Below are 56,945 nucleotides of genomic sequence, written 5' to 3' on the forward strand. Positions count from 1 at the left end.
CACGCCCCGTCCAGCCACACCTGCCCCACCGCGTGGAAGTCCTGCGGGGTGACGTCAGGGCCATAGACGGCCACGCAGCGCGCCGGGATCTCCGCGGCACGGACCATGGTGCAGAACAGGTGCGCATAGTCGCGGCACACCCCCTGCCGCCCGGCGAAGGTTTCCAGCACGTTGGTGTCCGCGTCAGAACTGCCGGGCACGTAATCCAGTTCATCCTCGATCCAGTCGCGGATCGCCGCGACCTTCGCACCGCCGTCCAGATGGCCGAACCGCTTGCCGACGAACGCGGTGAATTTGTCCGACTGGCAATAGCGGGAGGGCCGCAGGTAGGGCGCGGGCTCTGCCGGGATCTCGGGCAGCGGGGCGGCCTTGAGGGTCTCGAGCGCGGGCGCGGGACGCGTGATCTCCAGCGTCGCCTTGTAGTCGAGCTTCAGGTCCTCGCCGGGAATACGGGCCCAGATCCGCTCGCCGATGTCTGCATCGCCCGCGATCCGGGTCAGCTCCGCGTCTCCGGTGGAGAGGCTCTCCGACAGGATGGTCTGCCCGTCTGTCCGTGCCGCCTCCAGCGCGAGAAAGGCGATGTTCGGATTGGCGAACCGGTAGTGCATCGTCACGTGTATCGACATGAGCATGAGAAAGGCCTTTTTGTCTGGAGATCCTGATGACAACACCGCCGGATCAGGATCGTTGCACATGCGTCCGATAACAACCCAACGGCTCGCGTAGGGGCCGGAACCCGGTGCGCAGAGCGACCGAACCGATCCAAGTCACCCTACCGAGGTGCAACCAAGGCGCCATGTTAAGCCATTGATTTTGTTTACTCGTGAAGTATCCAGAGTCCGGACGCACAATCCCGCGCCATTTTCATCGCTGGCGTGACGCGAGAGGTCGAAGTTCTTTGCCCGCGCCGCTATCACGGACCTATCCTCGGGTAAAACCATTCGCAGGGACCATTTGATGAAGCTCGGAATAGTCGGCGCAGGCATGGTCGGATCGGCAGCGGCCTTCGCCTGCGTCATGCGGGGCGCCGCCTCTGAAATCGTTCTCGTGGACCTCAACAAGGCACGCGCGCAGGCGGAGGCAGAGGACATCGCCCACGCGGTGCCCTTTTCGGGTTCGGCACGGGTTGCAGCGGGCGACTACGACGACCTGACCGGCGCCGACGTGGTGATCCTTGCCTGCGGCGTGTCGCAGAAGCCCGGGGAAAGCCGTCTGGAACTCCTGTCCCGCAACGCGGAGGTGTTCCGCTCCGTGGTGGCGGAGGTGACCCGTGCCGCCCCCGACGCGATCCTTCTGATCGCCTCCAACCCCGTCGACATCATGACCCATGTCACGCAGGCGCTGAGCGGCCTGCCGGCGGGCCGGGTGATCGGGTCGGGCACGATCCTCGACACGGCCCGGTTCCGCTGGCTGCTGGGCCGGCACCTGAACATCGCCCCCCGCTCCGTCCATGCCTATGTGCTGGGCGAACACGGCGATACGGAGGTGCTTGCCTGGACCGCCGCCCGGGCCGGGTCCGTCTCGATCGAGAGTTTCGCGGCGCAGATCCGTGCGCCGCTGACCGCCGAGGTGCGGGAGCGCATCGACAAGGGCGTCCGCAACGCAGCCTACACGATCATCGAGGGCAAGGGCGCGACGTGGTACGGCATCGGCGCCGGGCTGGCCCGTCTGGTCTCTGCCATCGGATCGGACGAACAGGCGGTGCTGACCGTCTCCACCCTGTCGGATGTGGCGGGTGTGCGCCGCGTCGCCTGCTCCCTCCCTCGTGTGGTGGGGCGTGAAGGCGTGACTGCCGAACTGATGCCGGACATCTCGCGGCAGGAGAACGCCGCGCTCGAAGCCTCCGCCATGCTGCTCAAGGATACCTTCGATCAGTTGTCGCTCTGACCGGAGTGCCGGTGACGCAGGCGCAGGACGAGGGCAACGCCGAACCCCAGCGCCACAGCCAGCGCCGCCACCAGCCCGGCCCAGTCGCTGACCAGACGGGCGACGGTGTCGACCTGCGCGCCGAAGGCATAGCCCAGCAGGACATAACCGCTGACCCAGATGGTCTCTCCCGCCGTGTCCCAGATCGCAAAGCGCCAGCGGGGCAGCCCCATGGCGCCCGACACCACGTTGACCCACGGCCCGAGCGGCGCCACCAGCCAGGTGGAAAAGAACACCCCCAGCCCGCCACGGTCGCGGACCAGCGCCTCGCCGCGCGCGATCAGTGCCGCGCGCCCTGTCCGGCTGCCCAGCCAGCTCAGGAACGGCGCCCCGCCCCAGCGGCCCAGTTGGTAGCCGGTGTTGTCGCCCGCCAGCGCGGCAAGCCATCCAGCCAGCCAGACCTGCCACAAAGACAGGTCTTCGGAGGCCGCAAAGGCCCCCGCCGCCAGCATGACCAGCGCAGTCGGCACCGGGACGGCAAGGCAGGACACGAAAGCCGACATGGCCACCACCCACACCCCGTAGGTTGAGACGAGTTCGAAGACCGTCTCAGTCATTCGGCGCACCCGCGCGATAGGCGGCAATCGCGGCTTCTAGCTGGGCAATGAGGTCCTCGACCGGCACGCCACGCGCTTCGGACAGGTCGGACAGGCGCCGCGGCCCGGAACTGTCCGGCGAGAGGTCCAGCGTCTCCATCACCACCTCCTTCGGCACATCCCAAGACATGGCGACAAAGCGCGGCGTCATCCAGGGCGCGATGGGCTGATCCTGATGCCCGGGATCGGACCAGTAGGCCATCCCCATGGCGAGACGCGCGGCGAAGATGAGCGCGACCAGCAGCGCCAGGGCCAGCCCTGCCGTCAGGTACGGCGCTTCCCGCCAAAGTCGTCTCATGTGACCGCTCCTTATCGCTGCCGACGCGTCCAGTCTGGACAGCCGACCGGGGCATGGCAATGCGTGCAGGTGACACGGTTGCCGTCTCCGGCCCCGTCGCGGCGCCGGGACCTGTGGGCGAATAATGGCAAAATGCGCGGCAGAGACAGCGTCCTTGCAGATATGCAAGGCAGATGCCCGCCGCCTGCCATTTCCATTCTGCGACGCGGCGTCTAGGGTCTGGCGGTCAACCATTCGAGTCTGCCATGCCCTCTCCTCAGGCCACGCCGCTTCTGTCGGTCAAGCCCAACCCGAACCGCGGCCCCGAAAGCCAGAACATGCGTGGCATCCTCCTGATGGCGCTGGGGTTCTTCGCCTTCGCCGCCTGCGACGTGCAGGCAAAGTTCCTGACGGATTCCCTGCCGGCCGCGCAGATCGTGTTCTTCCGCCAGATCGGCCTGTTCATGGGCGTGATCGTGATGTTGGCCGTGAAGGGCACACATCTGCTGCGGTCGCAACTGCCCGCGATCCAGATCCTGCGCGGCATTTGCGCAGCGTCTTCGGCGTTGTGCTTCGTGCTGGCGGTGACCTACGTGCCGCTGGCCGACGCTGTCGCCGTGACCTTCATCGCGCCCTTCCTCGTGACGCTGATGGGGGCGCTGTTCCTGCGCGAACCCGTCGGCGCACGCCGCTGGGCCGCCGTGGCGGTGGGCTTTGTCGGGATGCTGATCGTGATCCGGCCCGGACTGGGCGTGTTCCACCCCGCCATCGGGTTCATCGTGCTCGCCGCCTGTTTCTTTGCCACACGGCAGGTCCTGTCGCGGACGCTGTCGGGCGCCGACAACGTGATGACGACCGTGGCCTTCACCTCGATCACGTCGACGGTCCTTGTGGCGCTCGCCCTGCCGTTCGTCTGGAAGACGCCCGACACGCTGCAGCTCTGGCTCGTGATCTTCGGCCTCGCGGCGACGGCGGGCGTGGGCGAGGTGCTGGTGATCCGCGCGCTCGACATCGCACAGGCGGTGGCGCTGGCCCCGATCCATTACTCGCTGATCATCTGGAGCACCTTCTACGGCTTTATTGTCTTTGCCGATCTGCCGGACCTCTGGACGCTGGTGGGCTGCGCGATCATCGTGGCGTCCGGCCTCTATACCCTGCACCGCGAGCGTATCGCCGCGCGGGAGGGCCGGGCCGCCGCCGCGCGGGCACGGGCGGACGAAGCCGCCGCCACGCCGCAGAACGGTTTGTAGGGCGAGGCTACACGCCGCCCGGCTCCCACGAATAGGCCCAGTGCACCAGCCCGTCGCGACCGGCCTCCGACAGGGCGTAGACCCCCGTCGCCACCTTCTCGAACCAGCCGTAGTGATTGTCGCGCATCAACCCGGTGGCCCGCGCCACGCCCGTTGCCGCCACCACATCCCGCCCTCGGCTCGGGCCGGCCTCCGCCAGGAAGGCCGCGCAGGCCAGCGCGTCCTGCCGGTAGGCGGTGACAATGCCGTGCCGCGTCGCGCCACCCTCGTTCGGATCGCCGCGCAGGGCCTCGAACTCCCGCAGCAGGCGGTCGGATTTCGTCCGGCTCTTGCGCGGCGCGTATGGCCCGGGATCGCAGAGCACCTCCACCCGCGCGTCCGGCAGCACCACGATGAAACCCAGACCCAGCCGCCGGCAGAGGTCGCGGTTGTCCTTCAGCGCCCGCCGCGCCGTCTTGCCCGAAGGTTTGGGGACGGCGACATAGACATGGTCGGTCAGCTTCAGGCGTGCGCAGGCCTGGTGGAACAGCGACAGGGTGATGCGCAGCTTCAGTTCCACGATCACCGGCGGATCGTCGCCGCGCACCGCCATCAGGTCGGCCGCGCCGACCTCCCCCTTTACCGTGTAGCCCTGCTTTTCCAGCAAGGCCTTCACCGGTGCATAAAGCTCGCTTTCCCGTTCCATGATCACAGTGTTTCCCGGGCATTGCCCCTTGTCCAGCGCCGCCCATGCGCAGAAAGTGCGGGACAACCGAAGGAGCCTGTATGTCCCTTGTAAAAACCGCATTGTCCCTCGCCATGGGACTGGCGTTCACCGCGCTTCCCGTGCTTGCGCATGCCCGTTGCACCGGTGATGACCTGCGTCCCGCCCTGCTGCCCGAGGAAAGGGCTGAGGTCGACGCCCGCGTGGCCGCGATGCCCTACCCGACCGGCAACCACTGGATCGCGCGGCGCGGCACCGAGACCATCCACCTCGTCGGCACGATCCACCTGTCCGACCCGCGCCTCGACGCGCCGGTCGAGCGGATCGCGCCGCTTCTGGACGACGCCGCCACACTGCTGCTCGAGATGTCGGGCACCGACCGGGAAGCCATGGAAGCGAGCATCGCCAGCGATCCTGCCATGTTCATGCTGTCTGACGGCAGCCTTCCCGACCTTCTGTCGGAGGACGAGTGGCAGCAACTGTCGGGCGCAATGGCCGCGCGCGGCATGCCCGCCTTCGTCGGTGCCCGGATGCAGCCTTGGTACGTGTCGATGCTGCTGTCGGTGCCCGCGTGCATGAAGGACCTTCTGGAACAGGACGACGGCCTCGACGTCCGGCTCGAAGCCCTCGCCGAGGAAAAGGGCGTGCCCACCCGGTCGCTGGAACCCTGGGACACGGGCCTCGCGCTGTTCGCCGCCGTCCCGATGGAGGCGCAGCTGTCCATGATCCGCTCCGCACTTGCGCCGGCGGACGTGAATGAGGATCTCTTCGAGACCATCATCAGCACGTACTTCGAAGAAGCCCACGCCGAAAGCCAGGTGGTGCTGGAAGTCCTGTCACCCCGCCTGACCCCGCTGGGAAAAGCCGAGGCCGACACGGTTTTCGACACCGTGAACGGTGCGATGATAAATGCCCGCAACCGAGCGTGGATTCCCGTGATCCTCGACACGCTGGACAGCACCGACGGGACGGTGATCGCCGCCTTCGGTGCCGCCCACCTGTCCGGCGAGGAAGGAGTGCTGAACCTTCTGGCAGAGGAAGGGTTCGAACTGGAGCGCGCGCCGTTCTGAGCCAAAGCCCCGGCGCGCGCCATCCGCTTCAGGCCGCCAGCCCGCGGCCTTTCAGCAGCGCATCGACGCCGGGCATCCGCCCCCGGAACCCGGTGTAGAGGTCTTCGGCCTCCACCGATCCGCCCTTGGACAGGATAAACTCTTCCAGACGGCCGGCCATCGCCGGATCGAAGGCATCGCCCGCCTCCTCGAAAGCGGCGAAGGCGTCGGCATCCATCACTTCGGACCACATGTAGCTGTAGTAGCCGGAGGAATAGCCGTCGCCCGCGAAGACATGGGCGAAATGCGGGGTCGCGTGGCGCATGAGGATCGCGCGAGGCATCCCGATTTCCTCCAGCACCTGCGCCTGTTTTTGCATCGGATCGGCGGGCGCGGGACCGGCATGGAATTCCAGGTCGACCAGCGCGGAGGCCACGTATTCGACAGTCTGGAACCCCATGTCGTAAGTCGCCGCCGCCAGCACCTTGTCCAACAGGTCCTTCGGCATCGGCTCCCCGGTGTCGGCGTGGGTGGCATATTCAGCCAGCACTTCGGGGACTTCCAGCCAGTGTTCGTAAAGCTGCGAGGGCAGTTCGACGAAATCGCGCGCCACGCTGGTCCCCGAGACCATCTCGTAGGTCACGTCGGACAGCATCTGGTGCAGCGCGTGGCCGAATTCGTGGAACAGGGTGCGCGCGTCGTCATAGGACAGGAGCGCGGGCGATCCCTTGGCAAAGTTGCACACGTTGACCACCACCGGGATCTGCACGTCGGGGAACTTGCGCTGCGCCCGGAAGGCGGAACACCACGCGCCCGACCGCTTCGAGCCGCGCGCGAAGTAGTCACCGATGAAGACGGCAATCGTCTCACCCTCGCGCTGCACCGTCCATGCCCGGCAGTCCGGGTGGTGCAGCGGCACGTCGAGCGGCTCGAACGTCAGGCCGAACAGCCGCTCCGAACAGGCAAAGGCCGCGTCGATCATCCGGTCCAACTGGAAGTACGGCTTGATCTCGCCCTCATCCAGATCGTGCTCTGCCTTGCGCCGCTTTTCGGCGTAGTAGCGCCAGTCCCATGGCTCGAGCGGGCCGTCGATGCCGTCCGCATGCAGCATGCCTTCCAGCACCTCCTGATCCTTCAGGGCGGCGGCGCGGGCCGGGGTCCAGACCTGCATCAGCAGCTCGCGCACGTTGTCGGCGGTGCCTGCCATCTCCGTTTCCAGCTTGAAGGAGGAGAAGTCCGAGTGCCCCAGCAGCGCCGCGCGTTCCTCGCGCAGCTTCAGGGTTTCGGCGGCGATGCCGCGGTTGTCGGTCTTGCCGCCGTTGGCGCCGCGCGCCGCCCAGGCACGGAAGGCTTTTTCACGCAGGTCGCGGCGCGGGCTGAACTGCAGGAACGGCGTGATGACGGACCGCGACAGCGTCACGCAGGGCCCTTTGCCGCGTTCCTCGCCCGCCCCGCGCAGCGCGTTGACGACGAAGGCCGGCAGCCCTTCGAGGTCCTTCTCGGCAAGCTCCATGTACCAGTCGCGTTCGTCCGCCAGCACGTTCTGGGTAAAGGCGGTGCCCAGCTCGGCCAGCCGCCCTTTCACCACCGTCATGCGCGCGGCCTCTTCCCCTTCCAGAGCGGCGCCTGCACGGACGAAGTTGCGATGGGTCAGCATCAGCACCCGCGCCTGTTCCGGTGTCAGATCAAGCGTGTCGCGCGCCTCCCACACCGCCTGGATGCGTTCGAACAGCGGTTTATTGGAGAAGATGGCCGAGGAATGCGCCGAGAGCCGCGGGGCATAGTCGCGCATCAGGGCTTCGCGCGCGTCGTTGCTGTCCGCACCGGCGAGGTTGTAGAAGACCCCCGCCACGCGATCCAGCGCGGAACCCGTGCGCATCAGCCCCTCGATGGTGTTCTCGAAGGTCGGCGGTTCCGGGTTGGTGGCCACCATCTCGACCTCGACAAGGTCCTCGGCCATGGCGGCGTCGAAAGCGGGGCCGAAGTCGGCATCGGAAATCTCTGCAAAAGGCGGCAGGCCGTAGGGCGTTTCCCAGGTCTTCAGAAGCGGATTGGTCATGTCGGTCTCCAGACGTTTGCAGGAAAGCTATGCGCCCGGGCGAACCGCTTCAATCCGTTCCGTCGGATCGGACGCCGCGAACCGGCCCTTTGCGGGGTCTTGCCGTACGTACGGACATCGGGCCGCGTGCGGATAAGGTCGCCGCCCCGGCAGGGCGGGGTTTCACGCCGCCTTGCCCCCGCAGTCAGGGCAACCGGGCGTGGGCTTCAGCCCGATCTTGCGGGTCTCGCCCCAAAGCGCATCATAGATCAGCATCTCGCCGATCAGGGGCTGCCCTGCGCCTGCGATCAACTTTACGCATTCTACGGCCATCATCGACCCCACGACGCCGGGCAGAGGGCCCAGCACGCCCGCCACCGCGCAGGACGGCGCCAGACCGGCTGCCGGCTCCTCGGGGAAGATGCAGCGGTAGCACGGGCCGCCACCCTTGGGATGGAACACGCTGACCTGCCCTTCCCACTGGCTGAGCGCGCCCGAGACCAGCGGTTTTCCCGCCGCCACGCAGGCCGCGTTCACCAGGTAGCGGGTGTCGAAGTTGTCGGTCCCGTCGAGGACAACGTCGTAGTCCTCCAGCAGCGCCGCTGCCGTCGCGGCGTCCAGCCTGCGCTTGTAGGGGCGCACGGTGACATAGGGGTTCAGTGCCTCCATCGCCGCCTGCGCCGAGAACACCTTGGGCGTGCCGATCCGGGCGTCGGTGTGGATCACCTGCCGCTGCAGGTTGCCGCTGTCCACCGTGTCGTCGTCGATCACGCCGATGGTCCCGACACCCGCTGCCGCGAGGTACAGAAGCGCGGGCGACCCGAGCCCTCCGGCGCCCACGACCAGAACGCGTGACTGTTTCAGCCGCTTCTGCCCCGGCCCGCCCAGTTCGCGCAGCACGATGTGGCGGGCGTAGCGTTCCAGTTCGCCGGGCCGGAAGGCGCCGGGATCCTTCGCCGGAGCCTCATCGGCCTCCCTGACTTCTGCGCGCTCCTTCAGCCTGCGAACACCCCATGCGTAAGCAAGGCCAAACAGGAGCATCCCGCCGAGGATCAGCCACGGCGCGGCGCTTTCGCCGGTGGCAATCCGCAGGGGATGGCCGAACGGCAGGACCACATGAACCACGAGGACACCGACATAAAGCAGCGCCACCATGTAGACGCGCGCCTCGCGGCTGGCCCCCACGAGACGGCCGAACCCCCAGACCAGAACGCCGATGCTGAGAACTAGAAGCATCAGCCGCGCCCCGTCGAACCGAAGCCGCCCGCGCCGCGCGCGGTGTCGGGCAGGTCCTCGGACACGGTGAAGCGGCCCCGCACGACCGGGGCCACGACCATCTGCGCGATCCTGTCGCCGTGGGCGATCACGAAAGGCACGTCGCCCGAATTCATCACGATGATGCCCAAGGGTCCGCGGTAATCGCTGTCAATGGTTCCGGGCGCATTGGGCAGGGTGATCCCGTGTTTCAGGGCAAGGCCGGAGCGCGGTCGCACCTGCACCTCGTAGCCATCGGGAATGGCAAGGCGCAGACCCGTCGGCACCAGCGTCCTCGCGCCGGGCTCCAGCGTCAGCGTGCCCCGGTCGGGCAGGTTGGCGCGCAGGTCGGCACCGGCGGCGCCTGCCGTCGCGTAGGAAGGCAGGCCCAGCGAACGATCCGCCTCCGGTTCCCACGCAAACGCGATGTCCACGTCCCGCGCGCTCATGCCTGCACCTGCTTCAGTGCCTCGGCGATCCGATCTGCCAGCTTGCGCGCAACGTCACTCTTGGCAGCACGCGGCCATTCCTCGGCCCCCTCGGCGGTGATCAGAACCACCGCGTTTTCCGTGCCGCCCATGATGCCCGTCGAGGGCGAGACGTCGTTCGCCACGATCCAGTCACAGCCCTTGCGGGCGCGTTTCGCCGTGGCGTTGGCGACCACGTCATCCGTCTCGGCCGCGAAGCCCACGACCAGCCGGGGGCGCCCATCCATCAGCGCAGACACGTCGCGCAGGATGTCGGGGTTTTCCTCGAACTCCAGCACGGGCAGTTGCCCCGCCGTCTTCTTGATCTTCGAGGCAGAGGCGGACTTTACCCGCCAGTCGGCCACCGCGGCCGCGAAGACCCCCGCATCGACGGGCAGGGCGGCCATGACGGCCTCCCGCATCTCCCTTGCGCTCTCGACCTCGACCACCTGCACACCCGTGGGCCGGGGCGAGTCCGCCGGGCCGGTGACAAAGACGACCTCTGCCCCCAGATCGCGCAGCGCCTCGGCCACAGCCGTCCCCTGCGCCCCGGACGAGCGGTTGGCGATATAGCGCACCGGGTCGATGGGTTCATGCGTCGGACCGGAGGTCACCAGCACCCGGCGCCCTTTCAGCGGTCCATCCGACAGCGCGCCCTCGATGGCCGCGACGATCTCCAGCGGTTCGGCCATGCGGCCCGGTCCGTATTCGCCACAGGCCATGTCGCCCTCGTTCGGACCGACAACCATGATGCCGTCACCGCGCAGCGTGGCGAGGTTGCGTTGCGTGGCCGCGTGGTCCCACATGCGCACGTTCATCGCAGGGGCGATCATGACCGGCGTGTCAGTGGCCATCAGCAGGGTCGACGCCAGGTCGTCCGCGTGGCCCCCTGCCATCTTCGCCATGAGGTCCGCGGTCGCCGGTGCCACCACCACGAGGTCCGCCACGCGGGACAGCTGGATATGGCCCATCTCCGCCTCGCGCGTGAGGTCGAAGAGGTCGGCGTGCACGTCTTCCCCGGCCAGGGCGGCCACGCTCAGCGGCGTCACGAATTCGGAGGCCGCGCGGGTCATGACAGGTGTCACGGCGGCGCCGCGCTCTCGCAGGCGCCGGATCAGGTCCAGCGACTTGTAGGCGGCAATACCGCCGCCGATGATCAACAGGATCCGTCTGCCCGCCAGCATCCCAGTCCCTTCCCGATGTCGTGAGCCGCCTGCGCGGCCTGATCCTTCATTAACGGGTGCACCCTACCCTCGCCCCCAAGGCAATGGAAAGGGCCACCATGGCAGGATCGGTGAGCATCGAAACTCACGGCACGGGCTGGGACGCCGTCGCGCCCATGAAGGCCGCCTATCGCCAGAAGAACGCGGCGGCGCGGGAAACCACTGCCGGTCTGACCTCCCCGGAAAAGAAGGCTGTGTCATCGCATGAGAGGTTGGGCTATTTCCTGAAGGCCGCGCAGGGGTCTTCCCGCTCTGTTGCGGGGGCGGTTTCCGTGCGGTCGAAGCCACCCTCCGGCGCGGCATGCCCTTCCTCCCCCTGTGCGAGGGCGAAGATCCTTGCCTCCGGCTTGGCGTAGGCCAGCACGGCGGGCGCGCCCCAGTCCTTGCGGGCATGGCCATTGCCGGTGATCACCACCACCGGGCCACCCGTTACGCCAAGCGCCTCCAGAGCGACCGCCGCCAGCCGGGCATCGCGCAGACGCTGGATGTTGACCATCCCGGCCAGCATGTCGTCCGGCAGCGCGTCGCAATGGGCCGCCTTCTGCAACGCTTCGCGGGCAGCCTGCTGATCGGCGGGCAGAGGACGATCCAGACCGTACTGCCAGGCGTCGGCACCGAAGACCATGAGCGGCGGCTCCCCCATGCCCCGGCGCGCCTCCTCCCGCGGGAGGGCCGCTCCGAAGTGCTGCGCACCTTCTGCGGCCTTGAAGATCGGATAGTACATGGAGAAGTCGAGCCAGCCGTTCTCCTCCCATGACAGCGCCGCTTCCAGCACCTGTTCGCTCTGCACGATCTCGGGCGTCAGGCCGACCGCAACCGGGCCGGAGATCATCTCCCACACCACGGCTTTCGGCTGAACTTGGGCGATGATTTCGGCCTGCCGGGCATGATGGGCGGGATTGTCGTGGATCTCGCCGAGGAAAAGCACATCAGCGTCGAAATCCCCGTCGGCGGATGCCGCGGGGATTGCTAAGCCGACCAAAAGGGCGGCGAGGACCAGCGCATGTTTCATGCGAGGAAGTGTTGCACTTCTCCGCTTTGCGCCTCAAGCGCCTTGCGCATCTTGCCGAAGGCCGCAGCCTCGAGCTGGCGGACCCGCTCTTTCGACAGGCCCAGCTCGTTGCCGAGGCTTTCGAGGGTGCGGGGCTCGTCGCGCAGCTTGCGCTCGCGCACGATGAACCGTTCCCGGTCGTTCAGCGACCCCATCGCCTTCACCAGCCAGCCGCGCAGGCATTCGGTGTCATGCGAATTCTCGACGATCTCCGCACCGTGTGCGCTGTCGTCTTCGAGGGTGTCGATCCACTCGCGGCCCTCGTCCTCGACGGACTGCGTGGCGTTGAGCGAGAAGTCAGAGCCGGACAGGCGCCCTTCCATCATTTCGACGTCGCGCAGGGGCACGCCGATCTCGGACGCGATCATGTGGCGAAGCTGGTGACTGTCGAGCTGCATGCCGGTGGCCTGCGCCTCGCGCTCCAGCCGCGCCTGCACGCGCCGCATGTTGAAGAACAGAGCTTTCTGGGAAGAGGTGGACCCGGTGCGCACCATCGACCAGTTGCGCATCACGTAGTCCTGGATCGACGCCTTGATCCACCACACGGCGTAGGTGGAGAACCGCACGCCACGGTCAGGGTCGAACTTGTCGGCGGCCTTCATCAGGCCCAGTCCCGCCTCCTGGATCAGGTCGTTCATCGGCGCGCCGTAGCGCTTGAACTTCGCCGCCATGGAAATCGCCAGCCGCATGTAGGCCTGGATCAGGCGGTGCAGCGCGGCCTCATCCTTTTCGTCGCGCCATGCGTAGGCAAGCTTCAGTTCGGTTTCCGCATCGAGAAGTTCCGCCTTCATGGCCCGACGCGAAAGGGTCTGATCGTTGAATCCGTCTAAAGGCATGAAAACTCCCCTGTCGATGCGTTACCCTTGAAGCGGGATTTGTGAGTACTACGCGTCAGACGGGTGATTGGTTCATTTGGATGATTGATTTTTCGGGCTATATGCCTGCAAGGATCATGTGCATCGCTTATGGCATGCGTCACGAACCGGAATTTCCTGCATCCATGGCAATAGGTTAGCTTCCGCTCACGGAATCGAGAGGAAACGGGATGCCCGATACGCTTTTTATTGGAGATTACGCCTATTCAAGCTGGTCCATGCGCGGATGGCTGCTTTTTGACCGCTTCGGACTGGCGGTCAATTGCCGGTTGGTCAACTTCATGAAAGCCGGTGTCGCAGAGCAGATGCAGGACATTGCCCCGGCCCGCACCGTACCGACCCTCGTGACGGAAGACGACGGCGCCGTGATCTGGGACAGCCTGGCCATCGCCGAGGAACTGGCGGATCGTCATCCCGGCGCGGGGATCTGGCCGTCCGATCCCGCGATGCGCGCGCTCGCCCGGTCACTGGCCGCCGAGATGCACTCCGGTTTCGTGGCGCTCCGGTCGGCCTGCCCGATGAACCTGCGCACCGCCTATGTCGGGTTCAGCCCGTCAGAGGAGGTGGTGGCCAACATTCAGCGGATCGAGACGATCTGGACACATGCACTCGAACGGTCGGGCGGCCCCTGGCTGGCCGGAAGCTATTCGGCGGCGGACGTGTTCTTTGCGCCCGTGGCGGCCCGTATTGCCGGCTTCTCGATCCCGGTCAGCGATGTGTGCCGCGGCTATGTGGCCGCGCATCTGGCCGACCCGTCCTTCCGGCGCTGGCGGGCGCTTGGCCTCGTTCAGGGGGAAACCCTGCCGTGGTACGCTCAGGACCTCCGGACCGCGCCATGGCCCGGCCCCTCGGTGCACGCGGCACAGGCGGTGGAGAGCGGCGAGCCCGAGAACGACGCCTGCCCCTATTCCGGCAAGGCGCGGACGCACCTGATGCAGATGGACGGGCGGACCTTCGGGTTCTGCAACGCCACCTGCCGCGACAAGACCGTCGCCGATCCGGAGGCATGGCCCGCCTTCATGGCGCTGGTCTGACGACCGCATCGTCGCCGGGACCGCCCCCGGCGACGCCCCGAACCTCAGTGCAGCGCGCCTTCCATGCCCCTGAGCATGGTCAGGCAGGCGTCAAGCTGGCTGCGCGCCACGAATTCGTCGGGCCGGTGCGCCTGCTGGATGGAGCCCGGACCGCAGACGATACACTGGGTGCCCAACGACTGGAAAAGCCCTGCCTCAGTGCCAAAGGACACGACCTCCGTCCCGTTGGCCCCCGTCAGGCTGCAGACCAGTTCGGCGATGCGGTTGTCCCGTTCCGGCATCAGGCCCGCCACCTCGCCGATCACTTCGCGCACGATGGAGGCATCCGGCGTGACCCTGCGCATGTCCGGCAACAGCAGGTCCGCGTAGGCGTCGATCTCCGACAGGACCCAGGCCGCATCCTCGAAAGAGACCGGGCGCATCTCCCACTCGATCTCGGCCAGGCCTGCGATGACGTTGCGCGCCGTGCCGGCTGACATGCGGCCGATGTTCAGAGTGGTCCAAGGCGGCTCGAACGGGCTGGCCTCTGGCGCACGCGACTTCAGGGCGGCTTCCAGCTCCAGCAAACGGCCCGCATAGCGCGTGGCGCAGGACGCCGCGTTCACCCCGCGGTCGGGCGCCGATCCGTGCCCCTCGCAGCCGCAGAAATGGGTGGTGTATTCGTAGCAGCCCTTGTGCCCGTCCACGACGTTCATCAGCGTCGGCTCGCCGAGGATCGCCATCCCGGGCCGCATTCCGCGCCCCAGAAGTTCCGTCACCAGCGCGCGGGCGCCGAAGCAGCCCACTTCCTCGTCATAAGTCAGCGCCACGTGCACCGGCGTTTTCAGGTGCCACCGGGCGATTTCCGGCGCCAGGGCCATGACACAGGCGATGAAGCCCTTCATGTCGCAGGTGCCGCGCCCGTAGAGCAGCTCGTTCTCCTCCCGCATGGAGAAGGGATCGCCGCTCCAGTCGCTTTCCTCGCCGATCGGCACCACATCCGTGTGACCCGCCAGAACGAGGCCGCCGTTGCCCTCCGGCCCAAACGTCGCCAGCAGGTTCGCCTTCAGCCCCGTCACGTCCGACATGATCTCGCATCGGGCGCCGAATCCTTCGAGATAGTTCGCCGCCCAGGCGATCAGTTCGAGGTTGCTGTCCGACGACACCGTCGGAAACGCAATGAGATCGCCCAGAAGGGCTTCGGTCCGTGCCAGCAGCTCCATGATGCTCCTTTCACCCGGGAAACCGGGCCTTTGCCCATGAAATGACCTGCCGGGGAAGCACGGTCAATGCTCCCGCCGACCCGTACTGGTCATCCCGCGACGGATCGGTTACCCAATAGGCACCCTCGGCAATAAAGGCATTGCGCGCTGCTGCAGAGGAGAGCGGAGCCTCGGGCCCGGCCAGACGCGCTGACCTCCCGGCTCCGGTTTGCAACGTTCCATGGCGGCGCGCTGCCGCATCAGAGGAGAGCCATATGCTGACCAACGACCAGCTGTCCCAGTGGGACCGCGAGAACTTCTTCCATCCCTCCACCCACCTTGCCCAGCACGCGCGCGGAGAGACCGCGACCCGTGTCATCACCACCGGGCAGGGCTGCCACATCGAGGACCGCGACGGCACGAAACTGCTGGACGCCTTCGCCGGGCTCTACTGCGTGAACGTGGGGTATGGGCGGACCGAGATCTCCGATGCCATCGCCGCGCAGGCAAAGGAACTGGCCTATTACCACGCCTATGTCGGTCACGGCACGGAGGCGTCGATCACCCTGTCGAAGATGATCCTCGACCGTGCGCCCGCCCATATGTCGAAGGTCTACTTCGGCCTGTCCGGCTCGGACGCGAACGAGACCAACATCAAGCTGATCTGGTACTACAACAACATCCTCGGCCGCCCAGAGAAGAAGAAGATCATCTCGCGCTGGCGCGGCTACCACGGGTCGGGCCTGATGACAGGCTCGCTGACCGGGCTCGAACTCTTCCACAAGAAGTTCGACCTGCCTCTGGCGCAGGTGATCCACACCGAGGCGCCCTACTACTTCCGCCGCCCCGACATCGCGATGTCCGAAGAGGCGTTCAGCGCCTATTGCGCCGCCGAGCTGGAGCAGTTGATCGAGCGCGAGGGCGCGGACACCATCGCCGCCTTCATCGGTGAGCCCGTGCTGGGCACCGGCGGCATCGTGCCCCCGCCGAAAGGCTACTGGGAGGCGATCCAGCCGATCCTCGAAAAGCACGACATCCTGCTGATCGCGGATGAGGTCGTGACGGGTTTCGGCCGTCTCGGCACCATGTTCGGCTCCGACCATTACGGCCTGAAGCCCGACCTCATCACCATCGCCAAGGGCCTTACCTCGGCCTATGCGCCGCTCTCCGGCTCCATCGTCGGCGACAAGATGTGGAAGGTGCTGGAGCAGGGTACCGACGAGAACGGCCCGATCGGCCACGGCTGGACCTACTCGGCGCACCCCATCGGGGCCGCGGCCGGTGTCGCGAACCTGAAGCTGATCGACGACATGAACCTCGTGGCCAACGCGGGCGAGACCGGCGCGCATTTCCGCAAGGCGATGACCGATGCGCTTGGCGACCATGCCAAGGTCGGCGATATCCGGGGTGAAGGGATGCTCTGCGCCGTCGAACTGGTCGACGACAAGGACAACCGGACCTTCTTCGATCCGTCGCAGAAGGTCGGTGCGCAGATCGCGTCTGCCCTCATGTCCAAGGGCGTCATCGCACGCGCCATGCCGCAGGGAGACATCCTTGGCTTTGCGCCGCCGCTGTGCCTGACCCCGGCAGAAGCGGAAGAAGTCGCGACAAAGACCGGCGAAGCGGTCCGCGACGTCCTGGGGGGCTGATTTCCAGACTTGGCGTGGCCGGGGACATACGCCCCGGCCACGCCTGACCAGACGGAACTTCAGGTCGCGGTCAGCCCTTCAATTCCGAATAATCGACCATGACGTGCTCCCGATACGCGGGGCGTTCCGTCAGCGCGGCGTAGTAGTCCTCCAGCCCCGCCGGGGGCCGCCGCGGCAGGTCGAGCGTGAAGTACCGGAACAGCACGTGGCCCGCCATGATGTCGGCCCGGCTGAACCGACCATCGACCAGCCATGGTCCCGCACCACGCTGGGTCATCGCCATACCCGCCAAGTCCTCGAACCGTTCAAGCGCACCAAGCACCGCGGTCATGTCGCGCTCTGCCTCCGGTGTCCGGTAGAAGCCCCAGAAAACCGGCATGGTGAAAGCGGCGCACAGCGTGTGTTTCGCCCATTCCGCCCACATGTCCTGTTCCGGCCCTTCGGCAAAGGGCCCCGGCCCGTAGGCCGCCACGAGGTAGCGCAGGATCGCGGCACTTTCGAAGAGCGTGTGCTTGCCGTCCTCCATCACCGGGACAAGGCCCATCGGGTTTTTTGCCCGGAACGCCGCGGTGTCGGTTCCGCCGAAGCGCCCGCCCACGTCCCGCCGGTCGACCTCGAGCCCGAGTTCCGCAGCGCCCCACATGACCGCCTGCACGTTCGAGGACGTCTTGCGCCCGTGTATCACCAGTCCGGCCATCTCACCTCCGGGAAACGCAAAGTTTCCATTTGCAGATAAATCCAAAGGATGACGCTACGGCAATTCGTGTATCGTGAACGGGAAAGCCGATTCATCGCGGGGCCACCTTCGCGCTCATTAACTCTTGCCGTCAATCCGGAGGCATCATGCCGCCCGTTCCTTCAGCCGATACAGTTTTCGACATCGACGATATCTCCGGCGCCTTCGCGCTCGAAGTGACTGCCCGCTTCGACGAGATACAGGGTGCCTACTGGCAGCGGGTCCTCGATTTCGGGAGCGGCCCGCAGAACGGCAACATCATCCTCGCGCAGGTGGAGAACACCTCCGACATGATGTTCGCCCTCTACCAGGACGGCGTCGTCCACCGGGTCATCGCGCCGGACGCCATCGTGGCCGGGGAAGTGGCGACGTGGCGCATCGGCATAGACCCCGACGGCCGCATGTGGATCGAGAAGGACGGCGTGCTGGAGGACGAGATACAGGCCGTCGTGCCCGCCAATGTTCCCCGGATCAACGAATACATCGGGCAGTCGAACTGGGCGGACGACGACGATCTGATCGGCGCGGTCATGGGCATCGACGTGGTGCAGCCCGGCGACGACGGGCTGGCACCTGCGGACAACGACGAGGGCGCGCTTGCCGGGTCGTTCCGGATCGACCTTGCGGCGCGCGTCGATGACGTCTCCGGACGGGCGGACCAGGGGCTTGTGGCCTACGGCTCTGCGGACGGCAGCGCGTCGCTCGTGCTGGCGCAGGATGGCGCGTCCGACGGGCTGGTCCTGCAGCTGACGGTCGGAGAGGCCAGCTACACCGTCACTGCCCCCGGCGCGCTGGTTGCGGGAGAGCTTACCTCCCTTTCCGCAGGTCTGGATACGGATGGCACGCTGTGGCTGGCTCAGGACGGCGTGCGGCTGGGCGAGGTGGCGGCAGAGGTTCCCTCTGTCGTTCTGGAGCCGGTCTCCGTCGCCGACGATCTGGACGGGGTCATCCTCGGGCTGACCGTGACCACCGACGGCACCCTCCCGCCTGACGGGCCAACCGATCCTACTGACCCGTCAGATCCGGTCGATCCCACGGACCCGACTGACCCAACCGATCCGACTGACCCAACCGATCCCACGGATCCAACGGATCCCTACGACATCGGCCAGATCGACGGCGCCTTTGCCATCGCGGCCACGGTGCGGTTCGACGACATACAGGGCGGCAACTGGCAGCGGGTCTTCGATTTCGGCGACGGGCCGAACAGCAACAACATCCTGTTGTCGCAGGTCGAGAACACCTCGGACATGGTGCTGGAACTGCATCAGGGCGGCACGGTCTACCGCGTCATCGCCGAGGGCGCGATCGTGCAGGGCGAAACCGCCACATGGGGTGCCGGCATCGACGAAGACGGCACCATGTGGATCGAGAAGGACGGCGTGCTGCTGGCCGAGGCGGACGGAGCCGTGCCCGATCCCGGCCCCCGCGCCAACCTGCTGATCGGAGAATCGAACTGGCCCGACGATACGCCGCTGATCGGTGAGGTGATTGCCTTCGGCATGGACGGCACCGCCCCCGAAGACCCGAGCGATCCAACGGACCCGGTCGACCCAACTGACCCGACCGACCCAACTGATCCGACCGATCCCACTGACCCCACCGATCCCGTGGACCCCGTGGATCCCGGTCCCGTCGACCTGACCCGGCAGATGTTCATCGTCGCGCACCAGGACGACGACCTCCTGTTCATGAACCCGACGATCGCGGACCACCTCGCCGCCGGTCACGACGTCACCACGGTCTACCTCACCGCCGGCGACGCCGGGCAGGACGAGGCCTACTGGGGCGGACGGGAAGAGGGAATCAAGGACGCCTACAGCGTGATGACCGGCTCCGACGCGTGGCAGGAGGGGACGGCAACCGTCACACACGATGGCCAGGGTTTCGACCTTCACCACGCCACGCTCGCCGACCAGCCGAACCTCAACCTCTACTTCCTGCGCCTGCCGGACGGCTTCTCGGGCACAGGCTCCGACCTCTACGGCGGCGAGAGCCTCCCGAAACTGTGGGACGGGGAGATCGCCACCATCACCTCTGTCGACGACGCGGCGACCTATTCGCGCGACGACCTCGTGTCCGTCCTGTCCGGCCTGCTCGACACCCACCAGCCGGGGCAGGTGCACCTTCAGGACACCGAAAGCGACATCGAGCACCCCGACCACGTGCACAGCGCCTACTTCGCCGAAGCGGCCATCGCCGACCATCCCGGCGACATGCTCGTCACCAGCCACGTCGGCTACGAATCCTGGGGCTTCGAAGAGAACTTCACCCCCGAACAGCAGGCGCTGGTGACCGAGGTGTTCGAGGCCTACGCCGCCCACGACTCCGCCGTCACGACTCCCGAGGGCGCGATTGCAGAACCCTACACGGAGTGGGTGCTGCGGGAATACGTGCGCAGCGAGTACACCCACGAAGGCACCTACGAGGCGATGATGCTGGCCGAAGCGCCGGATGATCCGGCCCCGGAGGAGACCGAGGAGCCGCTGCTGGTCTGACCCAGACTCGCCCATAAGATGAAAACGCTATTGGAAAATCGCCCGCCCGTGTTACCGTAACGTCAATTCGTTTTCAGCACCGGGGCATTTTCATGTCGAACATTGCCGGCAAGGCCTATGCCATGAACGTGGTGACGCCCAGCCATCCCCGCATCACCTGGGTCAACCGCCTGTTGTTCATGGCGGCCCGCGGTTTGCCCGAGAACCTCGCCGGACTGCTGGGCCTGTCGCTGATCCACTTCGCCCGCTGGGTCATCATCCGTCGCAAGGACTGGCCGGACCTCGGTCAGGGCGAACAGCATCAGCTCGACAATGACTACGTGCTGTTCCTGTCGAACTTCAACGGCACCTGGGACCAGTACATCGACGCCTTCTCGGACGGGATTCCGAAGGGTCTGGACCTGTTCTGGTACTCCGCCACCAAGTATCCGCTTTCGATCCCGATCACGCCTTTCAAGAACTACATCACCCACAACCAGATCTTCACCGACCACTACTACAACGCCACGCCCGGCTCTGCGCAGCGCGACATCAAGTCGGCGCTGAAGGTCTATGATGCGGTCCTGACGCTGGACAAGGCACATGCCGACCAGTCGCCGGAGGCGTTCGCCGAAAGCTGGCGCGCGGCGATGACGAAGGTACAGGGCAACCTCGGCGAGCCCGGGTTCGGGCCGGTCGCCAGCCTCGACACCGAACGGGCTGACCAGAACCGCGAGGCCTATGTCCGCAAGGCGCAGGCGACGTTCGACCTCCGGCGTGCGAGGAACTGAGCCATGCCGGATCTCGACTCGGGCCATATCTTCCTGACGACGCTTGCACCGATCCGCGACGGCACCTGCGCAGACGGACACGGATCGTGGCGGCAGCGGGTGCGCAACGCGCTAATGGAACTGCCCACCGCCCAGCAAAGCCCCGCGACGATCAAGTCCGGCATGACCAGCCCCTTTGCGCGCAACATGCGCACACACCTTGCGCGGATGTTCGTGCTGGACGACGTGGTCTACAACGGACGCGAAGGGCACGACGCCATCGCATCGACCCTGCGCAGCCTGACCGGGGACAAGGACGCCGGCAATCCCGCGATCCCGCAGCACACCGACTTCCTCAATTGCTCATACCTCGTCTTCTGTGCCGACATCGACGCGGTGAAAATGGACGGAGCACCCCTTCCGACGACGCTGACCGCAGCCGAGCAAAGGGATGTACGCAAGTCGTATGCAATGGAGCTGTGGCGCACCATGGGGGAGGAGCTGAGCGCGATCTATTCCAACTGCGTGGGCTTCGACGATATCGACACGGCCGAGAAGTTCGCCGATTACCTCGACCGCTGCCACGTCGAAACGACGATGCCATTCCACGACTACTACATCGACGACCCGTCCGGCGCCTTTCACCGGCTGCCGCTCAAGGCGCTGGCAGCGGCTGTCGGCATTCCGGCCATCATCACGCTGCTGGCCTTGTTATGGGCGCTCTTCAGCAGCGCGCCCATGCCGGTGGTCGGCGGCAATCCGATCTGGACGGCTCTGATCGGCGGGGCGGTCACCTTCGGCGCCTTCGTGGCGTCGGTCAGATACGCCATCGCGAACGGAGAGAAACCCTTGCCGCCCGGGCCTTACGACGATCTGCGGTCCGTGCTGAAGGCGCTCTACGTGCAACAAAGCTTTGCCGATCTGGTCATCGACATGCAAGGCGCCTCGCCCGAGGAAATCCACGCCGCCTACGGCAGATGGTCCGCCGCGCACCGCCCCGCGGATGTGACAGGGCCAAGCCAGCCGCCCGGGATCCTCGAGACACCGCGCGCCGCCAGACCAACGGAGGGCGCGGCATGAGTTATCGTCTCGACCTCGATGACATACAGGGCAATGTGGTGCGTGCATACGGAAAGTATTCATATCCGTTCGCGCGCTACTTCTTCCTCAACATATCCGACCCGGCGAAGGGACGAGCGTTCGTCGGAGAGGTGTCGAAACGCGTGACAACCGCCGCCCGCTGGCCAACGCCGGACGCGAGGCCGCGCTGCACGCTGAACATCGGCTTCACCTTTTTCGGCCTGTTCCGGCTGGAGGTCCCGACCCGCACATTGCAGGCGCTGCCGGAGGAGTTCATCGCAGGCATGAAGGACCGGGCCTTCCTGCTGGGCGACCGTGACCAGACGATGACCGAGGATCAGGCCGACCGGCAGAACTGGGACGGCCACTGGGACCCGATCTGGCAGCGCAACCGGCGCGGCGACGGGTATGACGAAGACAACGTGCATATCTGGATCTCGCTGAACGCGCTGCGTGACGTGACGCCCGAACACGCGCTGGACGGCAAGCCCGATCCCAAGCTGACCCGCATGGACCCGGTGCCGGAGTTGGAGGAGACGACGCAATGGCTGCGCGACCTCTGCGCGGCCAATGGCGGGGTGCGCATCCTGCCGGGCAACGGGCAGGACGGCAGCGCCGATTTCCACGCGGCGCAGGCGGTCTTCGACAGGTTCGGTGACGTGTGGCTGCCGACGCCCAAGGAGCACTTCGGCTTCACCGATGGCATCGGCGACCCGATCTTTGCCGGGCAACTGCCGGAGAAGGACGAGAAGGAAGCCGTCATCGGGCGCGGCAAACGCATGGGCAAAGGGTGGGAGCCGCTGAACCCCGGAGAATTCATCCTCGGCCATCCCGACGAAAGCCAGGAATTGCCGCCCACCGCCAAACCGCCTGAGTTCATGCGCAACGGCAGCTTCATGGCATACCGCAAGCTGCACGAGAACATCGGCAGCTTCCGGGAGGTCATCGCCACGGAGGCCGAGCGCTACGCCCGCGTGCAGGGCATCCTGCCGGACGAGGCACAGGTGACCCTGCGCGCCCGGATGGTCGGACGCTGGCCAGACGGCATTCCGCTGGCGCATGCCCCCACGTTTTCCGACTGGCAGAAGGCCCGCACGGAAAACGGGCTGGACGACCCGAACCCGCTGAAGGCCTATGAGAATCAGATTGCATACATAAAGAGTACAAGGTCATCCGACTTCCGCTATGCCGACGACATGAAGGGGTACAGTACACCGCCGGGCGCGCACATGCGGCGGGTGAACACGCGCGATTACCTCGATCCGCTGAACGCGCCCGAAGGCGACAACCCGCAGGCCACGACCGCGCTGAACAAGCGGCGCCGGATCATGCGGCGCGGCCTTCCTTACGGCGCCCTGCCGCCCGAACAGCAAACCGACAAGACCGAACAGGGCGTCACGATGATGATCATCTGCGCCTCGCTCTTCCGGCAGTTCGAGTTCATCCAGCAGCAATGGATCCAGTACGGGCTGGATTTCCATCAGGGCAACGACACCTGCCCGATCCTCGGCAACCATGACAAACACCGCCGGATGGCCCTGCCCGCCGATCCACAGGGCGGTGGCTGCCCCTACACCATGAGCCAGCTCAAGACGGTGGTGCAGTGCCGGGGCGGCGACTACTTCTTCATTCCGTCGATCACGGCGCTGAGGATGCTGACCATGGGGGTCATCGACCCGACCTAGACGATCTCCGTATCGGACGCCCGTTCAAGGACGACCGTCAGCCCCATCAGTTCGTTGTCCTGGATAAAGTACGGCGCGATCACCAGCGACATTTCCTCATTGTCGACGGTGAACCGGACCTTGCCCGTCTCCCGCCGCTTCAGGACCTCGCTGCAATTGTCGATGAGGCGGGGAAACGATGCGTTCGGGAGTTGCACCTGGCTGATGTGGCCAAGGTGGGCGGCGCGTTCGGACAGGCCGAAGATCTCGATGGCCCGCTTCGACGCGCTCTTGATGTTGAGCATCTGGTCCAGCACCAGCAGGGGCAGCGGCAAGGCCTCGAGGATCGCGACCTGTTCGACGACCAGCTTGTTCAGCTCGTCGGTGTTGATCAGCAGTTCCTCGTTGACGGTGATCAGTTCCTCGTTCGTGGACTGCAGTTCCTCGTTCGAGGTCTCCAGTTCCTCGTTCGTGGACTGCAGCTCCTCGTTGGTGGATTGCAGTTCCTCGTTGGTCGACTGCAACTCCTCGTTGGAGGTCTGAAGCTCCTCCATCGTGATCTGCAGGGCCTCGCGCGCATCGGCCAGCTCGTTCTCGACATAGGCGAGATAGCCCGATGCCTCCTTGTTGTCGCCGTGGCTTTCGCGTTCCGAACTGATCTCCACCAGGTCGGTCTCGATGGAGACGAGGACGTAGCGCGTCTTGCCGTGCGGGGGCAGCGTCATGGGATAGCAGCGCAGGCGGGCACGGTTGAACCCTTGGCCGAGGATCTCTCGCCACAGGCCGTCGCGGGCCTTGTTGTACTTGAGACAGAGCGGGATGAGGCTGGCCGCCTCAGAGGCCAGCGCCTCCTTCAGGGTGTTCGTGGTCAGCCGTCCGCGCACCTCGTCGGTCACCTTGGTGAAGGCACTGATGTCGCCGAAGATCCGCACGAGGTCCTTCTGTTCATTGGCGAGGAACCCGACAGGCGCGACCGACGACGCCAGCACCTCGAACATTTCCTCGCTGCTGGAGTTCAACTCGCCGTTGCCATACTCCTTGCGCTTGTCGCGCTTCTGACGGCGGGGCGGGACGCCAAAGCGCACCAGCGCCTTGTGATCGAACGACGCACTTGTCCGCTTGCAGAACAGGCGCATCCGCTCGGCAACCTGTTCGAAATAGGGTGCCATCTCGCCCACGTTTTCGGACGTCCCGAGGAACAGCAGTCCGCCAGGCCGCAGCGCGTAGAGGATCCGCGACATGACCTTTTCCTGCAGCGAACTTTCGAAGTAGATCAGCGTGTTACGGAAGCTGACCAGATCGATCTCCGAGAACGGCGGGTCCTGAAACACGTTGTGGTGCGAGAAGAGCACCATCTTCCGTATCTCCGGCCTCACCCGAAGGAGGTTGTCGCTGAGGGTGAAGTAGCGGCACAGCATGGATTCCGGGATGCCCGCAGAGGCCGACGCCGGATAGACCCCGGCCCGCCCGCGCGCCAGCGCCGCGGCATCAAGGTCGGTGGCAAAGATCTGGACGCCGCGTTCGCCCTCCTTGCCGGTCAGCTTCAGCGCGTCGGCAATCAGGAACGCGATGGAGTACGCCTCTTCCCCCGAGGCACAGCCCGGCACCCAGACACGGATCGGCCGGTTGCCGACCTCGGCAAGATAGCGGCCCAGTTCACGCCGCAGCGCGTCGAACTGTTCGGAATCGCGGAAGAACCGCGTGACCGAGATCAGCAGGTCGCGGAACAGCGCGTCCAGCTCTTCAACATTGGTGCGGCAGAAGCTGACGTACCGCCCGTAATCATCGAACCCCTTGGCGATCATCCGGCGCTGGATGCGGCGGCTGACGGTCATTTCCTTGTAGTGGCGGAAATTGACCTTGGTCCGCGCCTGCAGCATGTGGAACAGGTCGTCGTACTCCGTCGGCTGCTCGACAAGCGCCTGCAGCTCGGAGAAGTCACGCGGGTGCGCGAGGATGGTCTTGAGCTGTTCGCCGATCTGGCGTGGCGACAGGATGAGGTCGATGGCCCCTGTCTCCACCGCCGAGGCAGGCATCGTGTCGTATTTCGCCGAACTGTTGTCCTGCGCAATGGTGACCCCGCCGGCCTCGCGGATGGCCTGCACCCCATAGCTGCCGTCGCTGCCGGTGCCCGACAGGACGATGCCGACGCTATGCTCTCCGTAGGATTCGGCGATGGACCTGAACAGCCGGTCGGCAGAGGGTTTCGGCTCTGCCGGCAGGCCGGACGGCGTGCGCAGGTGGACCATGCCGTCTTCCACGACCAGGTCGCTTTTCGGCACCGGGACGTAGATCGTGTTCGGCTCGATGGGCAGGGATTCCTGCACAGCCTTCACCGTCAGGCGCGTCTCTCTCGAGATCAGGGTGGGCAGGACGCTGGCATGATGCGGCGACATGTGCTGCGCGAGGATGTAGGCGCAGTTGAGATCCGTCGGCAGATGCTGGGCAAGCAGGGACATCGCTTCGAGCCCCCCGGCCGAAGCGGCGATGCCGACCACGGTCTGCTGATGTTCAGTCTCGCTCATTCAGTGTCCCCGGTACGGCGCGTCGAGCCCTCCGATCGCCGTTAAACTATTATTCACCTATCATCGTTTACACATGCTTAACGTGACGAATTCGGACGCGGGCGCGCGCCGAAAAAAGATAACGAATGGCATGGAATCGTTGCACCCATGAATGGATTCACCCCCAACGACTGCGGCACGATTGAACTCTGGCTTTTGCGCTCGGACCCGGACGAGATCTGGCACCTGGCAAATGCGCGTCTTCGCGGACGGATGCACTCCAACCGGATGGTTCCCGACGCGCCCGTGCCGCTGGAGGAGGTGTTCCAGCCGGTGATCGTGCAGATCCTTCTGGGACACCTTCAGTGCGTCGAAGACACGGCGGTGTTCAGCCAGTCGGATTTCCAGGTCCGGATACCCGGTCTGGCTCTGCACGGATTGCGTGTGCTGACCCATTTCAACCGGGACGGCCACGCCTCTGCCAACATCCGTTTCGTGCGCAGCGTCGGCGACAGCTCCGCCATTTTCCAGAAGAGTTACCGCACCGATCCGGCTGCAGACCACAGCCTGAGCGACATGGCCCTTCCCGTGCTGCAGGAACTGCTGTGCCCGGCGCTGGAGGCCTTCGATCACATCCTCGAACACGGGTTGTCAGAGCAGCAGACCGAGCTTTTGCAGGCCCGGGTCAAGACGATGCGCTCGCGGCGCGACGAGCTCTCGGATTACATCTCACTCCTGACCCGTTACCTCGAAGCGGTGGGCAACGATCCCGAGGAAGACAGGGACGCCCTGCACATCGGGCTGGACCGGGACGTGCCGGCGGTCGGCAGCGCGGGCAGGAACCGGGACATAGCCGCGCGGGTGATGTCCCGGAAAGGCACGCTCCATTGGACGGCAAAGCGCGGCATGGTGCGGGGGGACAACCTTGGCATCCTGCATGGCCATCAGAAGGCCATCGACACCATCAGCTGAACGCCATCACAGGTGCCGTCAGCAGGGGGCGCCCAGTCCAAGCCGGCCCAACACGCAGCGGCTCTCGTCGCAGATGCCTTCGAAGCCCTGCTGCTCCTTGTAGTGGGCCAGGGTGACAACCGCGTCGTACAAGGCCCAGCCGCGTGCCCGGCGCCAAAGGTCGTCGCTTGCGCCAAGGGCCTCCTGGAAGTTCGACATCTCCCATTCGGGCACCCAGCGCCACGCCACGGCCACGTCCGCCGCCGGATCTCCTACCGCGGCGCGGCCCCAGTCGATCACGCCGACCAGTTCGCCGTCGCGGACGATCATGTTCGACGCGCGCAGGTCGCCGTGCAGCCAGCGCGGCTTGCGCACCGGGCTTGCGTCCAGCGCGCTGAGCCAGGCCTCCCGCGCGGATTCCGGCTCGATCTCGTCGTCCATCTTCGAGAAGCACGTCAGCACCTGCTGTGTCACTTCCTTCAGGTTGACGCCGCGATAATTGTTGGCCTCCCCGGCGAGGGGCGCGTCCCGCGTAGACTTCTTCCAGAGCGCCTTCAGGAAGGTGGCGAGGGTCTGGACCGCCTCGGCCATGTCGGACACCTCGGTCTCCTCCGCCTCCACGCCGTCGATCCAGTCGACGATGGTGAACGGCCAGTTGAACTGCTGCGTCGGAGCGCCCAGCAACCGGGGCACCGGCACTTCCAGCGGCAGATCGGCAAGGCGCGGCAGCCAAGTGGCTTCGGTTTCGAGCATCTGCACGACTTCGGGCCGCCGCGGCAGACGAACGGCCCATTTGTCCCCGAGCCGGAACATCGCGTTGTCCGCGCCGGAGGCCGCCAGCGGCTGTACCTTCTGGCCACGCCACTTGGCGCCCTGGGCCTCCACCAGGGACCCGACCAACCTTTCGTCGGAAAGGATAACGACGTCGTGCATGTCGTCACTCCGGTAATTGACCACTCCACATAGACGTTTGCACGAAAGCCCGCCAAAGGCCAAGGCCACGAATGGATATGTGTCAGACCCGGACGGGTCCGCCACGCATGGCCTTGCTGCCGTGCCACAAGAGATAGACGGCGGCGAGCCCGAGCGCCGGAAGGAAGATCGCGCCTGCCTTCATCATCACGGCCACGGCCAGCACGAGACGCAGGATGGCTTCGGGCAGTCCGATGGAGCGCATGTCGAATCGCGCCAGCGCCCCCGCCATAAGGTAGAGCCCGAGCGCCAGCCGCGCGCCGACCGACGCGAGGCCCAGCCAGTCGATGCCCGGTCCGTAGCCCTCGATGTAGACCTGCGCACCTGTCGAGGTCGCAGGGTCCAGCTTTGCCGAATCGATCAGCAGGAGCTCGGGGTAGAAGGCGAAGACGAACGGCAGGACGAACATCACCACACCGGCGCGCACGGCGGCAAAGCCCGTGGCCATGGCGTCCGCCTTGGTGATCGACGCCGCCGCAAAGGCCGCGACGGCAACCGGCGGGGTGATCGCGCTCGCCACCGCGAAGAAGAAGATGAACATGTGCGCGGTGAAGGTCGCGATGCCCAGCCCCACGACCAGCGGCCCCATCAGCAACGCCACGTTGACGTAGGCGGGCACCGTCGGCATCCCCATGCCCAAAAGGATCGCCAGCAGCATCGTCACGAAGAGCGCCGCGAAGAGGAAGACACCGCCGCCCTGCACCTCCGCCCCGAAGGCGCGCAACAGTCCCAGCACGTCCCGTGCGACAAAGCCCGACAGCCCGGTGAAGTTCAGGCAGAAGTCGATGACGGAGACCGAAAGGAACATCAGGTAGAGGGTGGCGATCAGCACGCCCGCGTCCGCGAAGGCCCCGATCAGCGCGCGCGGCGCCTTGCGGAACTCGGGGTCGAGGCAGAACAGAGCGACCAGCAGCAGCACAGCCCACCAGCCCGCGGAGCCGGCGTCGCCGGCCGAGTTCTGGATGATCTGGAGCAGGAAGGGCAGGCTCTCCGCGACGCAGGCGGCCCCCTCACCGCTGCGCTCGACGCCCAGCAGCGTACCGAAGATTCCGCAGCCCACAGCCTCCTTGGGGGTGATGAGCAGCATCAGGATCAGGAGGATCGGAAGCAGGATCATCAGCAGGTTCAGCCGGTCCTGCCCGTTCAGCATCATCTCGGGTGTCTTGTCGCCGACGGCCTCGATGCCCTGCTTGCGGGCCTGGAAGTGGACCGTCAGGAACAGGCAGCCGAAGTAGGCGACGGCGGGGATCACCGCGGCGATGATGACCTCCCGGTAGGGCACGACGGTCATGGCCGACAGGACGAAGGCGGCAACGCCCATCACCGGCGGCATGATCTGCCCGCCGGAGGAGGCGGCCGCCTCCACCCCCCCCGCGAAGGTCTTGGAAAACCCGCGCCGCAGCATCATGGGAATGGTCAGGACGCCGGTCGACAGCACGTTCACCACCGGCCCGCCGGAGATGGTGCCGAACAGTGCGCTCGACACGATGGCGGCGTGGGCGGGCCCGCCCTTAAGCCGCCGGGTCCAGAGGAACGCCAGCTTGATCAGCGACTTGCCCCCAGCAGAGATCCCGAAGAGCGACCCCAGCACGATGTAGGGGAACACCGTCGACAGCAGGATTCCCATGAACCGGCCCAGCAGACCCTGGGCGTTGTTGACGAGGATATCCTCCACGTTGGGGCGCCCGTCCATCAGCGAACGCGGCTCTCCCCCCAGCTTGGTGATGAGGTACTTGTTCATGTCCTCGGACCCGAAGAAGTACCAGATGCCCACGGTGATCAGAGTGTAGGCGAAGATCAGGATCGCCACGGCCACCAGCGGGAAGCCCCAGACCCGCACGTTGTAGCCAAGGAAGACCGCGATGCCAGCGCCGACGATGGCGAAGATCCAGACACCGAGCGTGCGGATGCAGGCGGGGTCATCCACCGAGGTCGGTGCGGGCAGCCCATAGAGCTCGGCGAATTCCTTTTCATCCTGCAGGGCGCGGGCGATCAGCTCGGCCCGCTCGCCGGTGAACTGGTCGATCATGCAGACCGAGTCGATCTCGATCAGGTAGGCGGCGGACACCGCCACGGCCATCGTCACCAGCGCGATGTCCATGAAGGCCCCGAAGCGGCGGCGGCCCGGGCCGAAGCCGCGAACCGTCCAGTCCGCCCAGAACGAGTGGTTGCACGCCACCGTCAGCATCATCAGCACGAAGGCGATGGGATAGAGCCATTCGTAGGGGAATTTCCGGATCGCGAAGGCCGGGTTGCCGGTCCCGTCCTGCGCCCAGGCGTCCAGCCCGGGGATGGACGGAATGGTGTTGAGCATCCCGATGACCACGAGGATCAGGCCAAGCGCCTGCGCGGCACGTTTCAGGAACGGCATCTTGTCCGACATCTCAGGATCTCCCGGCAGAGGGGGCGGACCACGCGGCCCGCCCTGTCAGGTCACTTCGCGCAGTCCGGGACTTCGTACCCGGCTTCTTCCCATGCGGCGATGGCGCCGGGGTGGTACTTCAGCGTCAGCGCACCGCAGAATCCGGTGATCCGCTGATCCAGCACGTCGAAGTTGACGTTGCCCGCGTAGGGCGCGCGCTTTTCCAGTTCGGGGATCGAGGCGATGTAGGCCGCCGTGACCTCCTTCACCAGATCGTCGGGCAGGTCGGCGCGCACGTAGGTGGCAAACGGCACGCCCGGCGAGCGGAATGTGTCGTCCTCAGAGATCACGTTCACGCCCTGGTCCGGACCATAGCCCATGTCCGCGATCTTGACCTCCACCGGGCTGTTGCCGGGGGCCGAGAGGAACTTCTGCATCCCTTCGCTTTCCCAGATGTCCTTCGGGAAGGAGACGATGTTCACGTCACCCGCGGACAGCGCCATGACCACGCGGTCGGAGGGGAAGGTGATCGGGACGAGGAACGCCTCGGCAGAGCCGTCGACCAGCGCGGTCGGCAGCTGCCCCCAGTTGGTCTGGTAACCGGTGTAGTCCTCGCCGTCCTTGAACCCGCCCGAGCCCAGCAGGATCGTCTGCCGTCCGAGCGTCAGCGCCGCGCCGCGTGGCGGGCCGTTCCATACCGTGCGCCCCTTCAGGTCCTGGTAGGAGGTGATGTTCGACGCCACCGGCGCGAACAGCCCGTAGGCGCCCGCGTTGAAGGGCGCGATGGCACGGATGTTCTGCACAAGGTCCTTGCCGCCCTCACCGATGTTGGAGAACGGCCCGCGCCCGTTTTCCAGCAGGAAGTAGAGGATCGTGGGCGCCGTCACCATGTCGGACTTGCCCTCGGCCACGTTGACCATGGAGTTGGTGGCGGTCTGGCCTTCCTGCACCTGCACGTTGGCCACACCCTCGCGGGCGAGCACATCGGCGAGGTGCATCATCATCAGGTGCGGCGAGTTGCCCGCGCTCGATGTTTCGGCGCTCAGGTTGGCCTGCGCCTGCGCCGTGACACCCGTCACCGCAAGGGCGCCTGCAACGGCAGCCGTCTTCAAGAATGTCTTCATGGTTCTCCTCCCCAAGACATGGTTTCCTTTGTCATTCGCCGGGTGCGCCAGGCCTCCCGCCGCGCATGTCCCGGGCCTTGCGCCCGGTGTACTTGGCCGTGATTTCCTGCGGCAGCTCGGTCTCCTCCACGATCCCGATCAGCACGCCGGTACGGCCCGGCCCTGCAGTGCGCTCCTTCACGAAGGAGTCGTTCGACATGGTCGTTCGCGCCGCCGGGCGCCGCGCCCAGGCGTGCAGGCGGTCGTACATCCGCGCCCGGACATCTGCGTGGGCCTCGCTCGCGCCCAGGTCTTCCATCTCATGCGGGTCGTTCTTCAGGTCGAACAACATCGGCCGGTGACCACTTTCGAAGTGGATCATCTTCCAGTCGTGGTCCGCGACCATGAACATCCGCGACTGATCCGGATGCAGCCCCAGCCGGCCGGCCAGCGGACTGCTGGAATAGTCGTATTCGCAGACCACCACCTCGCGCTCAGGCGCCGCGCCGCCGCGGAGCATCGGCAGCAGCGACTGCCCTTCGAGGATGTGGTCCAGCTTCGTCGGATCGCCGCCAGCCACCTCCACGAAGGTCGGCAGGAAGTCGATGCACTCCACCAGCGCGTCAGAGGTCGTGCCGCGCGTGGCATCGGCCTCCGGCGAAGGGTCGTAGACGATCAGCGGCACCTTGACCGACGCCTCGTGGAAGAAGGTCTTTTCCCCCATCCAGTGGTCGCCCATGAAGTCGCCATGGTCGGAGGTCACGACGATCAGCGTGTCCTCCATCCGGCCGGTTCGCTCGAGGAAGTCGAACAGCACGCCCATCTGGTCGTCGCACTGCTTGATGAGGCCCATGTAGGCGCGCAGAACCTTCTCCCGCACCTCGTCGCGGGCCAGCGCCTTGCCGACGGGCGCATTCTGGAACCCCTTGAACACGGGGTGATCCGTCTCGCGCTCCGCCTCCGAGGCTATGCGCGGCAGGAAGTCCTGCGGCCCGTACATCGACGCATAGGGCTCCGGCACGATGTAGGGCCAGTGCGGCTTGATGTAGGACAGGTGGCAGCACCACGGTCCTTTCGCCTGCTCGATGAATTCGATGCCGCGGCGCGTCAGGTACGGGGTCTCGCTGTCCTCCTCGCGGATGTTCGCGGGCCGGTCGGAGTTTTCGAGGAACCAGCCGGACAGCACGTTGCCGTCGTCGTCCAGTCCCGAATTGGCATAGTCGTGCCAGGGGTTGTCGCTGTCGTAGCCCTTGCCGCGCAGGTATTCGTTGTACTTCAGCGCGCCGCCCTCGTCATAGAGCCCGTCCGGCCCCTCCGGGCGCATCCCGTCGTCACGCTCGAAGATGTCGAAACCGCATTCGCTGACCCGCGCGCCGATCACGCTGTCCGGTTCCAGTCCGAGGCGGCGCATCCCCTCGGCGTCGGCCGCCATGTGGGTCTTGCCCACCAGCCAGCAGCCCATGCCCAGATCGCGCAGATGGTCGCCCATCGTCAGCTCGCCGACCTTGAGCGGCACGTTGTTCCACGATGCGCCATGCGAATGCACGTAGCGCCCGGTGTAGGTCGACATCCGCGACGGTCCGCACAGCGGCGACTGGATCGTGCAGCGGTCGAAGCGCATCCCCTTCGACGCCAGCCGGTCGAGGTTCGGCGTCTGCAGATGCGGATGGCCGTAGCAGCTCAGGTAATCCCAGCGGAGCTGGTCGAACATGATGAACAGGATATTCTTCGGAGCCGCCATGCGCGCCGTTCCCCTCCCCTTGGACTGTCGCGCTCTGACGGCGCCATGCCACCAAACTACCGACCGGGCCCGGAAACATGAAATCGATTCTGCGCGTTATCTATATCGGATCGGATATAGATCGGAGTTGTCAGGCATAGTCCCGTGCCACGATCCGCACCGCATCGGCAAAGCGCGCGGCCTCCGGCGACAGCGCCCGCCCGGTGCGGAAGGAGATGCCGACCGACCCGGCCAGTTCCTCGCCCGACAGGCCCAGCTTCACCAGTTCGCCCTCCGCCAGTTCCCGCCGGATCGCGCCCAATGGAATGGCGGCGACGGAGGGCGTCTCGCGCAGAAAACTGCGGGTGAACTCGAAGGAAACCGTCTCGATCTGCCTGCGGAACCGGGCCAGCCCGCGCGCCGTCATGAACTTGTCCAGTTCGCGCCGGATGATTGTCCCGCCCAGCGGCACCACCACCAGTTCGGCGCCCACCTCGGACAACGTCACCTCTTCGGGCCGCGCTGCGAAAGGGTGGGTATGGTGCACGGCAAAGACGATGTCCTCGGGGTACAGGTGTTCGAAGCTGACGCCCTCCATGTGTTCCAGCGACAGGAGCCGGCCAAGCAGCATGTCGATCTCGCCCCGGTTCAGGCGCGTGATCAGTTCCGACACGTTGGCCCAGTGCAGCTCCAGATCGACGTCCGGGGTATCCGCCTTGAACATGACCGACGACCGCATGGCGAGGGTCCGCGCCACGTTGGGCAGCACGCCCACCGACACGCGCGGCACCGCCACCGTGCCACCCGCCAGGCGCACACCCTCTTCCATCTGCGAGACCGCCGGGTCGAGGTGCCGGCGCAGACGTTCGCCCGCCTCCGTCAGCGTCAGCCCGCGCCCGCCGCGTTCGAAAAGCGGCTGCCCGACGAGGGTCTCCAGCTCGGCCAGCGACCGCGAGACGGCGGGCTGGGAGGAGTTCATCTCTTTCGCAGCGGCAGTCATCGACCCGCAGCGTGCGATGGTCAGGAAGCAGCGGACATGCCGCATCCTCAGACGGTTCAGCAAGTTGACCTCCCCCTTGGGTCCGGGGCCAGCCTAGCGCCGCCCCGGGCAAAGGTCACGCCGTCAGCGGTTCTGCCGGTGCGGGCGCCTGCCCGTCGTAACCGCCCCAGACCGACTGATCGAAGTGGATCACCGCGCCGGTCATCATGCCGCTGTCGTCCGACGCCATCCACAAGACCGCCTTGGCGACCTCTGCCGGTTCCAATAGCCGCCCGAAAGGCATCGTCGCCGCCATGCGGTCGATGAAGCCTGCATCGCCCTGCTCCGCCTCCTGCAGCGCGCGCTCGTTGTCGGAGTTCATCCAGCCGATGTCGAGCTGGTTCACCCGTATGCCGTTGCGCATCAGCGCAAAGCCGGAGTTCCGCGTCAACGTGGCCAGAGCCGCCTTCGACGCGCAATAGGGTGCGATGAACGGCTGCCCCGCGTGTTCGGAGGTGGAGCCGATGTTGACCATCGTTCCCTTCACACCCTCCCGGCTCATCAGCTTGACCGCGTCCTGCATCAGGAAGAACGGCGCGCGGGTGTTGACCGCGAACATGCGGTCGAACATCTCGGGCGTGGTGTTCAGCAGGTTGCCCCGGTCGGTCAGACCGGCCGCATTCACCAGGATGTCGACCCGGCCGAACGCCTTGTCCACGGCGGGCATGATGGCCTGCACGTCCTCGACATTGGTAAGGTCGGCGGCGATCATTTCCACCGGGACGCCGGTCTCCTCGGTGATCGCGGCGGCGACCTTCCGGCCCTTGTCCACGCCGCGCCCGACAATCGCGATGCCCGCCGCACCCGCTTCGGCGAACAGCCGTGCGATGGCGGCGCCCAGACCCTGCGTACCTCCGGTGATGACGGCGATCTTTCCATCTATGCGGTTCATCTTCATACCCCCTGCCGCTGCCTGCGGCGCAATGCTTCCTGTCCGTCGCGCGCCTTGCGGACGCTTTCTCGTTCGTTGATTTCCGGCACGCCCACGTACCAATCGGCGCCGCCGTCGGTCCAGACATGGGCGTCCGTCTCGATCACCAGCACCGTGGTGCGGTCGGTGGTCTGCGCCCAGTCCATCGCGGTCTCGAGGTCGGCGAGGCTTTCGCAGAACCGCGCCTCTGCCCCCATCGCCCGCGCGTGGGCGGCAAAGTCGACGTGCAAGGGCGCATCCCGGTTCTGTACCCGCGCATCCTTCAGCAGGTTGTTGAAGCCCGGCACTCCCATGCCGGTCTGAAGCCGGTTGATCACGCCGAACCCGCCGTTGTCGCAGACCACCACGATCATCTTGTGGCCGGTCAGCACCGTCGAATAGATGTCGGAGTTCATCATCAGGTAGGACCCGTCGCCCACCATCACGATGGGCACCCCCTTGCCGTTCTTCGCCATGGCGTGCCCCCAGCCGCCCGCGATCTCGTAGCCCATGCAGGAAAAGCCGAACTCGAGGTCATAGGTGTGGGGCGCCTTTACCCGCCAGTTTTTAGCCGTCTCGCCCGGCAGTCCGCCCGCTGCGGTCACCATGGTGTCGTCGGGCGAGGCCTTGCGGTTCACCACGCCGATCACCTGCGCATAGGAGGGCACCGCCGCGTTTGTCGGCTTCTGCCCCTCGTCCAGCGCGCGGTTCCAGTCGGCGTACAGCTCCTGCGCGCGGGCCATCTGCGCCGGATCGCAAGCCCAGTCCCCCAGCGCCCCGTCCAGTTCGGCGATGCATTCCAGCGCGTCGCCGACCACCGGCAAGGCAAAGTGTTTCGACGCATCGAACCGCGCCGCGTTGATGTTCAGGAACCGCGCGTCGGGCGCAAAGGTCGTCCAGGATCCGGTGGTGAAGTCCTGCATGCGCGTGCCGACGGCGATCACGACGTCCGCGGTTTCTGCCAGCTCCTTCGAGGCATCCGTCCCCTCGATCCCCATGGCGCCGGTGTAGGCCGGGTGATCGTGAACGACGGCACCCTTGCCGGCGATGGTCTCGGTCATCGGGATGCCGCGCCGCACGGCGAAGTCGGCCAGTGCCTCGCCCGCACCGGAGTAGCGCACCCCACCACCCGAGATGATGAGCGGGCGCTTCGCCCCCTTCAGCAGCTCCACCGCCGCTGCGACCTCCGACCTTGCGGGACGGGGGCGCGGGATGGTCCAGACCTTCTCGGCAAAGAAGGCTTCGGGGTAGTCGTAGGCGATTTCCTGGATGTCCTGCGGCAGGCCAATGAAGGCCGGGCCGCAATCGGCAGGGTCCAGCATCGTCGTGACCGCCTGCGGCAGCGACGACAGGATCTGCGCCGGATGCACGATCCGGTCCCAGAAACGCGACACCGCCCGGAAGCCGTCGTTCACCGATGTGGAGGGGCAGCCGTAATGCTCCACCTGCTGCAGCACAGGGTCGGGCAGCCGGTTGACGAAGGTGTCCCCGGACAACAGCAGGACCGGCAGCCGGTTGGCATGGGCCACGCCTGCCGCGGTGATCATGTTGGTCGCCCCCGGCCCGACCGAAGAGGTCGCCACCATGATCTGTCGGCGGCGTTTCGCCTTGGCAAAGCCTACCGCGGCAAGGGCCATGGACTGCTCGTTCTGGCCGCGCCATGTTGGCAGCCGGTCCTGCACCTGTTCGAGGGCCTCCGACAAGCAGGTCACGTTGCCGTGGCCGAAGATCCCGAAGACGCCCGCGAACAGCGGAACGCGCTCGCCGTCGATCTCGGTGTGCTGGGCGCAAAGCCAGCGCACCAGCGCCTGCGCCATGGTCAGGCGGACTGTTGCCGTCATACCGATTCCTCCTCCTCTTTGGGGAAAAACCTACGGAACGATTATTGACAATGCAACGCCCTTGCAACGATCATTGCAGAAACGTCGGGAGGACCCAATGACCAGAATCGCATTGCTCGGCTGCGGCCGGATCGGACGCATGCACGCCGAGATCATCGCAGCCCACCCGCGCGCCACGCTTGCCGGGGTTTTCGACACGCATTCGCCCAGCTCGGAGGAGGTCGCCGTCAGGCTGGGCGTGCTGCAGTACGACTCGCCCGAGGCCGCCTTTGCCTCCGACGCCGATGCCGTGCTGATCGCCACGCCGACCGCGACCCACGTCGATTTCATCAAGGCCGCCGTCGCCGCAAACAAGGCCGTGCTCTGCGAAAAGCCCGTGGACCTCGACCTCGCCCGCGCAAGGCAATGCGCCGAGGACGTGAAGGGGGCCAGCGCCCCCATCATGATCGGCTTCTGCCGCCGCTTCGATCCCGGCCACCGCGCCGCCCGTGCCGCCCACCGCAACGGCCAGCTTGGCGACCTGCATCAGGTTGTCATCACCTCCCGCGATCCCGGCATGGCACCAGACGGCTACATCGAGACCTCCGGCGGCATCTTCCGCGACATGACGATCCACGACCTCGACCTCGCCCGCTTCATGCTGGACGAGGAGGTGACCCACGTCACCGCCACCGGCGCGCGTCTGGTGGCGCCCGAGCTGATGGAACGTTGCGGCGACTACGACACGGTGACGGTCATCCTGACCACCGCCTCTGGCAAGCAGGCGATCATCACCAACTCGCGCGAGGCGGTCTACGGCTACGACCAGCGGGTCGAACTGTTCGGATCGGGCGGCATGGCGCTGTCCGACAACCACCGGGAAAACGCGGCAGAGGTCTGGGGCAAGGGCTTCACCCGCCACGCCGCTCCGCTCCAGCACTTCTTCATCGAGCGTTACCGGGCCGCCTTCATCGCTGAAATCGACAACTTCGTCGACGCCTGCGCCGGGACCGCCGCGCCCGAGGTGTCGCTGGACGACGGGGTGAAGGCGCTGGCGCTGGCCGAGGCCTGCTTTCGCTCCATCGCCGAAGCCCGGACAATCGCGGTAAAGGACGTCTGACATGAAGAACAAGCTCAAGGCCCTCTGGGCCGAAGGCAAACCGGCGCTGAACGGCTGGTGCTCCATCGGCAATCCCTTCACGGCCGAGATCATGGCCGCGCAGGGGTACGACTCTGTGACTGTCGACTGGCAGCACGGCGCGATCGGCTACGCCGACATGCAGGCGATGCTGCAGTCCATGCGCGCCAGCGGCGTGACGCTGATGGCCCGTGTCCCGTGGCTCGATCCGGCGGCGGTCATGAAGGCGCTGGATGCCGGCGCGATGGGCATCGTCTGCCCGATGATCAACTCCCGCGCAGAGGCGGAGCGCTTCGTTTCCTACATGCGCTATCCGCCGCACGGCCAGCGCAGTTTCGGCCCGACGCGGGCGGGTTTCGCCATGCCCGGCTACGGCCCGCAGATGAACGACGAGGTGCTGGCGCTGGCGATGATCGAAACGCAGGGCGGCGTCGACAACCTCGAGGACATTGCCTCCACCCCCGGCCTCGACGGGATCTACGTCGGACCGGCGGACCTCACGCTCGGCACGCAGGGCGGGCGGCTGCCCCCCGGCTTCGACCGGCAGGAACCGGAAATGATCGACCTCATCAAGCGCATCGCGCAGGTCTGCAAGGCCAACGGCATCAAGGCCTGCCTGCATTGCGGGACACCGGATTACGCGGCGCAGGCCGTCGGCTGGGGCTACGACCTGACCACCGTCGGCGGCGACTCGCGGCTGCTGGCCGCGGCGGCCAGCGCCTCCGTCAAACGGTTCCGCGACCTGACCGGCGCGGGCGCAGATGGCAACGAAGGAGCCTACTGATGCCCCACGTCCTTGTCGCCGGAAAGCTGCACCAGCTCGGGCGCGATATCCTCGAATCCGCCCCGGACATCACGGCCACCTACATCGACGACATCTCGGAAGACAGCTACACGCCCCACATCGCCAAGGCCGATGCGCTGCTGATCCGCACGCAGGCGCTGACCTCGCCGACCATAGACCGGGCAGAGCGGCTGAAGGTCGTCTCGCGGCACGGGGTCGGCTACGACGCCGTCGATGTCGCGGCCCTGAACGAACGGGGTATCGCCTTGGCGGTCTGCGGCGACGTGAACTCCACCTCCGTCGCCGAACACGCCTGCATGCTGATCCTCGCCGCCTTCAAGCGCGCGCTGCGGGCCGACGTGGCGGTGCGGCGCGGGCCATGGGGCTGGCGCAACCAGCTCGAATCGCAGGACATCCGCGGCCGCAACCTGCTGATCCTCGGCTTCGGGCGGATCGGCCAGAACACCGCCCGGATGATGTCGGGCTTCGGCATGAACATCCGCGCCCACGACCCCTACCTGCACCGCCACGGCTGGCCGGACGGCGGCATTCCCGCGTTCGAGGACCTGGGTGAGGCACTGGGCTGGGCCGACGTGATCTCTGTCAGCGCGCCCAAGGGCGACCGGCCCCTGATCGGCGCGGCAGAGTTCGAGGCGATGAAACCCGGCGTGGTGATCGTGAACACCGCCCGCGGCGGCATCGTGGACGAACGGGAACTGGCGAAGCATCTGAAATCGGGCAAGGTCTCTGCCGCGGGGCTCGACGTGTTCGAAGCGGAACCGCTGCCGGCGATTCACCCGCTGAAGGGCTTCGACCAAGTGATCCTCTCGCCCCACATCGCGGGCGTGACCGAGGGCGCGGCGCAGCGCATGGCGGTCTCGTCGGCGCAGAACGTCCTCGACTTCTTTGCCGGGACGCTCGACCCGGCGCTGATCGTCAACCGGGCGCAGATCGGACGATGACGGCAACCGCGCCCCCGGCAGACTACGAGGAGCTCATCCGCCTGATCCACGACCGGTTCGACGGCATGAGCAAGACCTACCAGCAGATCGCGGAGTACCTCACGCAGAACCCAAACGAGGTCGCCGTCCTGTCGGTCAACGCCAGCGCGGCGCAGTGCGGGATACATGCCTCCAGCTTCGTGCGGTTCGCGCAGGCGCTCGGTTACTCCGGTTTCAAGGACCTGCAGGCGCTGTTCCAGCGGCGCCTGTCGACCGCCGCCCCGGGGTTCGAGGCGCGCAAGCGGGCGCTCGAAGGCGACCTGCGCCAGCATGGCGGCACCGCACCCGACGCGCTGCAGGACCTCGTGGTGCGCGACATCGCCTCCCTTCAGGACCTGCTGGACCGCACCGACCCGGAGGCCATGACCCGCGCGGCCGAGATGATCGACAACGCCCAGACCGTCTACCTGATCGGCCAGTTGCGGTCGGAGCCGGTGGTCGTCCTTTTGCGCTACATCCTGACGATGCTGGGCAAACCCTGCGTGTTGCTCGATGCCTCCGGCGGGCTGGCGACGCACATGGCCCGGAACATGGCCGCGTCCGACCTTCTGATCGCCGTGGCCTTCCGCTTCTACGCCAACGAGGTGGTCAACGTCGTGGAAGAGACCGCCCGGAAGGGCACCCCGGTGATCGCGATCTCCGACAGCACGCTTTCACCGCTGAACAAGCCCGCGACACTGCTGTTCGCAGTGCCGGAGCATGACTACACCTTCTCCCGCTCTCTGGCGGCGCCGATGTGCCTGGCGCAGGCATTGATGGTCGCGGTCGCTGCGCGGTCCCAGCCGGGGGTCGAGCCGCCGCGCATCCCGACCGTCACGACGCGCTAGATTTCGTCGACCCGAAGCCGGTCCTTGTGGGTCAGGGCATGGCGGGCGATCTCCTCCAGCGGGGCGAACCACGCGTCGCCCGACGACAGCACCCCCTCCAGCCAGCGCTCCATCGCCTGCCAGCGGGCCAGCCGCCCGGTGAGGAAGGGATGCAGCACAGGCATCCAGAACCCACCGACGGAATGCGCCGCCTCGTATTCCTCGATGAACCCGCGGATGCCGTCCGAAGGTGCGCGCACCGGCATCAGGTAGCCGATCTCCTCGAAATGCGCGAAGGGCGGCCAGTCGTCGTTGCCCCAATGCGGCGGCAGTTCCAGAAGGTCGCCGTTCCGGGCCTTCAGAAGGTACGGCATCTCGTCCGCCATCAGCGAACTGTCGTACAGGAACCCTTCGTCGATCAGCCGCCCGATCACCCCGGGCGTGGCGTTGTAGACCGGCGCGCGGTAGCCGCGCGGCTTCTGCCCCGTCAGTCGGACATGCACCTCCATCGCACGCCCGAACAACTCGGCCTCGACCTCGTCGGAATGCCCCATCGGGTCCTCGTGGCGCCAGGAATGATGACCGATCTCGTGCCCGTCCTTCAGGATCGCCTCCACCGTGGCCGGGTAGGTCTCCATCACCCAGGCAGGCATGAAGAAGGTCTGGGTCAGACCGAACCGCCGATAGGTGTCGAGGATACGCGGCACCGCCACCGTCGGCCCGTAGCGCCCCATGCTGACCGGTGCGAGCCGCAGGTGGCCGTCCTCTGGCCGCGCATTGCGGATCAGGCTGTCGGCGTCCACGTCGAAAGTGATCGCGGCGGCCAGACGTTTTCCGTCCGGCCAGGGCAAGGGGTTCAGCAACATGGTGGGGCCTTTCCGTTCAGACAGGCGCCGTCACGCCCGCCGTCGGGAAGGTACGGTCCGCGCGGTAGGTCTTGAAGCTGGAAAGCGTCTGCGCATTGCATTCCGCCTGCCATTTCGAACCCTGCACCACGGCAGTGACCACCTTGTAGGCAGAACGGTAGCCGTGGGTGGCCGCGTTCTCCTCCATGGCGATAGCGACCATCCCGGCGACCTCGCCGCCCTGCCGCTCCACCAGTCGCACGGCACCGTCCATCGTGCCGCCGGTCTCGACCCATTGATCGGCCAGCAGGACACGCGTTCCCGGCGCAAAGGCAGGCGTCCGCATCTCCATGTCCTGTGTCCGGCCTGAGTAGTTGCCGTAACTCACGCTGTCGGTGTCGACGCACAGCTTGTTTGCCTTGCGGATCGGCAGGAAGCCCCGCCCCAGCCGGGCCGCCAGCGCCGCACCGAGGACAAAGCCCATGGCATCCAGCCCCGCGACAACGTCCACGTCATCGGCGTCGATCTCTGCGCAGAGATCGTCCAGGAGATCGCCGAAGGCCGCCGCGTTGATGTAGATCGAGGTCGGGTCGAGCCATGCGAACTTCGGCCCCTTGGTGTTGGGCGACATAAGCGAGAGGTACCAGCGGTCGTCACGGGGGCCTTTCAGATCGGTCATGGGTGCGCTCCTTTCCGGGCATTGCGCGTGACCTCCAGCAGGGCGTTCAGCCGCGCGGGGTCGATGTTGTGGAAATCGCCGTCAAAGTTGATCCCCGTCGCGACGAGGAAGATGTCCACCAGCGGCGCATAAAGATGCGCGTTCTCCGGCGTGATCCCTGAGGCCAGCGCCAGCGGCGCATCCCCCAGGGCCGCGCGGAAGGTGTCTATCTTGGTGAGGTCGGCCTCCTGCCCCGTGGCGATGCCCGACGTGCAGACCACGTCCATGTAGAGCAGCGCCTTGCGGGCCGCCTCGGCATGATCCTCGGGGTTCACGGGACGCTGCTTCTTGAAGGCGACACCGCCGAGGTAGAGGCCACCCCAACCGCTCTGCGCGCGGATTCGGGCGATCTGCTCCGCCTCCGCCTGCGCCTCCTCACGCTCGTCGATGCGGGCGTCGTCGGCCCAATAGGCGTCGATCCGGCAGCCTTCCTGCGCCAGTTGCCCCAGCACCGGAAACCCCACGCCGCCCGTTTGGGCAAGGAAGTTCACCCCCAGCCAGAGATCCGGTCGCGCGGCACGCACCTCCCGCAGGACCGGCAGGAAGTCCTCCATCGGGAAGTCGTGGTTGATGAGGAAGGCCCCCGGGCAACCGGCCCCCTCAACCGTATCGAGATTGCGGAGCGCCTGCCCCACATCCAGAACGTGAATGACCGGCGTGACCGCCGGGAGGCCGTCCTTGACCAGTCGATCAAAATTTGGGCGAACCATGCCGATCCTCCGATTTATTTACGCTTGGATAGGCACAGCCCGAGCATTGGGGAAATTCATTCTGGCAATGCCTGCATAAGGAATGAAAATGTCGGCATGGCCCGCAACATCCCCACCGACCTCCTGCGCAGCTTCGTCACCGTGGTCGACCTCGGCGGGTTCACCCGCGCCGCCGAAGCACTGGGACGCACCCAGCCCGCCATCTCGCTGCAGATCCGGCGGCTGGAGGATCTTCTGCAAACCAAGCTGATCCGCACCTCGGGCCGCCAGTTCGCGCTGACCGACGACGGTGTGGCGCTCGGCCCCTACGCGCGGCAGATGCTCCGGCTCAACGACGACATCCTCGCGCATTTCGCCGAAGCGGCCCTCAGCGGCTGGATCCGAGTCGGCGTTCCGACGGACTTCTCCCACACCTTCCTGCTGGACGCGATTGCCGACTTCGCCGCCCGCCACCCGGACGTGCGGATCGAGCTGGAAAGCCTTCTGTCCAAGGACTTGCGGGAGGCACTGGCCGCCGACCGCCTCGACATCTGCACCGCCATCGTGCCTGACGGCGACGTGCCTTACCTGGTGGAAAGCACCGCCGTGACACCGTTCTGGGTGGTCCGCGACACCTTCCAGACCGACCGCAAGGCGCCCCTGCCCATCGTCCGCCACCCCGATCCCTGCGAATACGCCGCGCGGATGCGTAATGCCCTCCGGGTCTCGGGTCGAGGCTGGCGCACCGCATTGGTATCACGTGACGTATCAGGGCTGCAGACCGCCGTACGTGCAGGCCTGGGCGCCACCGCCCTGACCCCCGCCACGCTCCTGCCCGGCATGCGCGTCGCACGCGAGGACGAAGGTTTTCCGCCGCTCGCCCCCCTCCGCATCGGGCTGTTCTACAAACACGCCGCCCTCAGCAAGGCCGGGCACGGGCTGGCACAACACCTCATGGAGCATATCCGGAAATCGGGTCAGAACGGCTTTCCATAAGCCGGGCAAATGCAGCCATACCAACTGGAAATTTCCCAAGCCGAAAATGGCGGCCCTATGCTTTCCCCACCAGAACGGCCGCAAAGGCCTGTCGACAAGGGGGTCACACATGTCCAAACCACTCACCCTGACGCGCCGGAGCCTGCTGCGCACCGCCGCCGGGGCTGCCCTGACCGCGCCGATGCTGAACCGCGCGTGGGCGCAGGAACCGACGACGATCAACATGCTCGCATGGTATGGCCACGCCGAGCCCGACATCGTGGCCGAGTTCGAGGCCGCCAACAACGTCAAGTTCGTGCCGAAGTACTACGCGGGCGGCGACAACATGCTGGCCCTGATCTCCCAGTCGCCCCCGGGGACCTACGACCTGATCCTTTCCGACGCCGAGTTCGTTCAGCAGCTCAACGCCGCCGGCTACATCGAGGAGATGGACCCCTCGCTCTATCCCTTCGACGACTTCTGGCCCGCCTACCAGAAATTCCCCGGCCACTGGACGGACGACACGCTCTGGTCGGTGATGGTGCGCTACGGCCTGCTCGGCGTCTCCTACAACACCGAGGCGCTGACCCGCGAAGAGGCGATGTCCTACAATGCCTTCTGGAACCCCAAGGTCACCGGCAAGGTCGGCCACTTCGACTGGCACCTGCCCAGCCTCGGCCAGATCTCGCTGCTGAACGGCAACCGCGCCCCCTCGCCCTACGACATCGACGAGACGGCCTGGGAAGCGGTGCAGGAAAAGACCCTTTCCCTGAAACCGCAGGTCGGCGGCTACTTCGACTACGGCGGTACCTTCGCTGCCCTGAAGAACGGCGAGATGCTGGCCATGTGCGGCATCGGCGACTGGATCACCGGCGTGCTGGAAAAGGACGGCGCCCCCGTGGCCTCCGTCATCCCCGAAGAGGGCGGCATCCAGTGGACCGAAAGCTATTCCATCGGCAAGGGCACGACGAAGCACGACATCATCAACAAGTTCATCCAGTACATGCTCTCGCCCGAGGGCCAGGTGAAGTCGATCCAGATGGCCGCCTACCCCGGCCTCTCGCCGACGAAATCCGGCTGGACCGCCATCCAGGAGGCCAACATGGCCGAGGCCGAGCGCTCCGGCCTGATCGAGGGCTCCGACCAGTCGCCGATCCGGCTGCTCGAGGAAGGCCGCCTGTTCTTCCGCGACATCCCGCGCCAGCAAAGTCTCGAGGACTGGAACGACTTCTGGTCGGAATACAAGACCGCCTGACCACCACGCGGCCGCAGGGCCGCGTGCGCGCGCCGGTCTCTCCTTCCCGGCGCGCGCACCCGACCGTCGCACACGTCCCGGCCTTCATCTTGGCCGAAATACCTCGGGGGGCCCGAAGGGCGGGGGCAGCGCCCCCTCCGCGGCCCGCCACAGGAACCGGCCCCTGATCCCCATGTCCAAACCCGCAGTCTATCCCTACGTCTGGCGCCTGCCGCTGCTGATCTGGCAGGGACTGTTCTTCCTCGGCCCGCTGGTCCTGATGGTCGCCATGTCGTTCTGGCTGGTCCGCAACTACCGGATGGAGCCGGCCTTCGTCTTCGACAACTGGGACCGGATGCTGGGCCGCGACTACTTCTGGAACGCCTATTGGGTCACGCTCTGGAGGGCGACGCTCGCCGCGGTCCTCTCCACGCTGATCGCCTTCCCCGCGGCCTTCGCGCTGGCCTTCCGCGTTTCGGAGACGACGCGCCGCTGGGCGGTCTTCTTCCTGATCGTGCCGTTCTTCACCTCCTACCTCGTGCGGGTCTACGCCTGGCAGGTGCTGCTTGCGGAAAGCGGGCCGCTCAATGCCATCATCGGCGGGCTTGGCCTTGGCCCCTTCACCATGCTCAACTCCGGCTTCGGCGCGATGGTGGGATACCTCACGCTCGTCCTGCCGCTGGTCGTGATCCTGCAGACCTTCTCGCTCGCCGCCATCGACCGCAACCTGATCGAAGCCGCCCGCAACCTCGGCGCTTCACCACGCGCGACACTGACGCAGGTGATCCTCCCTGCGGCGAAGGTCGGCCTGATCGTCGGCGCGGTGTTCGCCTTCATCCTGTCATTCGGCGATTTCGTCAGCCCGTTCTACCTCGGCGGATCGAAGCCGCCCACGCTGTCGATCCTCATCATCGACACGACAAAGTCCGGCCAGCAGTGGCCCCGCGCCGCCGTCGTTGCGATCATGATGATCGTCACGCTGTTCACTGTCGCCTTCGCCGCGGTCGGCGCCGCCTACGGGAGGCGCAAATGAAGCCCGGCGACATCCTTTCCCGCCTCTACCTCGCGGCGCTCTTCGCCTTCGTCTTCGCACCGATCGTCACCTCGATGATCTTCTCCTTCAACTCGGACCGCTTCCCGACCGTGCCGCTGGGCCACTTCACGACCCACTGGTACGAGACCGCGTTTTCGCGGCCCGAGGTCTGGACGGCCTTCCGCAACTCGCTGATCGTGGCGCTGTCCGCCGCGGCGTTATCCACAATCCTCGGCTTCGCCACTGCCTACACCGATTTCCGCTACAACTTCCGCTGGAAACCCGCCTATCTCGCCCTCGCCCTGCTGCCGCCGACCATTCCGCTCGTCATCATGGGGCTGGCGATGCTGGCGTGGCTCGGGCGGATTGGACTGTCGGGCACACTTCCCGGAATCGTCATCGCCCACACCGTGATGGGCGCGCCCTTTGCCATGGCGATCTGCCGGATGCGCCTGCAACAAATGGACCCGGCGCTCGAAGCCGCCGCGTGGAACCTCGGCGCCTCGCCGTGGCGCGCCATGCAGACCGTGGTCGTGCCATTCTGCCTGCCCGCACTCATCTCCGCCTTCTGCCTGACCGCCGCCGTGTCCTTCGACGAATTCGTCGTGTCGTGGTTCGTCTCGGGCCTGAACAAGACCGTCCCGGTCATGATCCTCGAAATCCTGCAGGGCAACGTCGATCCGCAGATCAACGCCATCGGCACGGTGGTCTTCCTGACCTCCATGACGCTGGTGATCGCCGCCCAGCTCCTGATCCTGAAGAAAAGCCGCTCATGACCACCGATCCGCTTGTCCGCTTCTCCGGCGTCCGCAAATCCTACAAGGGCTTCGAGGCGGTGAAAGGCATCGAACTCGACATCGGCCGCGGAGAGTTCGTCGCCATCATGGGTCCGTCGGGCTGTGGCAAGACCACGACGCTCAGGATGCTCGCCGGGCTGGAGACCCCGACCGAGGGCACGATCACCATAGACGGGCAGGTGATGAACAACGTGGCCGTGCACGAGCGCGACACGCCGATGGTCTGGCAGTCGCTGGCGCTGTTTCCCTTCCTGAACGTGAAGGAGAATGTCGAGTTCGGGCTGAAGATGCGCGGCGTCACCGCGCAGGACCGGCACGGGCGCGCGATGCTCTGGCTCGACCGCATGGGCCTGAAAGGGTTCGAGAAGCGCCGCATCGACGAACTGTCCGGGGGCCAGCGCCAGCGCGTCGCCCTTGCCCGGAGCCTCGTGACCGAACCGAAGATCCTGCTCCTGGACGAACCTCTCTCGGCGCTCGACGCGCACCTCGTGATCCGGATGCAGGGCGTGCTGACCCGGCTGCAGCGCGAGCTCGGCATCACCTTCGTCTACGTGACCCACTCGCAGTCCGAAGCCTTCGCCATGGCCGACCGCGTGGTCATCATGGGCCACGGCGAGATCGCCCAGATCGGCCAGCCGAAAGAGGTCTACCGCGCGCCGAAATCCCGCTTCGTGGCAGAGTTCGTGGGCCGCAACAACATCCTGCCGGGCGACGCCCCGGGACAGGAGATCGTCGTCGCCGCCGACCGGATGCAGGTCAGCGCGACACAACCGGACGCGCCTGCCATCCCTGCCGAATTCCTGTCGGAGGAGTTCGCGGGCACCGGCATCATCTGCTATTTCGAAGGGGCGGAAGGTCAGGAGCTGAAAGCGCAGGTCACGGAGGAGGCGCTGGAACGGCTCTCCCCCGAACCCGGCCAGCGCTTCTGGCTGAGCTGGCCGTCGGACGCGGCCCACACGATCACGGCATAAGGAGACGGCGATGGACATTCTCGTCAGGGGCGGCACCCTTCCGGACGGCACGCAGGCGGACATCGCAATCACCGGCGACCGCATCACCGCCATCGAACCCGGCATCACCGCCGAGGCGGGCGACGTCATCGACGCCACCGGCAAGCTGGTCTCCGCCCCCTTCTGCGACGTGCATTTCCACATGGACGCCACGCTGTCCTACGGGCGGCCAAGGGTGAACGCCTCCGGCACGCTGCTGGAAGGCATCGGTCTCTGGGGCGAGCTGAAGCGCCTCCAGTCGAAGGAGGACATCGTCACCCGTGCCCTCACCTATTGCCGCGAGGCGGTGGGCAAGGGCGTCCTCGCCATCCGCTCCCACGTCGATGTCACCGACGAAACCTTCAACACGGTCGAGGCGCTGCTGGAGGTCCGCGAGACGGTGAAGGACGTGCTCGACCTGCAACTGGTCGCCTTCCCGCAGGACGGCTGGTACCGCACCCCCGGTGCCGAGGATCAGGTCGTCCGCGCGCTGGACGCGGGCGTCGACGTGGTGGGCGGCATACCGCATTTCGAACGCACCATGGCCGATGGCGCGGCCTCCGTCACCGCCGCCTGCACGCTCGCTGCCGAACGGGGCCTGCGTGTGGATCTGCATTGCGACGAATCCGACGATCCCCTCTCCCGCCATATCGAGACGCTGGCGGCAGAGACCATCCGCTTCGGCCTGCAGGGCCGCACCGCGGGCAGCCACCTGACCTCCATGCACTCCATGGACAATTACTACGTCGCCAAGCTCCTGCCGCTGATCGCCGAGGCGCAGGTCGCCGCGATCCCCAACCCGCTGATCAACATCACCCTCCAGGGCCGCATGGACAGCTATCCGAAGCGGCGCGGCCTGACCCGCGTGCCGGAGCTGCGCGCCGCCGGCGTCACTGTCGCCTTCGGGCAGGACTGCGTGAAGGACCCGTGGTATCCGCTGGGATCGGGCGACATGCTCGACGTGGCGCACATGGGCCTGCACGTCGCGCTGATGACCGCGCCGGACCAGATGCGCGCGGCCTTCACCATGGTCACCGACACGCCGGCAGAGATCATGGGCCTCGACTTCGGCCTTGAGACGGGCAAACGCGCCTCGCTTGTCGTGCTCGACGCGCCCGACCCGGTCGAGGCGCTGCGCCTGCGCCCCGCCCGGCTGGCCGTCATCTCGAACGGCAAGGTCGTCGCCCGGACGGAGCCCGCCCGCACCACGCTTCACGCCTTCTGACGGCGCCCGGCGCGGAACGACATATCGTCCATCTCCCTATCGATTTCGCTTTGAGTTTGCCTGCGCAATCGGATTAAAGACGTCGCAGCGGTCCCTTAGCTCAACTGGATAGAGCAGCTGACTTCTAATCAGCAGGTTGAGGGTTCGAGTCCTTCAGGGATCGCCACTTTTCTGTCTTCGCGGCAAAGCCCCCTCACATTCCCGCCCGACACAGGAACAACGACGCCGTTAACCCGGCGCTAACCGATCTTGCGGCAATCTGCGTGTCGGGCACAGTGCGAGGGAGTCATGGTTGCCGTTGCATACACGGTCGCCTTCGAAGGCGTCGAGGCGCGGCCCGTCCAGGTTCAGTGCGCCGTCACCCCGGGCGTGCCCGCCTTCTCCATAGTCGGCCTGCCCGACAAGGCGGTCTCCGAAGCGCGGGACCGCGTGCGCACCGCGCTGACGTCGCTTTCCATCGCGCTCCCTTCGAAACGGATCACCATCAACCTGTCGCCCGCCGACATGCCGAAGGAGGGGTCGCACTTCGACCTGCCCATCGCGCTGGGGCTGCTGGCCGCGCTGGACATCGTGCCGAAGGACGCCGTGGCGCAGACCGTCGCCCTTGGCGAGCTGTCGCTGGACGGCGGTCTGGTCCCCGTTCTTGGCGCCCTGCCCGCCGCCATGGCCGCCGCCGAGGAGGACCGCATTCTGCTGTGTCCCCGCGCCTCCGGTGCGGAGGCCGCCTGGGTGGAGGCCTGCAATGTCCTCGGCGCCTCCAACCTCCTCGAGATCATCCGGCACTTCTCCGGGCAGGAGATCCTCGAACCGGCCAAACCCGGCGAGGTCCGCACCGACCCGTCCGCGCGCGACCTGCGCGACGTGAAGGGGCAGGAACGGGCAAAGCGCGCGCTGGAAATCGCCGCCGCCGGGCGCCACCACCTGATGATGATCGGGCCGCCGGGGTCCGGCAAGTCGATGCTGGCCGCCCGCCTGCCCTCTCTCCTGCCGCCGCTGACCGCGGTTGAGGCGCTGGAAACGTCGATGATCCACTCCATCGCCGGGCTCCTGACCGATGGCGGCATCTACCGCACCCGCCCCTTTCGCGAACCGCATCACACCGCTTCCATGGCGGCGCTGATCGGCGGCGGGCGCGGGGCGAAACCGGGCGAAATCAGTCTCGCCCACAACGGCGTGCTGTTCATGGACGAGTTTCCGGAATTCCCGCGCGCGGTGCTGGAAACCCTGCGCCAACCGGTCGAGACCGGAGAGGTCATGGTCGCGCGGGCCAATGCCCACATCCGCTATCCCTGCCGGTTCCTGCTGGTGGCGGCGGCCAACCCCTGCCGCTGCGGCCACTTGGCAGACGCGGGCCGCGCCTGTTCCAAGGCGCCGAACTGCGGCGAGGACTATCTCGGGCGGATCTCCGGCCCGATGATGGACCGCTTCGACCTGCGCATCGACGTGCCTGCCGTCGCCTATTCCGACCTCGACCTCCCGCCCTCCGGCGACACCTCCGCCGAGGTGGCGGCCCGAGTGGCGCAGGCCCGCGCGGTGCAGGAGACGCGCTTCGCGGCCTATCCCGAGCTGCGCACCAACGCCGACGCAGAAGGCAACCTGCTGGAGGGGATCGCGACGCTCGACACCGACAGCCGGGAACTGATGACACGCGCCGCCGACCGCTTCGGCCTGTCCGCGCGCGGCTACCACAGGGTCCTGCGCGTCGCGCGTACCATCGCCGATCTGGACGGCGCGGCGGACGTACTGCGCCCCCACGTGGCAGAAGCGCTCAGCTACCGGATGCCATCGTCGAACGACGCCTGAACGAAGCGCGCCGCGCGGGCCAACGTGTCCCGCGCTTCGGGGATCCAGCCCTGGAACAGCGGCCATGCATGGGGGGCGGTGGGGTGTATCTCATGCGAGACCTCGGCGCCGCCTTCCTCCAGCCGTTTCGCCATCTCGCCGATCTCGCTGAACAGGATTTCGGTGCGGGAAGACGTGAGCATCACGGGCGGGCAGTCCGGGAATTCCGCGTAGAGCGGCGAAGCCCTCGGGTCGCGCGGATCGGCCCCGGCAAGGAACATGCCGGTCAGTTCGGCAACCCTGTCGGCCGGCAACAACGGATCGCGCACGGCATTCGAGCGGAGAGACGCCCCGGTCATGGCAAGGTCCACCCACGGGGAAAAGACCACGGCGCCCGCCGGAGCCTCCCGCCGCAGGCAGAGGGCCGACAAGAGGGCCAGCGCAATTCCGCCCCCCGCCGAGTCGCCCCCCAGCACGACATCGCCCGGACGGTACCCCAGCGCCATCAGACGGTCCCAGGCGGCCAGTGCCGCGTCGAAGGGCGCGGGGAAAGGTTCCTCCTGCAGCAGCGGATACTTCGCTGCCGCGACCTCCACCCCCGCCATGCCGGACAGGACGCCCAGCATCGCACGGTGGGTATGCGGGCTGCCAGACACGTAGCCGCCACCGTGGAAGTAGAGGATGACCCGGCGCGGCGCACATTTGCTGCAGGATATCCAGAACAGGCCGCCGGGACGTTCCTGGAACCGCAGGAACGGCGGATGGACGGCAAAGCGCGCGCCGCGATCCACGCTGCGCGCCGCATCTTCCGGCGCGCGCGTGCGCCCGATCCGGGGTTTGACCAACAGCCGCAACTGCGCGTTCAGCAGCCGCAGCTGCCAGCTCATGAGATGCGGGCCTCGATCGCCTGCCAGATCCGCTCCGCCACGTTGATGCCGTCGAAGCGCTCAAGCTCCTGGATGCCGGTGGGCGAGGTCACGTTGATCTCGGTCAGCCAGTCGCCGATCACGTCGATGCCCACGAAGATCTGGCCGTTTTCCCGCAGCGTCGGTCCGATGGCCGCGCAGATCTCGCGGTCACGGTCGGTCAGCTCGACCTTCTCAGGACGCCCGCCGACGTGCATGTTGGACCGCACTTCGCCCTCTGCAGGGACACGGTTGATCGCACCGACCGGCTCGCCGTCGACGAGGATGACCCGCTTGTCGCCCTTCGTCACCGCCGGCAGGTATTTCTGCACGATCAGCGGCTCGCGCGAGAAGCCGGTGAACAGTTCGTGCAGCGAGCTGAGGTTGCGGTCGTCGGCCGTCAGGCGGAACACGCCCGCGCCGCCGTTGCCGTAGAGCGGCTTGAGGATGATGTCGCCGTGCTTGGCGCGGAAGCGTCTGATCGCCAGCAGGTCGCGGGCGATCATGGTCGGCGGCGTCAGGTCGCGGAACTTCAGCACCAGCAGCTTCTCGGGGAAGTTGCGCACCCAGAAGGGATCATTGACGACAAGCGTGTCACCCTTCAGCCAGTCCAGCAGGTGGGTGGTGGTGATGTAGTGCATGTCGAACGGCGGATCCTGACGCAGCCAGACCACGTCCATGTCCGCCAGATCGACGGTCACCCGTTCACCGAGGATGGCGGGCGTGCCCTCGACACGCTGGACCGTCATCCAGTGGCCGGTCGCGGTGATCCGGCCCTCGTCGAAGGCCAGTTGATCCGGCCCGTAATAGAACAGCTCGTGTCCGCGCGCCTGAGCTTCCTCGGCGATGCGGAATGTACTGTCGGCGTTGATGTTCACCCCGAGGATCGGGTCCATCTGGAAGGCGATTTTCATGGCTATACCCTGGCAGTTCGCCCCATAGATGACCCATGGACCCGCCAGAGGCAATGCACCGACGATGTGCGCAGGGCTAGCAGTGGCCGATTGCGTTCTCGATCACCCGGATTTGCCCGTACCCGTCGACCATCGCGAGGTCGAAACGCACATCGGTCAGCGACCCGCGCGGCTGCGTTCCAAGAAATTCTTCCGCCGCGCTGATGATCCGGTTCATCTGCTGGCGCGAGAGCCGTTCGGCGGCGCGCTGGAAGGACCGGCTCTTCTTGACCTCCACGAAGATCAGGCCGTCGCCGTCCCGCACGATGAGGTCGATTTCGCCGCCCTGTCCGCGCCACCGCCGACGGGCCAGAGGAAATCCGCGCCGCTCGTAATCCTGGGCAACGCGCAGTTCCGCGGATGCACCCGCCTCGTACCCGGTGCGCCCTGCGTCCCGCTTGGCGCGTCGCACCGTATCCTGTTTTGGCACCTGAACCGCCCGGTCAGGCGCAGGGGCGGACCAGTCCCAGAGCGACATCTGCCTCGTATCCACAGTCCCCGACCGATGAACCATCGTGTTCTTCCTTCGCCAACACGCAGGAACCGCAGCGTCAGCCGCCATCCACGTCTGTGTGTTCCTTCGCCAACCGCATCGCCATCTGATAAACCGGCCGCCGCTTCACGCCGAACCGGGTAGAGACATAATCGGCTGCGTCCCGCACGGTCATCGTCTCAAGCGCCGCGTTCACTTCCTGTTCTATGTCGATTTCCCTAATGTTTCCTGAATCCCCTTTGCCGATCACCACCACGATTTCGCCGCGTGCAGCGGATTGGGCGTAGTGGGTTGCCAGTTCTGACAGGGGTCCCCGGCGGATTTCCTCGAACTTTTTCGTCAATTCCCGGCAGACGGCCGCCGGACGGTCTCCGAGCCGGTCGGCGGCGTCAGCCAGCATCGCGGCCACCCGCTTTGGCGATTCGTAGAACACCAGTGTTGCCGCGATGCCCGTCAGCTCGTCCAGCGCCTTGCGGCGCGCCGCACCCGCGTTCGGCAGGAAGCCGAGGAACATGAACCGGTCGGTCGGCAGGCCAGCCAGCGTCAGCGCAGAGATGGCAGCAGAAACCCCAGGCGCGGTCGTGACCGCCAGACCCGCCTCCGTCGCCTCCCGCGCGAGGTCGAATCCCGGGTCAGAAACCATCGGCGTCCCGGCCTCGGATGCATAAGCAACGGCCCTGCCCGCCACGATCTCGTCCAGCACCCGATGACGGGTCCTGTCGCCACTGTGATCGTGATAGGCAAGAAGCTGCCGTTCTCGCAGCGGGATGCCGTGCAGGTCCATCAGGTGCCGAAGCGAGCGCGTGTCCTCCGCCACGAGCACGTCCGCATCGCGCAGGACATCAAGTGCCCTAAGGGTAATGTCGCGCGCGTTCCCGATGGGCACGGCCACGAGGTACAGGCCCGCGGCCAATTTGCCGCCGATCCCGGTCTTATCCGGATAAGTCACTGGCCCCGCCTTTCGTGCTCGCCTATGATCGTGTCAAACCCGTGCGGGTCACTCACCCCGCACCACGACACGACGAGGGAGTCTCCATGTTCACCGTTTTGCCCCGCCTTCGCAAGGCGTTGCGCCCGCTTGCCGCACTGACCGCGGCTGCCCTTCTGTCTGCCTGCGACCCGACGATGGTCGGCGGTCTTGGCGGATCCGGCGCCAGCACCGGCGGTCCCAGCATCGACGCCAGCGCCCCGATCCCCGTGGCGCTCCTGGTGCCGAAATCCGACTCCGGCGCCGGTCCGGTGGCCGTATCGCTGGAGAACGCCGCCCGCCTCGCCATCCGGGAGCAGTCCGGCGTGCAGATCGACCTGCGTGTCTATGACACCGGCGGGCAGTCGGCGCAGGCCGCCGCGCAGGCGCAGAAGGCCGTGGACGACGGCGCGAAGATCATTCTCGGCCCGCTGTTCTCCGAAGCGGCCAATGCCGCCGGTGCCGCGGTGGCCGACGAGGGCGTGAACGTCCTGAGCTTCTCGAACACCACCGCCATTGCCGGGGGCAACGTCTTCATCCTCGGGCCGACCTTCGCCAACACGGCGGACCGCCTGATGGCCCATGCCCGCAAGCGCGGCAAGAAGAGCATCGTCATCGTCTACTCCGACGACGTGCCCGGCCAGTTCGGCAAGGCCGCCATCGAGCAGGCCGCCACCGCAAACGGCATCCGCGTCGTCTCAGCAGAGCCCTACTCGCTCTCCGTCGCCGGTGTCTCGGCCGCGGCGCAGCGCGCGGGCGCAACGGTGAAGTCCGGGGCTGCCGACACGGTCTTCATCACCACCGATGCGACAAACGCCGCCATGCCGATGCTGCTGAACCAGCTGCCGGAGAACGGCGTGACCCCGGGCCAGATCCAGTACGTCGGCCTGACCCGCTGGGACGTGCGGCCGGATCTCTTCGCATTGCCGGGCGCGCAGGGCGCATGGTTCGCCATCCCCGACACCCAGCGGCAGGAAGCGTTCAACCAGCGCTACGCCTCCACCTTCGGCTCCGCGGCACATCCGCTCGCCGGGCTGGCTTATGACGGTATTTCCGCCATCGCGCTTCTCGCCAAGCAAGGCAGAAGCGACGCATTGACCGGAAAATCCCTCACATCTTCTGGCTTTACCGGCACCGGCGGTGTATTCCGGCTGCTCAAAGACGGCACGAACGAGCGCGCGCTGGCCGTCGCGACGGTACAGAACAACCAGATGGTGATCCTTGACCCTGCCCCCCGCAACCTCTCCGGCGCAGGTTTCTGACGCAGACCCGGGTACGCTGCCGACCGACCTGATCGCGTCGGCAGCAGATATCTTCGACCTTCCGGCCGTGAGGGCAGAGCTGTTCGCAGCCCTGCCCACCGGCGCGGAGAACGGTGTCCGCAAGGCCACCGTTTCGGTCCTCTCAGCGGCGGCGAAGCACGGGCGCGACACGGTGCAGGCCGCCTTCGAACGCGAACCCTTCGGCTCCCGCCGCACGACACGGGCCTATACCTGGATCACCGACGGGCTGGTCACCCTGGCCTTCGAGGTCGCGACGCAGGTCATCCACCCCAACCCCAGCCCGACCCGGTCCGAACGCATCGCCGTTCTCGCGGTCGGCGGTTACGGCCGGGGCGAGATGGCGCCCTATTCCGACGTCGACCTGCTGTTCCTGACCCCCTACAAGATCACGCCCTGGGCCGAGAGCGTCATCGAATCGATGCTCTACATCCTGTGGGACCTGAAGCTGAAGGTCGGCCATTCCTCCCGCACCGTCCGGGATTGCGTCCGCCTCGGCGGCGAGGATTTCACCATCCGGACCGCCATGCTCGAAAGCCGCTACCTGATCGGCGACGAGAAGCTGGCCAACAACCTTGAAGAAAAGCTCTGGTCCGACCTCTTCGAAGGGACGGAGCGAGAATTCGTCAAGGCCAAGCTGGAGGAGCGCGACGCCCGCCACGGCAAGCAGGGCCAGCGCTACATGGTCGAGCCCAACGTCAAGGAGGGCAAGGGCGGCCTGCGCGATCTCCAGTCGCTGTTCTGGATCACGAAATACGTGCATCACACCGACGATGTCGGACAGCTCGTCCGCAGCGGGGTGTTCCTGCCCGAGGAATACGAGACCTTCGTTCAGGCCGAACGCTTTCTCTGGGCGGTGCGCATTCACCTGCACCTGCTGGCGGGCCGCGCGGTGGAGCAACTGACCTTCGACATGCAGGTCGAAGTCTCGGCCCGCATGGGCTACAACGACCGCGGCGGGCGGCGCGCCGTGGAATGGTTCATGCAGGACTATTTCCGCCACGCTACCGCGGTGGGCGACCTGACCCGCATCCTTCTGACCTCGCTGGAGGCGGACCATTCCAAGGGGCCGCCGCTGCTGGAACGGTTCTTCAAGCGCGCCCCCGAGACGGGCGATGGCTACAGCGTGGTGAACGGGCGGCTGGCGATTGCCGACGACAAGGCCTTCCTCGCCGACCCGCTGAACCTGCTCCGCATCTACGAGGAAGCGTTGCGCACCGGGCTGCTGATCCATCCGGACGCCATGCGGTTGATCAAGGCCAACCTGCACCTCATCAACGACGCCATGCGGAAAAACCCGCAGGCGCAGGAGCTGTTCCTCAACCTTCTGCTGAACCACGGGAACCCGGAACGTGCGCTGCGCCGGATGAACGAGCTTGGCGTGCTTGCCGCCTTCATCCCCGAATTCGCGCCCATCGTGGCGATGATGCAGTTCAACATGTACCACCACTACACGGTGGACGAACACACCATCCAGTGCATCTGGCACCTGTCGGAGATCGAGCACGGGCACCTGAAGGAAGAGCTGGTCGTCTCCTCCTCGATCCTCGACGAAGGCGTGAACCGCCGGGTGCTTTATGTTGCGCTGCTGCTGCATGACATCGGCAAGGGCCGGGACGAGGATCACTCGATCATCGGCGCCCGCATCTC

50 protein-coding genes and 1 tRNA gene (2 of these 51 running past the window's edge) are annotated in these 56,945 nt (G+C 66.4%); 24 read left to right on the forward strand and 27 right to left on the reverse strand.

Features of this window, described 5'->3' with window-relative positions; genetic code table 11:
* Positions 1-632, reverse strand: the 5' portion of a protein-coding gene (locus ACU0DV_RS12070) for a transglutaminase-like domain-containing protein (RefSeq protein ID WP_446242614.1). It extends 145 nt beyond the left edge of the window; 632 of the gene's 777 nt are visible here — the first part of the coding sequence; the start codon lies at positions 630-632; the stop codon falls past the left edge of the window.
* A 325-nt stretch (positions 633-957) separates the two neighbouring features.
* Here ACU0DV_RS12070 and ACU0DV_RS12075 point away from each other — a divergent pair, with 325 nt between their 5' ends.
* Positions 958-1,887, forward strand: a complete 930-nt coding sequence (locus ACU0DV_RS12075; RefSeq protein WP_446242613.1) for an L-lactate dehydrogenase — start codon at positions 958-960, stop codon at positions 1,885-1,887.
* On the opposite strand, the gene ACU0DV_RS12080 is transcribed toward ACU0DV_RS12075, so the two are convergent.
* A complete protein-coding gene (locus ACU0DV_RS12080) occupies positions 1,872-2,483 on the reverse strand; it encodes a DedA family protein (RefSeq protein WP_370312943.1) in 612 nt (203 codons plus the stop codon). The genes ACU0DV_RS12075 and ACU0DV_RS12080 overlap by 16 nt on opposite strands.
* Positions 2,476-2,820: a hypothetical protein gene (locus tag ACU0DV_RS12085; protein WP_446242612.1), complete on the reverse strand. Its 345-nt coding sequence runs from the start codon at positions 2,818-2,820 to the stop codon at positions 2,476-2,478. Before ACU0DV_RS12085 ends, ACU0DV_RS12080 begins: the two co-directional genes overlap by 8 nt.
* Before the next feature lie 245 nt (positions 2,821-3,065).
* Between ACU0DV_RS12085 and ACU0DV_RS12090 the strand changes: the two genes are divergently transcribed.
* Positions 3,066-4,049 (forward strand): DMT family transporter, encoded by a 984-nt coding sequence (locus ACU0DV_RS12090; protein ID WP_283981395.1) that lies wholly within the window; start codon positions 3,066-3,068, stop codon positions 4,047-4,049.
* A gap of 7 nt (positions 4,050-4,056) precedes the next feature.
* On the opposite strand, the gene ACU0DV_RS12095 is transcribed toward ACU0DV_RS12090, so the two are convergent.
* On the reverse strand, positions 4,057-4,734 hold the full coding sequence (locus ACU0DV_RS12095; RefSeq protein ID WP_446242611.1) for a DUF2161 domain-containing phosphodiesterase: 678 nt from the start codon (positions 4,732-4,734) through the stop codon (positions 4,057-4,059).
* A gap of 80 nt (positions 4,735-4,814) precedes the next feature.
* Between ACU0DV_RS12095 and ACU0DV_RS12100 the strand changes: the two genes are divergently transcribed.
* Positions 4,815-5,822 (forward strand): TraB/GumN family protein, encoded by a 1,008-nt coding sequence (locus ACU0DV_RS12100; protein ID WP_446242610.1) that lies wholly within the window; start codon positions 4,815-4,817, stop codon positions 5,820-5,822.
* A gap of 28 nt (positions 5,823-5,850) precedes the next feature.
* Here the strand turns inward: ACU0DV_RS12100 and ACU0DV_RS12105 are convergent, their stop codons facing one another.
* The 6 genes from ACU0DV_RS12105 to ACU0DV_RS12130 all read right to left on the reverse strand — a co-directional run bounded on the left by ACU0DV_RS12105 (position 5,851) and on the right by ACU0DV_RS12130 (position 12,670).
* The gene (locus ACU0DV_RS12105) at positions 5,851-7,860 is read right to left on the reverse strand and encodes a M3 family metallopeptidase (RefSeq protein WP_446242609.1); all 2,010 of its coding nucleotides are present in this window, start codon (positions 7,858-7,860) and stop codon (positions 5,851-5,853) included.
* 162 nt (positions 7,861-8,022) lie between these two features.
* Positions 8,023-9,075, reverse strand: a complete 1,053-nt coding sequence (locus ACU0DV_RS12110) for a HesA/MoeB/ThiF family protein (RefSeq protein ID WP_446242608.1) — start codon at positions 9,073-9,075, stop codon at positions 8,023-8,025.
* Positions 9,075-9,542: a dUTP diphosphatase gene (dut, locus tag ACU0DV_RS12115; RefSeq protein ID WP_446242607.1), complete on the reverse strand. Its 468-nt coding sequence runs from the start codon at positions 9,540-9,542 to the stop codon at positions 9,075-9,077. The genes ACU0DV_RS12110 and dut overlap by 1 nt, the downstream gene beginning before the upstream one ends.
* The gene (gene coaBC, locus ACU0DV_RS12120) at positions 9,539-10,744 is read right to left on the reverse strand and encodes a bifunctional phosphopantothenoylcysteine decarboxylase/phosphopantothenate--cysteine ligase CoaBC (RefSeq protein WP_446242606.1); all 1,206 of its coding nucleotides are present in this window, start codon (positions 10,742-10,744) and stop codon (positions 9,539-9,541) included. The genes dut and coaBC overlap by 4 nt, the downstream gene beginning before the upstream one ends.
* 256 nt (positions 10,745-11,000) lie before the next feature.
* Entirely contained in the window at positions 11,001-11,795 is a 795-nt protein-coding gene (locus tag ACU0DV_RS12125; protein ID WP_446242605.1) for a ChaN family lipoprotein, read from the reverse strand.
* Positions 11,792-12,670, reverse strand: coding sequence for an RNA polymerase factor sigma-32 (locus ACU0DV_RS12130; RefSeq protein ID WP_100928955.1), 879 nt, complete (start codon positions 12,668-12,670; stop codon positions 11,792-11,794). The genes ACU0DV_RS12125 and ACU0DV_RS12130 overlap by 4 nt, the downstream gene beginning before the upstream one ends.
* A 209-nt stretch (positions 12,671-12,879) precedes the next feature.
* On the opposite strand from ACU0DV_RS12130, the gene ACU0DV_RS12135 reads away from it, so the two are divergent.
* The gene (locus tag ACU0DV_RS12135) at positions 12,880-13,743 is read left to right on the forward strand and encodes a glutathione S-transferase N-terminal domain-containing protein (RefSeq protein ID WP_446242604.1); all 864 of its coding nucleotides are present in this window, start codon (positions 12,880-12,882) and stop codon (positions 13,741-13,743) included.
* A gap of 44 nt (positions 13,744-13,787) precedes the next feature.
* Here ACU0DV_RS12135 and argE read toward each other — a convergent pair whose 3' ends face one another.
* Complete coding sequence (argE, locus tag ACU0DV_RS12140) at positions 13,788-14,945, reverse strand: acetylornithine deacetylase (RefSeq protein WP_446242603.1); 1,158 nt, start codon at positions 14,943-14,945, stop codon at positions 13,788-13,790.
* 254 nt (positions 14,946-15,199) lie between these two features.
* Between argE and ACU0DV_RS12145 the strand changes: the two genes are divergently transcribed.
* Entirely contained in the window at positions 15,200-16,573 is a 1,374-nt protein-coding gene (locus ACU0DV_RS12145) for an aminotransferase (RefSeq protein WP_446242602.1), read from the forward strand.
* 70 nt (positions 16,574-16,643) lie between these two features.
* Here ACU0DV_RS12145 and ACU0DV_RS12150 read toward each other — a convergent pair whose 3' ends face one another.
* On the reverse strand, positions 16,644-17,270 hold the full coding sequence (locus tag ACU0DV_RS12150) for a glutathione S-transferase family protein (RefSeq protein WP_446242601.1): 627 nt from the start codon (positions 17,268-17,270) through the stop codon (positions 16,644-16,646).
* A gap of 146 nt (positions 17,271-17,416) precedes the next feature.
* On the opposite strand from ACU0DV_RS12150, the gene ACU0DV_RS12155 reads away from it, so the two are divergent.
* The 4 genes from ACU0DV_RS12155 (at position 17,417) to ACU0DV_RS12170 (ending at position 23,321) form a co-directional block, all read left to right on the forward strand.
* Positions 17,417-19,807 (forward strand): PIG-L family deacetylase, encoded by a 2,391-nt coding sequence (locus ACU0DV_RS12155; protein WP_446242600.1) that lies wholly within the window; start codon positions 17,417-17,419, stop codon positions 19,805-19,807.
* 92 nt (positions 19,808-19,899) lie between these two features.
* Positions 19,900-20,577 (forward strand): hypothetical protein, encoded by a 678-nt coding sequence (locus ACU0DV_RS12160; RefSeq protein ID WP_446242599.1) that lies wholly within the window; start codon positions 19,900-19,902, stop codon positions 20,575-20,577.
* 3 nt (positions 20,578-20,580) lie between these two features.
* On the forward strand, positions 20,581-21,636 hold the full coding sequence (locus tag ACU0DV_RS12165) for a hypothetical protein (protein ID WP_446242598.1): 1,056 nt from the start codon (positions 20,581-20,583) through the stop codon (positions 21,634-21,636).
* Positions 21,633-23,321, forward strand: coding sequence for a Dyp-type peroxidase (locus ACU0DV_RS12170; RefSeq protein ID WP_446242597.1), 1,689 nt, complete (start codon positions 21,633-21,635; stop codon positions 23,319-23,321). Before ACU0DV_RS12165 ends, ACU0DV_RS12170 begins: the two co-directional genes overlap by 4 nt.
* Here ACU0DV_RS12170 and ACU0DV_RS12175 read toward each other — a convergent pair.
* Positions 23,318-25,825 (reverse strand): chemotaxis protein CheB, encoded by a 2,508-nt coding sequence (locus tag ACU0DV_RS12175; protein ID WP_446242596.1) that lies wholly within the window; start codon positions 25,823-25,825, stop codon positions 23,318-23,320. The genes ACU0DV_RS12170 and ACU0DV_RS12175 overlap by 4 nt on opposite strands.
* A gap of 147 nt (positions 25,826-25,972) precedes the next feature.
* On the opposite strand from ACU0DV_RS12175, the gene ACU0DV_RS12180 reads away from it, so the two are divergent.
* Positions 25,973-26,776, forward strand: a complete 804-nt coding sequence (locus ACU0DV_RS12180; protein ID WP_283981411.1) for a hypothetical protein — start codon at positions 25,973-25,975, stop codon at positions 26,774-26,776.
* Between the two features lie 18 nt (positions 26,777-26,794).
* Here ACU0DV_RS12180 and ACU0DV_RS12185 read toward each other — a convergent pair whose 3' ends face one another.
* The 7 genes from ACU0DV_RS12185 to iolD all read right to left on the reverse strand — a co-directional run bounded on the left by ACU0DV_RS12185 (position 26,795) and on the right by iolD (position 36,702).
* Positions 26,795-27,688, reverse strand: coding sequence for an aminoglycoside phosphotransferase family protein (locus tag ACU0DV_RS12185; RefSeq protein ID WP_100928944.1), 894 nt, complete (start codon positions 27,686-27,688; stop codon positions 26,795-26,797).
* 82 nt (positions 27,689-27,770) lie between these two features.
* On the reverse strand, positions 27,771-30,110 hold the full coding sequence (locus ACU0DV_RS12190; protein ID WP_446242595.1) for a TRAP transporter permease: 2,340 nt from the start codon (positions 30,108-30,110) through the stop codon (positions 27,771-27,773).
* Positions 30,111-30,160: 50 nt separating this feature from the next.
* On the reverse strand, positions 30,161-31,213 hold the full coding sequence (locus tag ACU0DV_RS12195) for a TAXI family TRAP transporter solute-binding subunit (protein ID WP_446242594.1): 1,053 nt from the start codon (positions 31,211-31,213) through the stop codon (positions 30,161-30,163).
* 31 nt (positions 31,214-31,244) lie between these two features.
* A complete protein-coding gene (locus tag ACU0DV_RS12200) occupies positions 31,245-32,933 on the reverse strand; it encodes a sulfatase-like hydrolase/transferase (protein WP_446242593.1) in 1,689 nt (562 codons plus the stop codon).
* A gap of 130 nt (positions 32,934-33,063) precedes the next feature.
* Entirely contained in the window at positions 33,064-33,975 is a 912-nt protein-coding gene (locus ACU0DV_RS12205; RefSeq protein WP_446242592.1) for a LysR substrate-binding domain-containing protein, read from the reverse strand.
* A gap of 52 nt (positions 33,976-34,027) precedes the next feature.
* Positions 34,028-34,843, reverse strand: coding sequence for an SDR family oxidoreductase (locus ACU0DV_RS12210; protein WP_446242591.1), 816 nt, complete (start codon positions 34,841-34,843; stop codon positions 34,028-34,030).
* Positions 34,844-34,845: 2 nt separating this feature from the next.
* Positions 34,846-36,702, reverse strand: a complete 1,857-nt coding sequence (iolD, locus tag ACU0DV_RS12215) for a 3D-(3,5/4)-trihydroxycyclohexane-1,2-dione acylhydrolase (decyclizing) (protein WP_446242590.1) — start codon at positions 36,700-36,702, stop codon at positions 34,846-34,848.
* Positions 36,703-36,799: 97 nt separating this feature from the next.
* Between iolD and iolG the strand changes: the two genes are divergently transcribed.
* The 4 genes from iolG to ACU0DV_RS12235 are packed head-to-tail and all read left to right on the forward strand — an operon-like array spanning position 36,800 to position 40,431.
* Positions 36,800-37,801, forward strand: a complete 1,002-nt coding sequence (iolG, locus tag ACU0DV_RS12220) for an inositol 2-dehydrogenase (RefSeq protein WP_283981419.1) — start codon at positions 36,800-36,802, stop codon at positions 37,799-37,801.
* Position 37,802: 1 nt separating this feature from the next.
* Positions 37,803-38,603: an HpcH/HpaI aldolase family protein gene (locus ACU0DV_RS12225; protein ID WP_446242589.1), complete on the forward strand. Its 801-nt coding sequence runs from the start codon at positions 37,803-37,805 to the stop codon at positions 38,601-38,603.
* Entirely contained in the window at positions 38,603-39,565 is a 963-nt protein-coding gene (locus ACU0DV_RS12230) for a hydroxyacid dehydrogenase (RefSeq protein WP_370312968.1), read from the forward strand. Before ACU0DV_RS12225 ends, ACU0DV_RS12230 begins: the two co-directional genes overlap by 1 nt.
* A complete protein-coding gene (locus ACU0DV_RS12235; protein ID WP_446242588.1) occupies positions 39,562-40,431 on the forward strand; it encodes a MurR/RpiR family transcriptional regulator in 870 nt (289 codons plus the stop codon). The genes ACU0DV_RS12230 and ACU0DV_RS12235 overlap by 4 nt, the downstream gene beginning before the upstream one ends.
* On the opposite strand, the gene ACU0DV_RS12240 is transcribed toward ACU0DV_RS12235, so the two are convergent.
* From ACU0DV_RS12240 to ACU0DV_RS12250, 3 genes are read right to left on the reverse strand one after another with little or no spacing between them, the layout of a single operon-like run.
* The gene (locus tag ACU0DV_RS12240; protein WP_446242587.1) at positions 40,428-41,276 is read right to left on the reverse strand and encodes a polysaccharide deacetylase family protein; all 849 of its coding nucleotides are present in this window, start codon (positions 41,274-41,276) and stop codon (positions 40,428-40,430) included. The genes ACU0DV_RS12235 and ACU0DV_RS12240 overlap by 4 nt on opposite strands.
* 16 nt (positions 41,277-41,292) lie before the next feature.
* Positions 41,293-41,934, reverse strand: coding sequence for a phosphoribosyltransferase family protein (locus ACU0DV_RS12245; protein ID WP_446242586.1), 642 nt, complete (start codon positions 41,932-41,934; stop codon positions 41,293-41,295).
* Complete coding sequence (locus ACU0DV_RS12250; RefSeq protein WP_446242585.1) at positions 41,931-42,683, reverse strand: BtpA/SgcQ family protein; 753 nt, start codon at positions 42,681-42,683, stop codon at positions 41,931-41,933. Before ACU0DV_RS12250 ends, ACU0DV_RS12245 begins: the two co-directional genes overlap by 4 nt.
* A 96-nt stretch (positions 42,684-42,779) precedes the next feature.
* On the opposite strand from ACU0DV_RS12250, the gene ACU0DV_RS12255 reads away from it, so the two are divergent.
* From ACU0DV_RS12255 to ACU0DV_RS12290, 8 genes are all read left to right on the forward strand, one after another.
* Positions 42,780-43,658: a LysR family transcriptional regulator gene (locus tag ACU0DV_RS12255; protein ID WP_446242584.1), complete on the forward strand. Its 879-nt coding sequence runs from the start codon at positions 42,780-42,782 to the stop codon at positions 43,656-43,658.
* 109 nt (positions 43,659-43,767) lie between these two features.
* Positions 43,768-44,892 (forward strand): ABC transporter substrate-binding protein, encoded by a 1,125-nt coding sequence (locus tag ACU0DV_RS12260; RefSeq protein WP_446242583.1) that lies wholly within the window; start codon positions 43,768-43,770, stop codon positions 44,890-44,892.
* Positions 44,893-45,064: 172 nt separating this feature from the next.
* Entirely contained in the window at positions 45,065-45,904 is an 840-nt protein-coding gene (locus ACU0DV_RS12265; protein WP_100928931.1) for an ABC transporter permease, read from the forward strand.
* A complete protein-coding gene (locus tag ACU0DV_RS12270) occupies positions 45,901-46,680 on the forward strand; it encodes an ABC transporter permease (RefSeq protein ID WP_446242582.1) in 780 nt (259 codons plus the stop codon). The genes ACU0DV_RS12265 and ACU0DV_RS12270 overlap by 4 nt, the downstream gene beginning before the upstream one ends.
* Positions 46,677-47,672, forward strand: coding sequence for an ABC transporter ATP-binding protein (locus tag ACU0DV_RS12275; protein ID WP_446242581.1), 996 nt, complete (start codon positions 46,677-46,679; stop codon positions 47,670-47,672). The genes ACU0DV_RS12270 and ACU0DV_RS12275 overlap by 4 nt, the downstream gene beginning before the upstream one ends.
* A gap of 10 nt (positions 47,673-47,682) precedes the next feature.
* Positions 47,683-48,915, forward strand: coding sequence for a cytosine deaminase (locus tag ACU0DV_RS12280; RefSeq protein WP_446242580.1), 1,233 nt, complete (start codon positions 47,683-47,685; stop codon positions 48,913-48,915).
* A gap of 89 nt (positions 48,916-49,004) precedes the next feature.
* Positions 49,005-49,081: transfer RNA gene (locus ACU0DV_RS12285), tRNA-Arg, on the forward strand.
* Between the two features lie 122 nt (positions 49,082-49,203).
* A complete protein-coding gene (locus ACU0DV_RS12290) occupies positions 49,204-50,718 on the forward strand; it encodes a YifB family Mg chelatase-like AAA ATPase (protein ID WP_446242579.1) in 1,515 nt (504 codons plus the stop codon).
* Here the strand turns inward: ACU0DV_RS12290 and ACU0DV_RS12295 are convergent.
* The 4 genes from ACU0DV_RS12295 to rsmI form a co-directional block, all read right to left on the reverse strand.
* A complete protein-coding gene (locus ACU0DV_RS12295; protein WP_446242578.1) occupies positions 50,688-51,584 on the reverse strand; it encodes an alpha/beta hydrolase fold domain-containing protein in 897 nt (298 codons plus the stop codon). The genes ACU0DV_RS12290 and ACU0DV_RS12295 overlap by 31 nt on opposite strands.
* Positions 51,581-52,516 carry a glutathione synthase gene (gshB, locus tag ACU0DV_RS12300; protein ID WP_100928373.1) on the reverse strand — a complete coding sequence of 312 codons (936 nt, stop codon included), beginning with the start codon at positions 52,514-52,516 and terminating at the stop codon, positions 51,581-51,583. Before gshB ends, ACU0DV_RS12295 begins: the two co-directional genes overlap by 4 nt.
* A gap of 76 nt (positions 52,517-52,592) precedes the next feature.
* Positions 52,593-52,985, reverse strand: a complete 393-nt coding sequence (locus tag ACU0DV_RS12305) for a YraN family protein (protein ID WP_446273547.1) — start codon at positions 52,983-52,985, stop codon at positions 52,593-52,595.
* Between the two features lie 121 nt (positions 52,986-53,106).
* Positions 53,107-53,961 carry a 16S rRNA (cytidine(1402)-2'-O)-methyltransferase gene (gene rsmI / locus ACU0DV_RS12310; protein WP_446273548.1) on the reverse strand — a complete coding sequence of 285 codons (855 nt, stop codon included), beginning with the start codon at positions 53,959-53,961 and terminating at the stop codon, positions 53,107-53,109.
* Positions 53,962-54,083: 122 nt separating this feature from the next.
* Here rsmI and ACU0DV_RS12315 point away from each other — a divergent pair, with 122 nt between their 5' ends.
* Positions 54,084-55,277: a penicillin-binding protein activator gene (locus ACU0DV_RS12315; protein ID WP_100928376.1), complete on the forward strand. Its 1,194-nt coding sequence runs from the start codon at positions 54,084-54,086 to the stop codon at positions 55,275-55,277.
* On the forward strand, positions 55,243-56,945 hold the 5' portion of the coding sequence (locus tag ACU0DV_RS12320; protein WP_446242808.1) for a [protein-PII] uridylyltransferase. The gene runs 1,090 nt beyond the window's last position; only the first 1,703 of its 2,793 coding nucleotides appear in the window; it begins with the start codon at positions 55,243-55,245; the stop codon falls past the right edge of the window. The genes ACU0DV_RS12315 and ACU0DV_RS12320 overlap by 35 nt, the downstream gene beginning before the upstream one ends.

Source organism: Sagittula sp. (genome assembly GCF_052825245.1).

Excerpts from the sequence above, each read along its gene's own strand:
- ACU0DV_RS12075 (WP_446242613.1), top strand. The coding sequence starts at position 958 with ATGAAGCTCGGAATAGTCGGCGCAGGCATGGTCGGATCGGCAGCGGCC.
- ACU0DV_RS12080 (WP_370312943.1), bottom strand. The coding sequence starts at position 2,483 with ATGACTGAGACGGTCTTCGAACTCGTCTCAACCTACGGGGTGTGGGTG.
- ACU0DV_RS12085 (WP_446242612.1), bottom strand. The coding sequence starts at position 2,820 with ATGAGACGACTTTGGCGGGAAGCGCCGTACCTGACGGCAGGGCTGGCC.
- ACU0DV_RS12090 (WP_283981395.1), top strand. The coding sequence starts at position 3,066 with ATGCCCTCTCCTCAGGCCACGCCGCTTCTGTCGGTCAAGCCCAACCCG.
- ACU0DV_RS12095 (WP_446242611.1), bottom strand. The coding sequence starts at position 4,734 with ATGGAACGGGAAAGCGAGCTTTATGCACCGGTGAAGGCCTTGCTGGAA.
- ACU0DV_RS12100 (WP_446242610.1), top strand. The coding sequence starts at position 4,815 with ATGTCCCTTGTAAAAACCGCATTGTCCCTCGCCATGGGACTGGCGTTC.
- ACU0DV_RS12105 (WP_446242609.1), bottom strand. The coding sequence starts at position 7,860 with ATGACCAATCCGCTTCTGAAGACCTGGGAAACGCCCTACGGCCTGCCG.
- ACU0DV_RS12110 (WP_446242608.1), bottom strand. The coding sequence starts at position 9,075 with ATGCTTCTAGTTCTCAGCATCGGCGTTCTGGTCTGGGGGTTCGGCCGT.
- dut (WP_446242607.1), bottom strand. The coding sequence starts at position 9,542 with ATGAGCGCGCGGGACGTGGACATCGCGTTTGCGTGGGAACCGGAGGCG.
- coaBC (WP_446242606.1), bottom strand. The coding sequence starts at position 10,744 with ATGCTGGCGGGCAGACGGATCCTGTTGATCATCGGCGGCGGTATTGCC.
- ACU0DV_RS12125 (WP_446242605.1), bottom strand. The coding sequence starts at position 11,795 with ATGAAACATGCGCTGGTCCTCGCCGCCCTTTTGGTCGGCTTAGCAATC.
- ACU0DV_RS12130 (WP_100928955.1), bottom strand. The coding sequence starts at position 12,670 with ATGCCTTTAGACGGATTCAACGATCAGACCCTTTCGCGTCGGGCCATG.
- ACU0DV_RS12135 (WP_446242604.1), top strand. The coding sequence starts at position 12,880 with ATGCCCGATACGCTTTTTATTGGAGATTACGCCTATTCAAGCTGGTCC.
- argE (WP_446242603.1), bottom strand. The coding sequence starts at position 14,945 with ATGGAGCTGCTGGCACGGACCGAAGCCCTTCTGGGCGATCTCATTGCG.
- ACU0DV_RS12145 (WP_446242602.1), top strand. The coding sequence starts at position 15,200 with ATGCTGACCAACGACCAGCTGTCCCAGTGGGACCGCGAGAACTTCTTC.
- ACU0DV_RS12150 (WP_446242601.1), bottom strand. The coding sequence starts at position 17,270 with ATGGCCGGACTGGTGATACACGGGCGCAAGACGTCCTCGAACGTGCAG.
- ACU0DV_RS12155 (WP_446242600.1), top strand. The coding sequence starts at position 17,417 with ATGCCGCCCGTTCCTTCAGCCGATACAGTTTTCGACATCGACGATATC.
- ACU0DV_RS12160 (WP_446242599.1), top strand. The coding sequence starts at position 19,900 with ATGTCGAACATTGCCGGCAAGGCCTATGCCATGAACGTGGTGACGCCC.
- ACU0DV_RS12165 (WP_446242598.1), top strand. The coding sequence starts at position 20,581 with ATGCCGGATCTCGACTCGGGCCATATCTTCCTGACGACGCTTGCACCG.
- ACU0DV_RS12170 (WP_446242597.1), top strand. The coding sequence starts at position 21,633 with ATGAGTTATCGTCTCGACCTCGATGACATACAGGGCAATGTGGTGCGT.
- ACU0DV_RS12175 (WP_446242596.1), bottom strand. The coding sequence starts at position 25,825 with ATGAGCGAGACTGAACATCAGCAGACCGTGGTCGGCATCGCCGCTTCG.
- ACU0DV_RS12180 (WP_283981411.1), top strand. The coding sequence starts at position 25,973 with ATGAATGGATTCACCCCCAACGACTGCGGCACGATTGAACTCTGGCTT.
- ACU0DV_RS12185 (WP_100928944.1), bottom strand. The coding sequence starts at position 27,688 with ATGCACGACGTCGTTATCCTTTCCGACGAAAGGTTGGTCGGGTCCCTG.
- ACU0DV_RS12190 (WP_446242595.1), bottom strand. The coding sequence starts at position 30,110 with ATGTCGGACAAGATGCCGTTCCTGAAACGTGCCGCGCAGGCGCTTGGC.
- ACU0DV_RS12195 (WP_446242594.1), bottom strand. The coding sequence starts at position 31,213 with ATGAAGACATTCTTGAAGACGGCTGCCGTTGCAGGCGCCCTTGCGGTG.
- ACU0DV_RS12200 (WP_446242593.1), bottom strand. The coding sequence starts at position 32,933 with ATGGCGGCTCCGAAGAATATCCTGTTCATCATGTTCGACCAGCTCCGC.
- ACU0DV_RS12210 (WP_446242591.1), bottom strand. The coding sequence starts at position 34,843 with ATGAACCGCATAGATGGAAAGATCGCCGTCATCACCGGAGGTACGCAG.
- iolD (WP_446242590.1), bottom strand. The coding sequence starts at position 36,702 with ATGACGGCAACAGTCCGCCTGACCATGGCGCAGGCGCTGGTGCGCTGG.
- iolG (WP_283981419.1), top strand. The coding sequence starts at position 36,800 with ATGACCAGAATCGCATTGCTCGGCTGCGGCCGGATCGGACGCATGCAC.
- ACU0DV_RS12225 (WP_446242589.1), top strand. The coding sequence starts at position 37,803 with ATGAAGAACAAGCTCAAGGCCCTCTGGGCCGAAGGCAAACCGGCGCTG.
- ACU0DV_RS12230 (WP_370312968.1), top strand. The coding sequence starts at position 38,603 with ATGCCCCACGTCCTTGTCGCCGGAAAGCTGCACCAGCTCGGGCGCGAT.
- ACU0DV_RS12235 (WP_446242588.1), top strand. The coding sequence starts at position 39,562 with ATGACGGCAACCGCGCCCCCGGCAGACTACGAGGAGCTCATCCGCCTG.
- ACU0DV_RS12240 (WP_446242587.1), bottom strand. The coding sequence starts at position 41,276 with ATGTTGCTGAACCCCTTGCCCTGGCCGGACGGAAAACGTCTGGCCGCC.
- ACU0DV_RS12245 (WP_446242586.1), bottom strand. The coding sequence starts at position 41,934 with ATGACCGATCTGAAAGGCCCCCGTGACGACCGCTGGTACCTCTCGCTT.
- ACU0DV_RS12250 (WP_446242585.1), bottom strand. The coding sequence starts at position 42,683 with ATGGTTCGCCCAAATTTTGATCGACTGGTCAAGGACGGCCTCCCGGCG.
- ACU0DV_RS12255 (WP_446242584.1), top strand. The coding sequence starts at position 42,780 with ATGGCCCGCAACATCCCCACCGACCTCCTGCGCAGCTTCGTCACCGTG.
- ACU0DV_RS12260 (WP_446242583.1), top strand. The coding sequence starts at position 43,768 with ATGTCCAAACCACTCACCCTGACGCGCCGGAGCCTGCTGCGCACCGCC.
- ACU0DV_RS12265 (WP_100928931.1), top strand. The coding sequence starts at position 45,065 with ATGTCCAAACCCGCAGTCTATCCCTACGTCTGGCGCCTGCCGCTGCTG.
- ACU0DV_RS12270 (WP_446242582.1), top strand. The coding sequence starts at position 45,901 with ATGAAGCCCGGCGACATCCTTTCCCGCCTCTACCTCGCGGCGCTCTTC.
- ACU0DV_RS12275 (WP_446242581.1), top strand. The coding sequence starts at position 46,677 with ATGACCACCGATCCGCTTGTCCGCTTCTCCGGCGTCCGCAAATCCTAC.
- ACU0DV_RS12280 (WP_446242580.1), top strand. The coding sequence starts at position 47,683 with ATGGACATTCTCGTCAGGGGCGGCACCCTTCCGGACGGCACGCAGGCG.
- ACU0DV_RS12290 (WP_446242579.1), top strand. The coding sequence starts at position 49,204 with ATGGTTGCCGTTGCATACACGGTCGCCTTCGAAGGCGTCGAGGCGCGG.
- ACU0DV_RS12295 (WP_446242578.1), bottom strand. The coding sequence starts at position 51,584 with ATGAGCTGGCAGCTGCGGCTGCTGAACGCGCAGTTGCGGCTGTTGGTC.
- gshB (WP_100928373.1), bottom strand. The coding sequence starts at position 52,516 with ATGAAAATCGCCTTCCAGATGGACCCGATCCTCGGGGTGAACATCAAC.
- ACU0DV_RS12315 (WP_100928376.1), top strand. The coding sequence starts at position 54,084 with ATGTTCACCGTTTTGCCCCGCCTTCGCAAGGCGTTGCGCCCGCTTGCC.